Source organism: Chryseobacterium sp. UF-81, assembly GCF_058245105.1.
Map to the genome: position 1 here is coordinate 57,672 of NZ_JBSIBX010000007.1, position 56,616 is coordinate 114,287.

Below are 56,616 nucleotides of genomic sequence, written 5' to 3' on the forward strand. Positions count from 1 at the left end.
TGAAAGCCTCAAAACTTCCGTGTTTTTCGTCGTTGTTTTGTTTTACTTCGGTCATATTATGAGAATTTGGTTAGTATTTCTATATCGTTGGTTAATATTTTGTGTACGGGACAGGCATCGGCAATGGTATGCAGTCTTTTCAGCTGTTCATCATCCAGAATGCCTTCAAAACTGATGTCTCTTTTGAATACAGCTCTTTTCGTTAGAGGGAAATTTTCGAGTTCTACTTCTACGTTGATGTTTTCCACGTCCCATTCCTTTCTTTCGATGTACATTCTTAAAGTGGCAGCAGTACAGCTTGCCAGGGATGTGGCTAAGATTTCCATTGGGTTGAAACCTTTATTCTGGCCGCCTTTATCTATAGGTTCATCAGTAATGATCTGGTTCTCACCGGCCGTTACCTCAGTATAATATTTTGTTTTTCCTAAACTCGCTTTTACCGTTACAGCCATTATTGTTTTGTATTGAATTTATAACTTAATGCTCCTGAAGGGCATTGATCTATCTGGTTTTTGAGTTCTTCAGGACTTGCGTTTTCGGCTTTTATCCAGGGTCTGTCTTTAGGATTGTAGACTTTGGGAAGCATTTTTACGCAGACAGCCGAGTGGATGCACTTCTGGGGCTGCCAGATGACCGTAATGTTGCCGTTGGGATATTCGTGTGTTTCCATATTAATTTTCTTTTAGGGATTTTTCGATTCTTCGGTCCGGAATCAGCCATATGAGAGCCACGAGATAATAAAAACCTATGGCAATATAAGGATAAAAAAATGAAACAGCGATTCCGAGAACATAAAAAATAATCGAGATATATTCTTTAAACTTTGAGTGTATAGCTTCTTTAAGCTTGGAGTCTTCACCTTCGTGACGAACAATCTGGTTCTCTAAAATCGTATAGGCTACTGCAGACATAATGACACAGATTCCATAGGCTGCCACCGGATTACTTGCAAAATGGGTTGTCCCGATCCATTCTGTAGCGATAGGCATCAGCGAAAGCCAGAACAGCAGGTGGAGATTGGCCCATAGAATACTTCCGTTCACTTTTTTTACTGCCTGAAAAAGGTGATGGTGATTGTTCCAGTAGATTCCTACATAAATAAAACTAAAAATATAAGCAAGAAACCTGGGCAGAAGAGGCTTGAGGCTGCCCCAGCTGCTGCCTTCCGGAACCTTCAGCTCAAGGACCATAATGGTAATGATGATCGCTAAAACACCATCACTGAAAGCTTCAAGTCTTCCCTTAGTCATTGGTTTTAACCGTGTTTTTAAAGTTCTCTATCTTGTCTTTAAGTTCCTGAAGCATATCAGGATTGATAACGCCGCTTTCAAGGTCAAAATTTTCATAAAACTTTGGAAGCGAGAAGGTATCTTTGATATCTGCAGCAAACTGTGGGAAAAAGGTCTTTGCCGTATTCATCACATTGCCGCCTCCATAACCTCCCGGAGAAGTGCTCATCAGAAGCATCGGTTTGTTCTGAAATACTTTGACATTGATCCTTGAAGACCAGTCGAAGACATTTTTAAAAGCCGCACTGTAAGACCTGTTATGCTCTGCAAGCGAACAGATGATCACGTCACATTCTTCTATTACTTTTAAAAAGTTGTGAGCTTCATCCGGAAATCCCTTCTTTTCAAGATCTACAGAGAAAACCGGCATAGTAAAATCATTGAGGTCTATCAGGTTAATCTCTTCATCCTGGAAATCTTTCAGAACAAATTTTACCAGTTCCCTGTTGATTGAAGTGGAAGATGTACTTCCTGCAAATGCTAATATTTTCATGGTTTACTAATCTGTAATAACCGTTATTTTCTGTTTAAAATAGCTTTAGGAAGCGGAACGTATTCTTTTTCGTCACCGGGAACGAGGGGAAACGCATCGTGGTTCTGATCATTCCAGTTGATTTTAGCCTGGTCAATCATTGCCTTATCCGAGTTCACAAAATTCCAGAATATAAAACGTTCCTCATCAAAAGGCTCGCCCCCAAAAAGATAGACCGTACCGTTTTCACTCATTTCAAATTCACAAAGTTTGGTGTCTTTGGCGATCATCAGCTGTTTCGAGCCGTAAGAATTTCCTTCTGTGGAAACCGTTCCGTCCAGTACATACATCGCTGCTTCACCGTAAAGATCTTTACCTATGCTTATTTTCTTTGCCTCTTTGGTTTTGATCTCGATAAAAAACAGTTTACTGTGAACAGGAACTGCAGATGTTCTTCCGAACGCCTCACCGGCAATTAGTTTATACTGAATTCCGTCTTCTTCCCATACCGGGATTTCATCTGCTTCAATATGATGGAAAGTAGGTTCTGTCTGCTCAAGGTGTTTCGGAAGACCCACCCAGATCTGGAATCCGTGAAGCCTTTTATCACTGTGTCTAAGGTATTCAGGAGTTCTCTCCGAATGTACCACGCCTTTTCCGGCGGTCATCCAGTTCACAGCTCCCGGTTTTATTTCAACGGCACTTCCAATGCTGTCCCTGTGAAAAATAGATCCTTCCAAAAGATAGGTTAAAGTAGACAAACCGATATGCGGATGCGGAGGAACATCAAGATTCTGATAGTCCTTCAGCTCAGAAGGTCCCATATGATCGATGAAAACGAAAGGTCCTACCGCTCTTTTTTCACGGAAGGGAAGAAGTCTTCCCACCAGGAAATTCCCTATATCTGCAGCCTTTTCTTCTATAATAAGTCCAATATTTGACATAATAAAGTAATGTTTTTTAAATTCTGTTTAGTGAATGATAGATCTGGAAATGTATACTTAAAGTTTGTCGTATCCTTCAAATCTCTCATCAACAATGCGTTTCCACTCAGGATGTTTCTTAATATAGGCAAAAACATACGGACAGAACGGAAGAAGTTTTTTTCCATTTTCTTCAATGTAAGCTAATGTTTTCTCTACAACGGCAGTGGCTGCTCCGGTTCCGGCAAGTTCAGGATCCGTTTCCGTGTGTACCAAGGCAATCTGGTGGCCCATTTCACGGTAATCGATAAATGCGAAGTGCCCGTCGATTTCTATTTCGAATCTTTTGCCTGCTTTTACAAGGGGTATATTTTCAAATTCTGGTTTCATAATTTTTGTAGTAAGTCGGTTGGCGGAATTGTAAAGACACAAAATGGTTTGAGCTGTGCGTCTTTACATTTTACCAAACACAAGTATATAAAGTTAATAAAAAAGGAATAATCTAAGATTAAGATAAATTTAATTCTCTAGTCTTCCAGAAAGCCGAACTTTCCGGTGTTGAAATCTTCGAAAGCCTGCATGATTTCTTCCCGCGAATTCATCACAAAAGGTCCATGAGGATAGATAGGTTCATTAATAGGTTCTCCGCTGATGATGAGTACTACTGTATCTTCCTGAGCTTCAATACTGAACATTTCACCTTCGTTTTTAAATAAAACAAGATGGTCAGCTGCTGCTTTTTCTTCTCCGTTTATCGTAATGCTTCCTTCAATGACCAATGCTGCTGTATTAAAATGAGCAGGGAAACTAAATTCAGCTTTTCCGCCGGCTTTTAATTTGGCATTCATCATATTCAATGGGGTAAAAGTATCAGCCGGACCTTTGTGTCCGTTGTATTCTCCCGCAATGAGTTCTACAAAGCTATTTTCACCCAGATCAACGCGTTCCATCGCTGAATTTTCTATAGCCTGGTATTTTGGGCTGCTCATTTTATCTTTAGCCGGAAGATTGACCCATAGCTGGACCATCTGAAAAATACCGCCTTTTTTGGACCATTCGGTTTCGTGATATTCTTTGTGAAGAACGCCTTTTGCTGCAGTCATCCACTGTACATCGCCTTCGCCTATGATTCCGCCGCCACCGGCACTGTCATGATGTTCTACCTTACCCTGATAGGCTATAGTGACGGTTTCAAAACCTCTGTGAGGATGAACGCCTACACCTCTGGGTCTTTCAGAACCGTTGAAATGAAATTTCGAATTGTAATCAAGCATAATGAATGGGTCCATTCTTTTCATGTCCAGTCCCTGTACCCCCGGTATAAAATTATGAACCCTAAAACCATCGCCTACAAAATGTGCAGGTTTTGGGGATACTACGATTTCTACTTTTTTCGTTGTCATAATATTTTGAATTTTATATAACAAAAGTACGGTAGCGGAGATTCAGCTGCATTGATCTGTGTTAAGTTCGTAAAAAGGCAAAGGTGAGAGAACTTATTAATCTTCCTTAGATTTCATATTCTTTCCATCTGAAATATGGAGCCTTCTGAAAACAAAGCCTGATATGATGGTCAGTATACCTATGGTAAGGAAGGTGTAGCGGAAAGCATTGTGCATTTCGCCATCAATAAGGTCAGAATTCTCAAACAATTTTAAAACAATCAATCCGAAAGCGATCCCGAAGCCGATAGCCAGCTGCTGATTGACTGATATCAATGAATTGCCGCTGCTGGTCTGGAAATTTCTGAGATCTGCAATAGAAATGGTATTCATGGAAGTGAACTGAATGGAGTTGAAAAATCCTAATATGGCAATAATCGGGACAAACCAGTACAAAGAAGTATGGATATTGGGAATGGCAAGAAGGCAGATCAGCGTTCCGATGATGAATGTATTCACCATTAAGGTCTGCCGGTAGCCGTATTTATCTAAAATTTTAATAACTGATGATTTCCCGAATATAGCGGTAAGCGCCATCGGAGCAATGATCCACCCCGAAGTTACTGCCGACTGTTTGTAGGCGATCTGTATCATCAGCGGAAGCAGAAGTGGAACGGAGCTGATCCCTAAACGGGTAGCCATGTTTCCGACAATTCCTACCCTGAATGTTCTTACCTGAAACAGATCCAGTGGAAAAATAGGATTACCGCCTCTTCTGGCATGTCTGTAATAATAGTACAGGAATAAAAAGCCCAGAATAAAGACAAAAAGTACCGGACTGATATTCTGCATATCTCCGAATAATTCCAGTGAAATGGATAACAATAATGATGCAGCAGCAAAAATTAAAAATCCTTTTAAGTCAAAGTCAACATCCGTGGATTTGTAATTCGGCATATATTTTAAGCCTAAAATAATCCCCAATAGCCCAATCGGAATATTGATCAGGAAGATCCAGTGCCATGAAAGATAATCTACCATATACCCTCCGACCAGTGGGCCGAGTACAGGGCCTATCAGTGCAGGGATGATGGCGAAGTTCATGGCTTTAAGCAATTCGTTTTTATCGAAAGTTTTGATCAGCGCCAGCTTTCCTACCGGTGTCATCAGGCTGCCTCCGACTCCCTGGATTACTCTTGAAATAACCAGGTGGGTGAGATTTTGTGACATGGAACAGAACAGGGAGCCTAAGCTGAAAAGGATCAGAGAAAAAATGAATACTTTTTTGGTTCCGAACCTGTCTGCCAGGAACCCGCTTGCAGGCATGAAAACGGCCAGGGTCAGAACGTAGCTGATGATGGCATTCTGCATATTAAGCGGTGATTCATTGAGGTCTTTGGCTATGGAGGGCAGGGAAGTGTTCAGGATCGTGGAATCCAGCATCTGCATAAAGATAGCGGTGGCCAGGATAAGCGGAAGTATTTTTTTTACAGAGATCTGTTGCGGACTTGTTTCTGTCATTTGATGTAGACTGGAAATCTGATGAGTTCCAGATTTTTTTTATTGAATCGGTTTTCTGTTTTTTAAGCAGCTTGATCTTTAGATTAAGAATTTCTTATAAAATTAAAAAAGTCCTGTGAATTTTCACAGGACTTTTCAATTTATTTTCTAGGTTTTTCTACTCCTTTCCATTCATCACCGGCTTTTCTGTACTGGCTTAGGATGTAAGTTTTGAAATCTTTTGTTTTATATTCAATATTATCGGTGTTCTGTTCAAACGGCATAATGTAGTAGTAATCAACATCTGTTTTGTCTGTCTTGTTTCCTTTCTTTACGGATGGAACGTATTTGGAAAATTTATAGCTCGGAAGATATTGTTTTAATCTTGCATAGAAAGCTTTGTTTTCTTTTTCTTCAGGAATGATATCTACAATATTGAAATCATCTTTTTTCTTGTCAATCCACAGGTAATATGTTTTTTCTTCGCCTAAGTTTCTGTTTAAAGAGTTGAAAGCAAATAATTCTTTTGGAACCAACTCCTTAATCTTTTCAGGGTCTACTTTGGTATAGAATTGTCCTTTAGACGGGTCAACATAAGTTTCAAGGTTATACATCAAAACGGAGTTGTTTTCGAATTTTTTGTTCTTAAAATATTGGTTTAAAGATAATTCTGCAGTGGCTCTGAGCTCTTTTCCTCTGTCATCCAGTTTTTTGGTAGGATTCTGAGGATTTACTTTTTTTACGAACTCATATAAAACGGCAGGTTTTACATCTTTAAGGTGAGGATACGTTTTAAGCTGTTCTGCCTTTACCAGCCAGTAAAACTGCTGATAATAGTCATCCTTATCTACATCTTTCACGCTTTTATAAGACAAAGCAAGCTTCTTTGAATTTAAGTATTTGCCATATTTTCCCTGTCCAAAAGCAAAACTGATGGATAGTAAGGCAAATAAAACAGTAAGATTTCTTCTCATTTTTTTATAATTGATATTTTCGTTCTCCAAATATAATTATTTCTTAGATATTATTTTTGATTGTCAGTTAAATTTATATTGATATTATTAAGGTTATTCAAAAGAAAATCCTGTATTTCTACAGGATTGATAAAATTTTGAAATTAGAAGTTAGATATTAGGGATTTAGACGTTAGACAAAAGGCTGTAGATTTTAGGAATAATTGTTGAATCAAGAGCCAACACTAAAACCTCTCAGGCTCTCAAATCCGGATCACGCATCCCGAACTCATTACTCATAACTTGTCTCATGCACTTTCACTGCTCTTCCGCTTGGATCGTTCATTTTTTTGAAAGCTTCATCCCATTCTAAAGCGATAGGAGTGGAGCAGGCCACCGAAGGAACTGAAGGAACCGTTGCTGCTGCCGTTTCACTTGGGAAATGTTCTTCAAAGATAGTTCTGTAACGGTATTCTTCTTTATTCTGAGGGGTGTTCAGCGGAAATCTGAATCTTGCATTGGCCATCATTTCATCAGTGACCTCTTTTTCAGCTACCTCTTTTAATGTATCGATCCATGAATACCCTACGCCGTCTGAAAACTGTTCTTTCTGTCTCCAGACAATAGACTCAGGAAGGACGTCTTCAAAAGCTTTCCGTAATACCCACTTCTCGATTTTTCCTTCTGCAACGCTGATCATTTTGTCTTTAGGGTTGACGGCCATGGCAATGTCCATGAATTCCTTATCCAGAAATGGGACTCTGCCTTCAATTCCCCAGCTCATTAACGCTTTATTGGCTCTTAAACAATCATATAAATGAAGTTTGCCCAGTTTTCTTACCGTTTCATCATGAAATTCTTTGGCGTTTGGAGCCTTGTGGAAATATAAATATCCTCCGAACAGCTCATCTGAACCTTCTCCGGAAAGCACCATTTTGATTCCCATAGATTTGATCACTCTTGCCAGAAGGTACATTGGGGTGGAAGCTCTGATGGTCGTTACGTCATAAGTTTCCAGATGATAGATCACATCACGCACCGCATCTAATCCTTCCTGAACAGTAAAGTTAACTTCATGATGCACAGATCCGATATGGTCCGCGGCTTTTCTTGCTGCAGCCAGGTCTGGAGATCCTGTTAAGCCTACCGCAAAACTGTGAAGTCTTGGGTACCATGCTTCCTGGGTGTCACCGCTTTCAACCCTCTGTCTTGCAAATTTCGCAGTAACTGCTGAGATAACAGATGAATCCAGACCTCCGGAAAGAAGAACACCGTAAGGAACATCACTCATCAACTGTCTGTGGACAGCATCTTCAAGGCCTTTTCTTATTTTTAAAATATCGGTTTCATTATCTTTTACGCTGTCAAAGCTTTCCCAGTCTCTTTTGTACCATTGCTGAAGCTCAGCGCCATCAGGACTGTACACAAAATGTCCCGGAAGGAAAGTTTCAATGGTTTTGCATATGCCTTCCAATGCCTTTAATTCAGAAGCAACGTAATAGTTTCCGTTTTTATCCCATCCCTGATAAAGAGGGCAGATTCCCATATGATCACGGGCGATCAGATAGATCCCTTTTTCTATATCATAAAGGGCGAATGCAAAAATTCCGTTAAGTTTTTCAATGAAGTCTTTTCCGTATTTTCTGTAGAGGGCAAGGATCACTTCACAATCCGATTGGGTCTGAAATTCGAAATCCGGAAACTCTTCTTTTAATTCTCTATGGTTATAGATCTCTCCGTTCACTGCCAGAACTACTTTTTCGTCTTTAGTGAATAGGGGCTGCTTTCCTGAAGTAGGATCTACAATAGCAAGCCTTTCATGAGAAAATACAACTTTGTCATCCTGAAATACACCGCTCCAGTCCGGGCCGCGGTGACGGATCTTTTTTGACATTTCTAAAACCTGGGGTCTTAATATTTCGGTCTTTTGTTTGGCATCAAACAAACATACAATTCCACACATATTGTTACTTATTTGAAGCAAAATTAGCTTTGGTGTTTAAAAATAACAATGAAAAATAATTAAAAGTTAATATTTTTAACTTAATAATTTATTTTAGTGAAAAATATTAACTATTTGGATTAATTATCATGGATTTAATTGATTTTTTTCGTCAGGGAAAAATAGAGTTATTATCTCCTATACAAAATAAAAATGAAATAATTAATAATATATGGTAATTTATTATATGAATTTTAGCCCTTACTTTGTGGCTCGAAATAATTTTTTTTCATCATTTGTGTTTTTACCTTCTTGCAATTCTCTTTGCAAGAAGGTTTTGTTTTATAGGGAACCTAGCAGAACACCTGAAACATTCCATGAACTGAAACTTGTACCTTCTGCTGCTCCCTGGGGGATCTTTATTTGTATTGTATGCTTGCCTGCATTCAGATCTCCCAGAGGAATGAAGTTAGGATGGGTAACTGTTCCCGGGCACCAGTTGGATCTGCTGAGGTCTGATGAAGAAAGTCCGTCCGGAAAATTCCCTGATGCAGGGTTATAAAGCCGGTAAGAACCACAGTCTGATCTCCAGGGTATAAAAGAAAAAGTCATTTTCCCATCCAGAAATATAGAATTTGGTTTGGGCACAAATTCATCACCGTTTTCCCAGCCTCCGTGTCCGGTAGTGATGTATCTCAGCTGGGCATTCTTTAAATCTTTTTCTAATGTAAATTCTACCAAAAGACCTTTGTCCTTGTCGAACATCGTTGAATAATCCTGGCCTGCCATCTCCATGATATTCAGAGTATTAAAAAGAGGGATCGCCACATTGTTTTTATAAATGTTCTGGTCACTTTTATGAATAGTGATCTCAAGATTTATTTTATGACCGCCTTTATCATAATTACCGATAAAAGTACCCATCCAGAGTTCCTTTTCAGAAAGAGAAGGCTTCAATTCTGTGATATCCTGCCGGAACGGGCTTACGGTCTGCCAGTCTTTTCCTTTCAGTTGAATATGATTGAATTTCTGAATTCCAAAAGCGGTAAAAAACCGCATCATCTCTATTGCAGGACTGTAATTTTTGGTTGCTGTTACTCCATAATACTGTTTTCCGTTTCCGTTATCATAAACAGGAAGTGTTTTAGCTCCTTTTTCCAGTCCGTCAAAAAATGAGGTTTCTTTATCCTGCGGAACAAAAAATACGGTTCCTGTTCTGTCGTAGGCATCTCCGTTGGATTGCTGTTTCACTTCGACAAAAATATTTTCGCCTTCTTTAATTGATGGAAATTTTATTTTTTTGAGAATGATGGTTCCGTTGGCAAATCTCTTTACCTTCTCATCTGATTTAGATTCATCTGAAAAATTGATGGTTTCATTTTCAAAAACTTTCAGTGTGGTAAAACGGCTTTTCCAGAGAAGGTCTTTGTAGCCCAGCAGGTCGGTAGGAAGTATTGAATCCTTTAAAATATGATCAATATCCGTTTTTTTAACTTTTTTAATAGAGCTTGCGGTGATCTGCGAATTTTTATTTCTATCAATTTCCAAAACCAATCCCAGATTCTGCCCTACAACAGACGGTCCGCCATTAATGTTTAAATCATGGGTATACCAAACCTCAATTGTATTGGAATTGATCTTCGTCACTGCTTTTTTACAGGTATAGCCCAGAATCTTTTTCGTTTCATTAGTTAACTCAAATGTCTGTTTTCCTATAGATTCGGCATCTGAAGAAGAAATAACTTCTCCCGGTTTCAGGAAAGCATAGGAAACAACTGTATTGGAAGGTTTTTCGACTTTGGTGATCTCAAATGGGTAATCACTTTTCTGTTCTCTGATCTTATTATTCAGAATAAAATTATCTTTTCCGTCCGCCCAGACCAGAGTAGGGGACTGTTCCGTAAGAACTTTCCCGTTATAAGAACTGGTATATTCGATTTCATAAGTCTGCGCATATGAAAGACAACAACATACTAAAACAAAGAAGCTGAATAGAATTCTTTTATTCATAAGTCTGTTTTTCCGTAAAGTTAATTTTCAAATTTCCTGCTGGATTTGAAACAGTCTACAACATTATAAGTAGGGATTAATGATGCAAATGTTACAAACCGCTTTTTAATATGGAGAAAAAACAGATCTATTGGCTGGGTTTTTCAATAAAAAAAGCTGCTCCGGATAGAGCAGCTGTATATTATAGATGAGTCAGATAAACTAAGAAACTCTTTCGATCAGTGCCATATAGAATCCATCATAACCGTGGCTCGGCATTACTTTATCATCTTTAATTAATTTATAACCTGAGTTGGTTTTCAGGAACTCTTCTACCTGTAAATTGTTTTCAGAAGGTAAGATAGAACACGTGGCATACACCATTTTACCACCTACCTTAAGCATCTTGGAATAATCCTGAAGGATTTGCTGCTGCTCTTTTTTAATTCTGTCAATAAAATCCTGGTCAATTTTCCATTTACTGTCCGGGTTTCTTTTTAAAACACCAAGTCCGGAACATGGAGCATCGATCAGAAGTCGGTCCACTTTATCATGAAGACGCTTGATCACTTTGTTGTCCGAGATCATACGGGTTTCGATATTGTGTGCGCCTGCTCTTTTTGCACGACGTTTCAGTTCTGCAAGCTTCCATTCGAAGATATCCAAAGCTACGATCTGTCCTTTATTTCCCATCAGTGCAGCTAAGTGAAGAGTTTTTCCACCCGCACCTGCACAGGCATCCACCACTCTCTGTCCTTCTTTCACATCCAGGAAATACCCGATCTTCTGTGAAGAAGCATCCTGAACCTCAAACAAACCTTCCTTGAAAGCTGTCGTAAGGAAAACATTCTTCTTTTCCTCAAGCTGAACAGCATCCGGATAATTTTTTACAGTATAGGCCACTACACCTTCATCTGCAAGATCAGAAATTAGTTCTTTTGGAGTTGTTTTAAGGCTGTTGGCTCTTAGTACGGTCGGAGCCTGCTCATTTAAAGCATGCATTTCCTTTTCCCAGCCCGGGCCTAATTCTTTTTCCAAAGTTTCAGCCAGCCATTCAGGAATAGAATGCTCGATAGCTTTCGTAGGAACAGTATTCTTTTTAAGCTTGGTAAGGATATCTGCGATTTTAATTCCGTCAAATTCTTCAAACTTTTTGTAATTGGTCTTGCTCCAAAGCAGATATGCAATCATCAGCTTATATATATTGGTCGGTTTTACCCCTTCCCCCATATAATATTCAAGACGTTTTTTCCAGCGGATAATATTATAGAAGATTTCAGAAACAACGGCTCTGTCCTGACTTCCCCATTTTCTGTGGGCCTTTAAAAGTCTTTCGATTACCTTATCGGCATATTTATTTTTCTCGAAAAATGTTTCCTGTAAAGCATCGTGAATTCCGATCGCTAGGTTTCTGTGAATAAGTTCCATAAAATTGCTTCGCTGTTTGAATCCGCAAAAGTACGAATTATAGTTGAGAGTTACGGTTTCGAGTTTTAGAGTAGGAGAGTCTGAGGGTTGGGGAGCTTTAGAGGCGTAGAATTCGGGCCTAGTGTTAAAGGTTTATAAATTGTGAGTTTGATGCAGTAAATCCAGGAAATATTGAATAAAATGACCATGTCTGGTGGCTGAGGCTCCCGAAGCTACAAGTAGTATGTTTGGTAGCTGATATCTGAAATCTGATGTCTAATATGTGGCCTCTAAAATCTTGATTCTTGGTTCTTGTATCACGCATTTTATTTCTCGAATTCATCATTCACCTTTCACTTGCGAAGCAAAATTCACCATTGATGTTGTCAAATATTAATCTTAATGTCAACAAGTCTCACGTCTCGTGTCTAAAATCTCATCTCTAAAATTTCCATTTATCTCAAAAATCTTACCTTTGCAAAAATAAAAATATGAGTGATACTGTACTTTGTCCGAAATGCGGCTCCGAATTTACTTATCCGAGTGAAGATAATATGATGACCTGTTCTCAATGTTTTTACGAATGGAATCCTGCAGAAACAAATGCCGAGAATTCTAAAGAAGGAAAAATACTGGATTCAAACGGAAATGAGCTTCAGGATGGCGATTCTGTAGTAGTAATCAAAGATCTTCCTGTGAAAGGAGCGCCGAAACCGGTAAAAGCCGGAACAAAAGTGAAAAACATCCGTCTAAGACCGGACAGCGATCATAATATCGACTGTAAAATTGATGGTTTCGGGTCTATGGCCTTAAAATCAGAGTTTGTGAAGAAAGCGTAGGGCTTATTGCAAAAAATAAAAAAAGGAAAAGATTGGACAGTGTAATCTTTCAAAGACTTAATTGCAGGGAGGTGCTAATGTCCGTCTTAGGGCAGAAAGAGAATTAACCAAAAATTTCCTTATGCTGTGGAAATACAAATGTAAGAAAAAGTTTCAAACTGCTTCTTAGATTTGTATTTTTTTTATCCACATATTAACAATAACTGTAAGAAAATGTATGAGTTAGGAGGAATTTTGAGTGTTAGTTATAGAAAATAAGTTCAATAGTCATCTTTGATTTTTTTTGATCTAAACAAAAGAAATCATGATATTTCCTTCTATCTTCACGTCTGTATAGACAATAAGTTCTTTGTTTTGAACCTTGATCTTATTCCAGTAATGATTTCCTGCAAATCTACTTTCCAGGAGTTCAGCTGCAGTTCCGTTTTCAGAAATTTTTATTTCCTTGGGATAATATGAAAACTTAGGAAGCCGGAACTCTGCTTTTTCCGCTTCACTGAAGATATTCACTTCACCAAAAAGTTTGGCGACATAAGAATTATAAGGATTTCTATAGGTTTCTTCCGGACTGTCGTTCTGGATCAGTCTTCCATCCTTCAGAATGACGATCTGGTCTAGCCACGGCATAATATCCTGAAGCTCATGGGTAGAAATGACCAGAGAAATTTGGTGCTGTTTCACATACCTGAACAGTCTTTCACGAAGTTCTATTTTTCTGGGGAAATCCAGATTGCTGAAAGGTTCGTCTAAAATAAGAAGTTTCGGCAGTACGGAAAGTGCTCTGGCAATGGCAACCCTTTGTTGTTGGCCCCCGCTTAGATATTTAGGAAGTACATGGGCGAATTCCTGAAGTCCTACTACTTCCAGAAGTTCCATTACCGTTTCTTTTTTTTGAGCTAAATTGATATTAGAAATGAATTTTCCTACATTTTCGGCAACAGTGGCATAAGGCATCAGGTCAAAATTCTGGGCTACCAGTTTCATTTCAGCTTCCCCGGGAACAAGATTTCCCTTAGGACCCAAAAGCCGTTTACCATTAAAAATAATCTCGCCGCTTTCCCAGTCCAGCAGTCCGTAAATCAGGTTAAGCAATGTAGACTTTCCACAGCCACTTTCCCCTGCCAGGGCAATGATCCGGCCTTCTTCAAAACCCAGGTTAAGGTTCTGAAACAGGGGGTTATCTTTGTTGTGGGAAAAATATAAATTGTTTATTTCTAAAAGCATAATACAAATGTAAGGTTTTTATGAAAAAATAAAATTTTTTATTATATTAGCGGAAGCATAAAAAATATATCAAAAATGAGAAAAAAACTGTTTTCACTAGCTATTCCTGCTTTATTTGTTGCGGCTGTTGCGGTTTCTTGTAAAAAAGACAAACCGGTTACCAGCGAAAGCAATGAAGTGGCAACTACAAAAGACGGGAATCAGTATATAGTGGATACATTGAACAGTAAAGTGGAGTGGAAAGGATATAAAATATTCAAGTCTGAAAGTACAAGCCATTTCGGAACGATCAAGTTTGAAAGCGGTGATGTAACGGTAAAAGACGGGAAGCTTGAAAGCGGAAAATTTGTTGCTGATATGAACTCTCTGACGTCTGTAGATCTTAAGGATGATGCTGATCAGTTAGGAAAACTGAATGGTCATCTTAAAAGCGGTGATTTCTTTGAAGTGGAAAAATTTCCTACCGCTTCTTTTGAAATTACAAAAGTGACACCGGCAACGGAAGGAGATTATAATACGCTTTTGGATGGGAACTTAACCATTAAGGGTATTTCAAAACCGGTTCAGTTTAAGGCCAATGTTTCTGTAAAAGACGGAGAAGTGAGTGTGGCTACGGAACCAAAGGATATTAAAAGAGAAGAGTTTGGTGTAAAGTTCCAGGCTCCTGCTGAAAACGGGGTGATTAAGGATGAGGTAACTCTTCAGATCAACGTTAAAGCTTTAGAAAAGAAATAATTTTTTTATTTAAGTGAAATAAGTGATTGAAGTCTGCCTCCCGTAAAGGGGCAGATTTTTTTATCACAGATTAATTATTAAACTTAAAAAACGTATTTTTGCAAAACATTTTGAAAGGGTAAAACAATGATAGAAAAGATAGAAGAACTACTTACCGAAGTAAACAGCTTCAATGCTACATCTAAAGAGGAAATTGAAAACTTCCGGATTAAGTATAATGGTAAAAAAGGTGTTCTGAATGATTTTTTTGAAAAATTTAAAGAAGTTCCAAACGACCAGAAAAAAGAATTCGGACAGAAGATTAACTCTTTAAAGCAAGCTGTTGCAGGAAAACTGGAAGATCTTAAAGATGCTTCCCAGTCTGCTATTGTGATAGAAAAAGAAGATCTTACAAGGCCCGCTTTTCCATTGGATCTTGGGTCAAGACACCCGATCAATCTGGTGAAAAACAGAATTATTGAAATCTTCAAATCTATAGGTTTCGCAGTAGCTGATGGTCCTGAAATAGAGGACGACTGGCACAACTTCACGGCGCTTAACCTTCCGGAATACCATCCGGCAAGAGATATGCAGGATACTTTCTTTATCGAGCAGAATCCGGACATCCTTTTAAGAACGCATACGTCTTCCGTACAGATCCGTTATATGGAAGAAAACCAGCCGCCGATCAGAATTCTTTCTCCGGGAAGAGTATTCAGAAATGAGGCTATTTCTTCACGTTCACATTGTATTTTCCATCAGATTGAAGGATTGTATATTGACGAGAACGTAAGCTTTGCAGATCTTAAGCAAACCATCCAGTTTTTTACCACTGAGCTTTTCGGGAAATCCAAAATCAGAATGAGACCGTCTTATTTCCCGTTCACAGAGCCTAGTGCTGAAATCGATGTATATTGGGGATTAAACTCTGAAACCGATTACAGAATTACCAAAGGAACAGGTTGGCTGGAGATCATGGGATGCGGAATGGTAGATCCGGCAGTTCTTAAAAATGTAAATATCGACTCTGAGAAATATTCAGGATATGCTTTCGGGATGGGGATTGAAAGAATTACAATGCTTCTTTACCAGATGAGCGATATCAGAATGTTCTTCGAAAATGATATAAGAACTTTAGAACAGTTTAAATCACTATAAAAAATTAAACCTCCGGAATCTCCGGAGGTTTTTGTTTTTAATTACTGACCTAAGAAACAAAACGTAATTAAAAACGAGATTATATTGAAAAATCACAACGTGACCATTGTATATAGAGGCTTATTAATTTTATATTAATTTTTCCTTCTCCGAAATTCTGTCACATTGAGCGGAGTCGAAGCATTATATTTATCCCTCCTGATATCTTATACTATTCCTTTTTCTGTTATTAATAAGACAGCTGAGAATTAAAATGTATTACATTAAATAATAAAAAAATGCCTGCAATTTTTTTTGCAGGCATTTTTATAAAATTCAAAAGACTGAAAATCTTTTACTTATATTTTAAAGGGTATTTCACATTTTTAAGATCATCAATACTTGCCTTCAGTGAACCTACGGCCAGTTCGGCCTGCAAAAGCATCGGAATATGGTTGGCATCATTGGTTACCCACATCGTCACCCCTTCTTTTTCTTTGAAAACCCTTCCGCTTTTTACAGACGGGATAATTTTCAGACAGTTGATGGTCCCGAATTTGGTCTTAAGATCCTCTGTTCCTGTCACTTTCAGCTGAAACGGAAACATTTCATCGTCGATCCATACATTCATGTTGATCACTGTTCCTACCTTTAATTCACTTGTACTTTTGCTTCTCAGATAATAGAAGCAGGAAAGCATATCCTGAACTCCTTTTACAGATTTAATCACCTTTGAACCATTGGCAGGAGTCTTTTTATCCGTTAAGATCAGCGTATTATTGGTATGGTTGAAAACGGTCTCAAAATGCTGACGGTAGCTTCCTTCACGTACATTTCTTACATAGAAGCTAGGCAATCCGGTGTCTATATTAATGAAGCTTTCATATAAATCTTCTACTTTGAAAAAGGCTTTTACAGCCCCTGTGGTCTTTCCTGTACCTTTCACGTACAGATGGGGAACACCCATATAGTTTGTCTTTTTGGCAGTAAGATTGGCTGTCCCGGCATTTAGAATTCCATAATGTATTCTGAATGTAATAGATTCACCGTCAGTGATATTGTCTATCTGAGCATGGCTCAAAAGGAACATACATATTGCAAAAAGATTTAAAATTTTCTTCATGGTATGACATTTACAAAAATATTGCCAAATTTAAGATCCTTAACTATTTACAGCGATTTGATAAATCTCAGGTTTTTATTTAGAATCAATTAAATATGCTTCGCATTAAAATTAGTAAATTTGCAGTTACATGTATAATTAAATTATCTTTTATTATGATAACCACTGATATATTGATCATAGGAGCCGGGCCTACCGGGCTTTTCGCTGTTTTTGAAGCAGGTTTATTAAAAATGAAGTGCCATATTATTGATGCACTTCCGCAGCCAGGAGGACAGCTAGCAGAGCTTTATCCGAAAAAACCTATTTTCGATATTCCGGGATATCCTTCAGTGAATGCCGGAGAATTGGTAGATAATTTAATGGAGCAGATCAAGCAGTTCCAGCCAGGATTCACTTTGGGAGAAACTGCGGTTTCTTATACAAAAGTGGATGACGAATGGTTTGAAGTAATTACCAACAAAGGAACGGTTCACAGATGCAAAGCTATTGCTATTGCCGGTGGACTGGGAACATTTGAGCCTAGAAAACCTACTTTTGAAAACGTTGCTGATTATGAGGAAAAAGGTCTTGAATACTTTGTTAAAGAGCCTGAACACTTCAGAAACAAAAGAGTAGTGATCGCCGGAGGAGGAGATTCTGCTCTTGACTGGAGCGTTTTCCTTTCCAATGTTGCAAGCGAGGTGACCCTGATCCACAGAAGAAATGAATTCAGGGGAGCTTTGGATTCTGTTGAGAAAGTTCAGGATCTTAAGAACCAGGGTAAAATTAAATTGATTACCCCTGCTGAAGTTACCGGTATCAAAGGTGACGGAAAAGTAGAAGCGATTACCGTTGAAGTTGAAGGGCAGGAAGCATACGATATTGAAACGGATTATTTCATTCCTCTATTCGGACTGACTCCAAAACTGGGAGAGATCGGAAACTGGGGACTGAATATCGAGAAAAATGCGATCGTAGTAAATAATGCACTTGATTATCAAACGAATATCGACGGAATCTATGCGATCGGAGATATCAATACCTATCCGGGTAAACTGAAGCTGATCCTTTGCGGTTTCCACGAAGCTACTTTAATGTGTCAGAGTGTTTACAACAGACTGAATCCGGGTAAGAAATTTGTCCTTAAATATACAACAGTAAGCGGTGTAGACGGGTTTGACGGCAGCCGTAAGGAAGCAGAAAAGGCAGTTGTGAAAAAAATTGACTAATTTTGCATTATTATGTCAGATATTAATATAAAGATCACCGATCGGGAAGGGGTAACCCATGATGTTGTAGCACCTACAGATATGTCTATGAACCTGATGGAGATCATCCGTTCTTATGAATTAGCGGAAGAAGGAACCATCGGAGTATGCGGAGGAATGGCGATGTGCGCCTCATGTCAGGTATATGTGATCAATGATCCGGGCCTTGAGCCTATGGGCGATGAAGAAGATGCGATGCTGGCGGAAGCTTACCATGTAAAAGACAACAGCAGACTGGGATGTCAGCTGCATATGATGGATGAAATGGAAGGTCTTGAAGTGGAGATTGCTCCTTATCCTTAGAATTTTTTATTAAATTATATAAAAACTCCTGAAGGTTTTCTTCGGGAGTTTTGTTTTTATGTCAAAAAGAATGATTATCTGTAATCAGAAAAATAAATTTTTCCAAAATTTTTAACAGTTTGAACTTCTGTTTTACTTTCAACCTCTCCATTTTTATAGGATTCAAATATTCTAACTTTTTTATAAAGAATGAAATTATTTGAAAGTTTATCATACTTAAAAGTAATGATTTCTTTCATTTTGGTTCCTTCAGGAATAAATTTGTATTCAAGAATAAAAGAAAAACTATTTTTTCTAATTTTTAAATCTTTGAAAGGATCTGAAATATCTTCATTACAGTCTGAACATGGTACGATGTTATAGTTCGATGTGGAAAATGAAGATGTTCCGTCTTTTTGTAGCAAGTCTATTTGTACAATTCTACATTTCATGTAATCATCATCTCCAATATAATGATTTTTACACTGAACTTTTTCAATTTCTATGTGGTCAGGAATTTTATCATTATTCAAATCATTTTTTGTATATTCTTTGAGAATATATCTTTGTTTTTGTGCTTTACAAAAATTATTTAGAAAAAATAAAGAACATATGATCAATGTAAATTTAATCATCATTTAATCGATTGTTTTAAACTTCATCATTCGAAATCCATTTCCCGACAGTAGGCGCCTGATAATTTCTCATTTTCTCCAAAAGTTCATCAATATTTCCGCTTATCAGAAGCATATCACGGTTCACCTGCTTTAAAAATCCTTTATCAACCATCGTCTGAACCAGTCTTATTAAATCATCATAAAACCCATCGATATTCAAAATCCCAATTGGCTTTTTATGAAGCCCGAGTTGGGCCCAGGTAATCATTTCAAAAAACTCTTCAAGGGTTCCGTAGCCACCGGGAAGAACGATCACACCGTCGCATAGATCATTCATCTTTGTTTTTCTTTCGTGCATGGTTTCTACAATGATGAGTTCAGTAAGTTTCTTATGGGCAATTTCTTTGGATTGCAGGAAGTGGGGAAGGACACCTATAACTTTACCTGCTTCACTTAAAGTTCCATCTGCGACTGCTCCCATCAGACCGACATCAGCACCGCCGTATATAAGTTGAATGTCTTGTTTTGCCAATGTCTGTCCGAGCAGAAAAGCCTGGTCTTTAAAAATATCATCTGTACCGAAACTTGAACCGCAGAATACTGTTATACTTTTCATTATTGTAAATCTTATTAAATAATTTTTTAACCATTAAGATCAATGAAGTTATTAAGTGAAGTTAAGAAGAAATATCAAAAATATTTTAAGGCTACGCCATACATTCTTTAATCATCTTAAAAGCTTAACAAAACCTTAATGGTTCAAATTAAAAATATCCAAAATCAAACGACTTTGGATATTTAATATAGCAATTTTATCCTTTTATTTTAAAGGGATATTCGCTAAAATATCTTTAGTAAAGCTCCAGAACTTCTGAGCAGAAGGGATATTGGCTTTCTCATCCGGAGAGTGAGCTCCTCTGATTGTAGGTCCGAAACTTACCATTTCCATTGCAGGATAGTTCGCTCCGATAATACCACATTCCAATCCTGCGTGGCAAGCTACCACATGAGGCTTTTCTCCGAATTTTTCTGTGTAGATCTTTTCCATCAGTTGCACGATCTCGGAACCCGGTTTGGGTTTCCATCCAGGATAAGAACCACTGAATTCAACATTCATTCCGGCTAATTCCGCAACAGATTTTAACTGTTCTGCCACAGAATATTTTGATGAATCTACAGATGATCTGGTAAGGTTTAAAATTTTAAGCTCTCCGCCTTTTAATTCTACTCTCGCAACATTGTTGGATGCTTCCACAAGATCCTTTACGTCCGGACTCATTCTGTAAACCCCATTGTGAAGAGATTTTAAAGCAAGGATAATCTTCCTGGAATCTTCTTCGGAAACCGCTTTGTCAGAAGTCGTAGAATTTTCAATATTGATATGGATACCAGGTTCTACCGTAGCAAATTCTTCTAAAATTTCTTTTTTAAGAGCTGTAGCCCCTTCGATAAATTCCTGGGCATTTCTCACAGAAATAAGTGCCGTAGCTTCTCTTGGAATGGCATTTCTCAAACCGCCGCCGTCAACTGTGATCAGCTGAATATTCTGGTTAGCTATACCACTGTAAAGAAGTCTTCCCAGAATAATATTGGAATTTCCGAAGCCTTTATGAATGTCCATTCCTGAATGACCTCCCTGCAGGCCTTTAACTTCAATTCTTATAATCTGCCCCTTTGCTGCTTCTGTGCTGTAATTTTGTGTAATGGTTACATCTACCCCTCCTGCACAGCCGATATCGATCTCATCATCTTCTTCCGTATCCAGGTTTAATAATATTTCTCCTGTCAGCTGTCCCGGCTTTAATCCTAAAGCACCAGTCATTCCTGTTTCTTCATCGATGGTAAAAAGTGCTTCCATAGCCGGATGTGGAATATCTGAACTTTCAAGAATAGACATGATGGTTGCTACTCCTAAACCGTTATCAGCACCCAGAGTTGTTCCTTTTGCCTTTACCCAGTCTCCATCAACCTCCATTTTGATGCCTTCTGTATCGAAATCAAAATTAACATCGCTGTTTTTCTGGCATACCATATCCAGATGCGACTGAAGGACAACAGATTTACGGTTTTCCATGCCCGGAGTGGCCGGTTTCCTGATAATAACATTTCCTACTTCGTCTACTGTAGTTTCCAACCCTAAATTTTCACCAAATTCTTTGATGAAAGCGATGACTCTTTCTTCTTTTTTAGACGGTCTTGGAACTGCATTTAACTTGGAGAAATTCTTCCAGATGATCTGCGGTTCTATATTAGATAATTCCATGAAATTTTATTTTTATCAAAATTACAAAATAAAAAATGCTTCCGTGAATCCGGAAGCATTTTTATAAGGAGTATAGAAGTAAATTTGTTTTTACCTCTATTGTTTTTTTAACATCCGCATTCTCCGTAAATAGGTAATGTTTCTACAGTGCCATCCGGTTTCTCGATCGTCAGGGTGCCTGCGAACAATAAAGCTTCTTCGCTTTTTATTTTTTTGCCTTTTACAGAGATCTTGTAGTTGTCGCTTTCAATTTCTTTCGTCAGTTCTTCATCAACTTCCATATCGCTTGACGAAATAAGATTCATTGTCAGTCTTTTACCGTCAAGTTTCATGTAGGCTGTTTTTCCTGCATCATCAGCATAGATGTATTTTTCTGCTTCAAAATCAGCTTTATTTCTTGCAAAATAGCATGAGCATTCTTTAATCTCTTTTGGAAAAGGGATGATGTCTACCAGAACTTTTCCTGGTGCTGTTTCTGTTTTTGCAGAATCTTTAACAAGGTTTAAAGAATCTGTTGAAGTGCTATCTTTAACGGTTTCCTTGTCTTTTTTACAGGCGGTCAAAAGAAGTGCTGAAAAGAAAATGATTAGATATTTCATTGTTTGTGGTTTTTGCGTTTAACCTCTTGCTCTTTCCAGAAGAACCATCATCAGTAGCGATAAGATCACTAAACTTTCGTCTTCGTCATCAATATCGATCACTCTGTCAAGCTGGAATCTTCTTCCGAAGAATGAAGGCATTTTTTTAAGTTTAAAATATTCCTTTCCGTCGATGCCTCTTACCGTATAAGCCGGGTTAAGGAAATATCCTGTAAACATTCCAATAAGTGGAATCTCACTGACCATTCCATCAAAGAATTTTGTCCATCCGTTATCTTCTGTAACGGTAAATTTGGGTTGGTCGTTTGAATCCAGAATATCATAGCTGGATTTCCAGAGAGAGCGCATTCCTTTTCTGGCCAGTCTTCCGTAGTTTTTGTTGTCGGTAAGATCATTTAAAGAATAAGAGGCATTGAAATCGATCCATTGATTGGCTTTGATCCTGAACAGTTCCTTAGATTTGCTTTCGTCATTGAAAACAATAACATCTTCCTTCAGCTTGAACATTTTCTGACGGACATACGCTACATAATTTCCATTTCTGTCAGTAATATTGAAATCACTTGCCAGAGTGGAGATTTTAAATTTGAAATCCAGAGGATAATTTAGGTTTTTAAGTACCATTAGTTTATTTTTTTCATATTAGAACCCCAAAGATAGAGGTTTTTTTAGAATGTTGGGGGAAAATGGGAACGAAGAGTCAGGAGCCAGGAATCAAGAATAGAGAGCCAGGAGCCAAGAATCAAGATTTTAGATGTCAGATGTCAGATTTCAGACATGAGAGGGATGGATACTACTGGATCCAGATTTCGTCACAAATTCAATTTCCGGATTGATATAAACTCAAACTCTAAAACTCTCCTACGCTATAATACAGTTTTATTTCGAATCCCGCATCCTGAAACTCGAATCACGAAACCCGAAACACACTCTTACCACACCAATTCTCAACAATATTCCTTATTTTTGTATCTATGGATTACCCTAGTAAAGTTTTAGCAAAAGCGGTAGACGAAATTTCAGGGCTGCCCGGAATCGGGAGAAAAACAGCTTTGAGATTGGCATTGCACCTGCTAAAACAGCCCAGTTCCAGAGCGGTAGGCCTTGGAAACTCATTAATCAACCTTGTCAACGAAATAAAATACTGCAAAGAATGCCATAATTTTTCAGATTTTGACATTTGTGAGATCTGCAGTAATGAAAAAAGAAACAGCGAGCTGATCTGTATCGTTGAAGATGTACGCGATGTAATTGCCATTGAAAATACAGGAAAGTTTACAGGAAAATATCTCATATTAGGTGGAAAAATATCACCAATGGAAGGGGTTGGCCCCAATCAGCTGAATATTCCCAGTATTGAAAGGAAAGTGAATGAAGGCGGAGTGAAAGAATTTATTTTTGCATTGAGTGCTACGATGGAAGGGGATACCACAGCTTATTATATCTATAAAAAATTTAAACACATTAATGTCAGTTTTTCAAGTATTGCCAGGGGAATATCGGTAGGGGATGAACTGGAATATGCAGATGAGGTATCTTTAGGCAGATCCATTATTAACAGATTGCCATACAACGAAAAGGATTAATATGAAGCTGTCGATAATTATTGTTAATTATAATGTAACCAGGCTGCTGAGAAACTGTCTCCTGTCTATTCAGAAATATACAGAAGGAGAGAATTATGAAGTCATTGTTATAGATAATGCATCTACTGACGCTTCCTGGAGCGATCTTATCCCAGAATTTCCTAAGGTTCATTTTATATCCTCCGAACGTAATGAAGGTTTTGCTGTTGCCAATAACAAAGCAATAAAAACAGCAACAGGAGAATACGTTCTTCTTTTAAATCCCGATACCGAACTGGAAGGATATTATATGAAAGATATTCTTGATTTTGCTGATTCCAGGCCGGATTTCGGATGTTTGGGAGTAAAAATGCATGATGCGGAAGGGAATTTTCTGCCTGAAAGTAAACGTTCCGTACCGGATATGTTCAACTCTTTTGAAAAACTGTTTACAAATTTGAAAAGAAGCAATTCCAAATCTTATTACAGAAGTGATATTGATGAAAGTGCAGTTGCAGAAGTAGATGTGATTACCGGAGCATTTTTATTGATCAGAAGAGAGATTTACGAAAAAATAGGAGGACTGGATGAAACCTATTTTATGTACGGAGAAGACATTGATCTGTGCTATACGCTGCTGAGAAGCGGTTATAAAAACTATTATTACGGAAAGGCTTCCCTTCTCCATCATAAAGGGGAAAGTACCATTAAAGATGAGGTGTATCTTGACCGGTTTTACGGAGCTATGCAGATCTTTATTGATAAATATTACAGGGAATCCAAGCCCATGCAGTATTCGTTTTTAAAAGCAGGACTGAAACTCCGCTATAAGATCGAGAAAATCAAGCTAAAATAAAAAAGCAGTTCAATTTGAACTGCTTTTTTGTATGTAAGATAAATCTGTTATTATTTTGCCGGAGCTACAGGTGTCTGAGCCGGAGTAGTGGTAGTAGCCGCTGGAGCAGATTGCTTAGCCGGGGCTGTAGTTTCTTTCTTCACTGGCTGCTGCGCAGGAGCTGCTGTTGTAGGCTTACCTGTGATCACAACGCTTATAAGGATAAGAACGATGATTACCGCGCCCAGGGTCCATGTTGCTTTTTCCATGAAATCATTGGTTCTCTGTACTCCGAACTGTGCAGGTGATGCACCTCCGAAAGTACTGGAAAGGCCTCCTCCTTTAGGATTTTGAGCCATAACGATGATTACCAATAAGATGCTGGCAATCATAACAAGAACCATCAATAGTGTAAATATAGTATCCATTAATTCTGATATCTTTTTGAATGGGCAAATTTAATCTTTTTTTACCGAATGGCAAAGAAGATCAGGGTAAATGTTATGAAAAATAAAAACGGCAGCGTCAGCTGCCGTTTTTTCTATAAAAAGAGTATTCTTTATTTAAAATCAGAATCTTTAGCCTGGTTCACTTCGTATGATTTTACATTCATTACCATGTCCATACCCATCTGATTTATTGAGATCGTATATGGCATTTTCACACCGTTTACATCCTTGTAATTGGAGAAAGTGGTAGGGATAGTTACTTCCTGTCCCTGTGCCTTCGCCGTTCTGGTTTCTCCTGTTTTTAATCCTGTAGCTACGCTGTAATAATAGGTAACATTATTTCCTTTAACAGCATAGGAATCTTCACCACCGATTTTTTCAATTCCGGCCACTTTGTAATCTGAAGATTTTGCGAAACCTAATTCTTCAAACAGCTCAGTGTTTTTCTGCTTTTCAGCAATTTGTTCCGGTTTCATAGGTGCTTTCTGTCCCATTTGTTCAGAATATCCCTGTTTTCCATCGAAAACCTGCTTTTGAACAACCTGGCCCATAGCAGTAACTGATGTCAGTTCCTTTCCGCCCTGAGCTTTTATGATTTTAAAATCAATATTCTGTCCCTGCATAGACATCGAAGCGTTCATTGTGTAAGAAGAGATCTTTGCTAGATTTGCTTTTCCTCCGATTGCATTGATGTATTTATCGGCAATAGAAGCGACACTTACAGCAGCATCCACTTTTTGTGCAGTCGGCTTTGCTACCGGATTGGCTTCTTTGTCATAATATTTTACAGGATAGCCCAATCTTTCAAGTCCTTCAGAAATATCAGAGGCTTTACCGGCAATAAAAATTCTGCTTTGATTAGGTAGAATGGTAGATTTCACCGCATTGGAAATATCAGCTGCAGTTACTTTATCAATTGATTTTAAATAATTGGTATAGAAATCAGATGGAAGATCCTGAACCTTTTGATTTAAAGCAAACTTGGCGATCGTTTCCGGTTTCTCCAGAGACATGATGAAAGATCCTTTCAGCTTAGCCTTGGCATTTTCCAGTTCTTCAGGTTTTACCGTAGAAATAGCGTTAAGCTCATTCATGAATTCCTTAACGGCTTTATCAGTAACTTCGTTTCTCACACTGGCATCAGCTGAGAAATCTGAAGAATATTTACCGGCATTCATATCCGAATAAGCACCGTAAGTGAATCCGTTCTTCTCACGAAGATTCATGAAAAGCCTCGCTTCACCGCCACCGCCTAAAATGTAGTTGGCCATGGTCGCAGCAAAGTAGTTCGGGTCTTTCATTTTAAGATTGTTCAGGTTATTTACCGAAACTACAGACTGTACAGCAGAAGGAACATCTACCACATTAATCTCTGTTTTAGCAAGATTGGTAGCCGGTTCCAGAGCTGTTACAGGGGTATTGGCTTTTTTCCATCCGCTGAAAGCTTTTTCTACCAGCGATTTTACCTTGTCAAATTTCACGTCACCTACAATTACCAAATAAGCATTGTCCGGAGCGTAATATTTTTTATAAACGTTTTGTACGTCAGCTAACTGGATCTTGTTGATCGTTTCCACGGTTTCAAATTCACCTCTGGCTGTATTTTTACCATACATTAAGGCATTGGAAACTTTAGAAGCGATAGAAGAAGCATTTTTCTCTTCAGATTTCAAACCTTCTACAGCTCTTTCTTTTGAATTTTGAATTTCTTCCGCAGAAAACTTAGGATTAATGATCGCGTCTGCCATTAAGCCCAGCACTTCAGGGAAATATTTTGAAAGAGAGTTTGCAAAAGCGCCATTAGAAGAGAAACTTAAATTAGCTCCCAGGTAATCTACCTTTTTGTTAAAATCCTCTTTGCTCAGATTCGTTGTTCCGTTTTCGAACTGTTCAGCCATGATAGAGCTTACCCCGGCTACACTTCCTTCAAGGAAAGGTGGTCTGTCCATAGAAAGAGTAGTGTTTACTCTTGGTAACTTATTGTTTTCCACAACCATTACCGTAAGTCCGTTGCTCAGCTGGAAAGTTTTTGGTTTTGCAATGTTGATCGCAGGAGTGGGTCCCGGTTTCGGCATTGCATTAAGGTCAATTTTTTGTGCTGAAACCGTTCCTGCGAATAAAAACGCTGCAGCTATATATGTTAATTGCTTTTTCATTTGTAAAAATTTAATTTTTAATAATCGTATTCAAACCTTAGTTTTAAATGATTACTTTTTTTCAGGAACGTAATTAATGATTACTCTTTGATTGGAATTCAGATACTTTTTAGCAGCGTTCTGCAGATCCTGTCTCGTGATGGATCTGTAGATGTCGATTTCCTTATTGATCAGGTTGGTGTCGCCCATCAGTACATGGTTGGTTGCCAGTGAAGCAGCAATTCCCTGAATACTTGAGTTGGCATTCACAAATTGGTTTTCATATTGGTTCTGAAGCTTCTGATAATCCTCCTCAGAGATCAGACCTGTCTGCAGTTTTTTGATTTCAGCATCAATGTCAGCCTGTAAAGTCTGCTTTGTAGTCTGTCCCATTGGGATTGCGAAGAATGCGAAAATGCTGTAATCTTCAAGACCCTGGTTGAAAGCCTGTACGGCAAGCGCTTTTTTGTCCTGGTCAACTAATTTTTTGTATAAAACTGAAGATTTACCATTGCTAAGATAAGATGAAAGCATATCAAGAACATAAGCATCTTTTTCCTTATTAGCCGGAGTCCTGTACGCAAAAATATAGGCAGGAAGCTGAATGTTCGGGTCTGTAGCCGTTACCTCCTTTTCCTGGGTAATAGGAGCATCTTTCGGGAAGTCTTTTGGATAAAGGGTTCCTTTCTGGATTCCTCCGTAGTATTCCTGGATCCATTTTTTAGTCTGCTCAGGCTTGATATCTCCTGCAACTACCAATGTAGCATTGTTCGGAACATAATATTTTTTATAGAAAGCCTGGAACTCTTCCAGTTTTGCAGAATTTAGATCTTCCATAGAACCGATCGTAGGCCAGTTGTACGGGTGGTTCGTAAATAAATTTTTCTGAATAGTAGGGAAAAGGTTTCCATAAGGCTGGTTGTCCATTCTTAATCTTTTCTCCTCTTTTACAACCTCTCTCTGAGTATCTACTCCCACCTGGTTGATCAGGGCATGGCGCATTCTTTCAGCTTCCATCCAAAGACCCAGCTGCTCGTTATTTGAAGGGAATGTTTCATAGTAATACGTTCGGTCATTCGTAGTGTTCGCATTATTTTGTCCTCCGTTTGAAGAAACGATCTTGAACCAGTCACCTCTTTTGATGTTAGGTGTTCCCTCAAATAAAAGATGTTCAAAGAAATGGGCAAAACCTGTTCTTCCCTTTACTTCATCCTTCGCACCTACATGGTACATAACGCCTGTAGTCACTACCGGTGCAGAATTGTCCTGATGAAGAATTACGTGAAGGCCGTTTGGCAGGTCATACTCTTCAAATTTAATTTGCTGTGCATTCAGAACCATTCCGAAGAAAGATGCTGCTGCCACAGAAAGAAGTCGCTTTTTCATAAAGTAGAAATTGTTTTGGATATATTAGTAGGGCAAACACGGTATTTGTTACATAATTACTCCACTTTTTTTTAAATTTTTGTTTATTTGTAAAACTATTCAACTCCACTATGAGAATTTATTATACTTTACTTTTTCTTTTCTCCTTTTTTCTGATACAGGCACAGGAAATCATCGATAAGGATGCGTTGAAAAAATGCAGAAAGGAATTCAGTAAAAAGGCCTGTCTTTCCGATGAAGACGGGGATGGGATTCCTTTTTATCTGGATCAGTGCCCTAAAGAGCAGGGATCAACAGAGAATAAGGGCTGTCCCTGGCCAGATGAAGATAAGGATGGAGTATTTGATAAGGAAGATCAATGTCGGGATGTAGCAGGACCTGCTGAAAATAACGGCTGTCCGTGGCTTGATACAGACGGAGACGGAATTTTGGATAAAGATGATGCTTGTCCTACAAAACCCGGAATGGTTGAAAATCAGGGTTGTCCATTACGGAAAAGAGACTGTGGGGATGTATATGAACGGGAAAAAGAACGCTATCAGAAGGATATTGAGCAGCTTGAAAAAATGAATTTCAGCAGCCTTTTTGATATGATCAGTGGAGATCCGGATTTTAAAGGATTTTTTTTTAAACCTAAAAAAGTTCTTTTCCTGAGAAAATCTATCATCGGTGGTGGCCCAGAATGTGGAAATGATCCTTACTACGATTGTAAACACTTTGAAAAACAAATCGGGTTGGAAGTTTTTAATAAATTGTGGAGCAAGAGTAATTTTGCCAAGTTCAGGAAGAAAACAGGAAACGGGATTATTATTCCAGTATCGGTTTTCCATGGAGGAGGAGAGCTTTTTTTCGGTTGGGAAAATGATGAAAATAATTTTTTTGTCACTACAGGAAATACACCTTTTTATCGAGGAAAAATAACTGATGATGGAAAAGAAAACAATTTTTATTACACTTCACCTCAAAAGCCGGTTAAAGAATTATCTATGATCAGAAAAGACAATAAATTTACTGATCTGCAGGAAGTAAGTTTCGGAATTTCTATGATGCCAAAATATGATACGGATTCAAAATTAGGTTTTCTTATCATGCTGAGTTTCTCGGATCCTAAATCGGGATACTTTTCCCAGCCCGCGAAATATTATCAATACGAAAACGGAAAATGGACGGTTACGAAAAATTTCAATGATTAAACATATTCTGATCCGGCAGAATACATCTCTTAATTTTTTTACTTTCTATAAATTAAACTCATAATTTGAATTGTCCTTTGAATACATTAATTTTGTGTTCCCAAAATTTTTTTGCAGTATGGATTATCTGAAAGGACTCAATGAATCACAATATGAAGCCGTTACCTCTCTACAGGGACCTTTGATGGTGCTTGCAGGAGCCGGTTCCGGAAAAACGCGTGTGCTTACCATGCGTATTGCCCACCTGATCCACAACGGTGTGGACCCTTTCAATATTCTGGCGCTGACATTTACCAATAAAGCCGCCCGCGAAATGAAAGACCGTATTGCAAAAGTAGTGGGAGACAGCAATGCAAGAAGCTTATGGATGGGAACCTTCCACTCGGTTTTTGCAAGAATCCTGAGAATTGAAGGTCATTACCTGGGATATCCTTCCAATTTTACGATCTATGACCAGCAGGATGCCTTGAATGTTATCAGAAAAGTACTCAAAGACATGAATATCGATGCCGATCTTTATAAACCTAAAAAAGTCCAGGCAAGAATTTCAACATACAAAAACAATCTGATCACGGTAAAAGCTTATTTCAACAATCCGGAACTGATGGAAGCTGATGAAAAAGCCAATATGAAATTCATCGGAAAGATCTACCAGAAATATGTGGAAGCATGCTTCAAGAATGGTGCGATGGATTTTGATGACTTACTGCTAAAGACCAACGAATTACTGACCCGTTTTCCTGAAGTGCTGGCCAAATATCAGGACAGATTCAGGTACATCATGGTGGATGAGTACCAGGATACCAACCATTCCCAGTATCTTATTGTGAAAGCACTGGCTTCAAAATTTGAAAATATCTGTGTGGTGGGGGATGATGCCCAGTCCATCTATTCCTTCCGTGGTGCGAATATTTATAACATCTTAAACTTTAAGAAAGATTATCCTGATGCAATAACGGTTTCTCTGGAGCAGAATTACCGTTCAACTCAGAACATTGTAAATGCAGCTAACGTTGTCATCGCAAAAAACCTGCAGCAGTTTAAGAAGAATGTTTTCAGTGATAATGAAGAAGGAGATAAAATCAAAATATACCGTTCCCTTTCCGATGCGGATGAAGCTAATTTTGTGGCCGGAAACATCTGGGAACTGAGAAACACTGATCAGAGAAAGTACAGTGATTTTGCGATCTTATACAGAACCAACTCACAGACCAGAGCATTTGAAGATGCGCTGAGACGTAAAAATATTCCGTATAAGGTCTACGGAGGACTTTCTTTCTATCAGAGAAAGGAGGTGAAAGACCTTATTGCTTACCTGCGCCTTCTGGTGAATGAAAATGATTCTGAGGCACTGATGAGAATCATCAATTACCCAACAAGAGGAATCGGGGAAACCACCCAGAATAAACTGATCGTTTTTGCAGACTCCCATAATGTAACCATCTCACAGGTACTTGGTAACCTGCCGATGTACGCTCCACAATTAGGCTTGAACAACGGTGTTATAACCAAACTGAATGATTTCTGGTCCATGATCAAAGCCTTTCAGGTATTGCTGAAAACCGATACGGCTTACAGTGTTGCCATGGAAGTGGCCAAACGAAGCGGACTGATTAAATTCTTAAAAGACGACCAGACCCCTGAAGGAATTTCCCGCGTAGAAAACGTCCAGGAATTGATGAACTCTATGCAGGGATTCATTGAAGAGCAGATGCAGCTGGAAGACGGAGATCCCAGCCTTCCGAATTTCCTTGAAAATATCGCGCTTTCTGCCGATACGCAGGATAAAAATACGGATGAGGATATGGTTTCTTTAATGACCATTCACCTGTCTAAGGGTCTGGAATTCCCGGTGGTACACCTTGTCGGGCTTGAAGAAAACCTTTTCCCGAGCTTTATGAGTTCAGCGACAAGGGAAGATCTGGAGGAAGAAAGACGTCTGTTTTATGTGGCACTGACAAGAGCGGAAAAGCAGGTGTTTTTCTCGTATGCCGTTTCGCGTTTTCAGTGGGGAAAAATCACGGATGCAGAACCATCAAGATTCTTAAGTGAAATTGATGAAGAATATATTGAATTCTTAAACCCGGCTCTCGAAAAAAGGTTTATCAATAATACAGGAATCAAATCCAATATTTTTGATGAGCATCCTTCCGAACAGCGTTCTTTCAGAAAAGTTGAAAAGAAAACCATTGACAAAGGAGACAGCTCAAAACCTGCACAGGAAGTAAGAAAACTGAAACCTGTAAGCACGGCGAAAATTATTAATCCGAGCGGTGCTTCTTCACAGGATATCGAAGTAGGGGATAAGGTAAGACATGACCGTTTCGGAATCGGGGAAGTTTCTTTCCTGGATGGCACAGATCCTCAGAATATTAAAGCTAAAGTAATTTTCATTCATGAAGGGGAGAAAAACCTTATCCTGAAATATGCCAAGCTTACAAAAATATAACTGCATTTCTCTGTTATAAAAACTTAAAATATTTTAAAGCGGGTTCCATTTTGGGAATCCGTTTTTTATTGCATAATTTTTTAACGCAAAGTTTAATTTTAATAATGAAAATCTTAAGGGGCAAAGAAGGAATCAATCTTCGATTGATTGATGAAGCGACCATATAACTCAGCAGCTTAATCAATGGCATAGCCATTTATCTTTGCTCTCCTCAGAATAGTGAGTGTTGAAATTAAGCTTTGCGTTAAAATAGCAACATTTTGAAAAAATAGATTCTTATGAAATTTTGACATTAAATCAATTTATTATAAAACTTTCCCATTCTATGTTCAATAGAAGAAGACTATTATCATTTTTTGCAAAACAAAAGTCTATTGATTTTGTAGACTAATAAAATTATTCTACATTTGCCACTCAAAAAAACATAAACTATTTAATTGATGCAAGGGTATGAAAAATAAAAAGACTATTTTGTCAGCTTCTGTCCTGTTTTTCCTCGGAACGTATGCTTTCGGGCAGGAAAAAGAAAAAGACAGTGTAAAAACCAATAATGTAGAAGAAGTTGTGGTACTGGGATCAAGAGCCGGGGCCCGATCCAAAATAGACAGCCCGGTTCCTGTGGATGTCTTTAATATAAAAGAATCTTCCGTGGTTCTTCCACAGTCCAGTATAGGACAGATTTTAAATGCGGTAGCGCCTTCTTTCACTTCTACCATTCAGACTAATTCAGACGGTACGGATCATCTGGATCCTGCCCAGCTGAGAGGATTAGGTCCGGATCAGGTGCTGGTTTTGGTAAACGGAAAAAGAAGACATACTTCGGCGTTGGTTAATGTGAACGGAACACCGGGAAGGGGAACGGTAGGAACGGATTTGAACTCGATTCCCTCTTTTGCATTAAACAGGATTGAAGTGTTGCGTGACGGTGCTTCAGCCCAATACGGTTCCGATGCTATCGCAGGCGTTATCAACCTTGAACTGAAAAGAGATATAGGCAAGTTAACCGGCCAGGTAAGCTACGGCGGAAACTTAACTCCGACTGCCAATGACCATACGGGGAGTTTTGACGGACAAAATATCCAGGTAGATCTTAATTATGGAAATAAGATCGGGAGTAAAGGAGGTTTTTATAATATCACATGGTCTTCACAGTTCAGAAATCCAACCTTCAGAGCCGGATCCGAAAGCGGAGCAATCTATAATGCATATAATGCTATTGAAAAACGTGCCCTAAATGACGGCGTGAATCTTTCCTCACTTTTTTCCAATATCAACAATGTTCCCAATCCGCAGCAGCTTATTAATTATATTCATCAGTATGCTCAGGGCGTAAGCTATTTCTCTCCCCAGTTTCAGAATCAGATCCAAAGTGCCAATACAATCGGTGTTCTGCAAAGTTTATTAAAAGGAGATGTTACAGATCAGGAATTGGCTTACAGAGGGCTGGACAGGAAAGATTTCAATATGCAGGTAGGGCAGTCGAAATTAAATAACCATCAGCTTTTTGCCAATATTGAAGTTCCCATTAATGACAACTGGAAAGCATATACGTTTGGCGGATATAGTTTCAGGCATGGAAGTTCAGGTGGATTCTACAGAAAACCTAACCAGAGCAGGACTTTCACAGGGCTTTACTCAGACGGTTATCTTCCTCAGATTGGAACGGATATTCAGGATTTGTCGCTTTCGGCCGGGATAAAAGGAAACTGGGACGGTTGGAATGTTGATTTAAGTAATACGTTCGGACAGAACTCATTTAGCTATAATATCAGTAATACAGGAAATACGTCTTTACGGTTTGCTTCTCCCGACGAGTTTGACGCAGGAGGTTTAAGGTTTTCACAGAATACCATCAATCTGGATTTTTCTAAAAAATATGATGCATGGAGCGGAATTAATGTTGCTTTCGGAGCAGAGCACCGTTATGAAAATTTTAAAATAACACCGGGTGAGCAGGCGTCTTATGCAACCTATGATGCAGCAGGAAATGTATGGAATAATACCAGCCCGAGAGCAACGGATTTCTTTGGAAATGCACTTCCGGGAGGATCTCAGGTTTTCGGAGGGTTTAAACCTGTTAATGCTGTGGACAAAAACAGGCAGGCAGTGGCCGCGTATGCCGATGTTGAATTTAATTTTACCCACTGGTTATTGGTGGATGCCGCCGCGAGATATGAAAAATATTCAGATTTCGGATCTACATTCAACTACAAACTGGCTTCAAGGATTAAAGTGGCTCCGAATTTTAATGTGAGACTGGCAGGTTCTACGGGGTTCAGAGCGCCATCCATCCACCAGATCTATTATAATGTAACATCAACTCTGTTTACCAACAGCCAGCTTCTTGAGGTGGGAACATTCAGCAATGATTCGGAAATTGCAGGGTTGCTGGAAATGCCAAAACTGAAGCAGGAAACTTCTAAATCTGCCAGTGTAGGATTTACCTACAGAATTCCTTCTGCAGGTCTTACTTTTACTGCAGACGGATACTTTACAAAGATCAACAACAGGATCATTCTTACAGACCAGTTTCTGAGATCAGATGTTCCTGCGGCAGCACAGGCCGCCTTTGATGCACAGGGGATCAACGGGGCACAGTTTTTTACCAATGCTATTGATACGGAAACAAGAGGAGTAGATGTGGTGATTTCCCATAATGCAAGATTTTCAGGAGTTAAGCTTGATAATAATTTTGCAGTTAATATCAGTGAGACCAAAAAAGTTTGGGATACCCATTCTTCAGGACTTTTACAGTCTCCAAACCTTGAGAAGATTTATTTTTCTGAAAAATCAAGAGTATACCTTGAAGAAGCAGTTCCAAGGGTAAAAGCGAGTTTATCACATACGTTGGCCTGGAAAAATGCAAGTATTTATCTTAGAAATACCTATTTCGGAAAAGTGACAGGTGCCGATATTATTGATGCCAACGGGGACGGGCTTACCGGATTCAATGAGCATCAGCAGATCGGAGATAAGATCATTACCGACCTTTCACTGGCCTATCAGTTTACAAAAAATGTAGGACTCACAATAGGGGTTAATAATCTGTTTGATATTTATCCTGATAAAAACCTGACGGCTTCCACGAATAATGACCAGTTTATCTATTCCCGGTCAACTTCCCAGTTTGGACAGAACGGAAGGTATGTGTTCACAAGACTTAACTTCAATTTTTAATAAATAATAATTAGTAAATGAAACAGTCCGGATAACCCGGACTGTTTTTGCTTTTCTATGAATTTATCTTGATTACCTTTCTACAAGCTCCTTTACAGGCTCTCCATAATAATCGATCTCAGTTGTTTTGATTTGCAGAAGCTGGTACCATTTGATGAAAGCTCCGATGAAAACAATCAGCATCAGGATCATTGCTGTTGCTGCCAAAGCTGCCAGCAGGTACTGTTCCTTAGGAAGGTAAATTGTTGTCACCTGAATATAGCCTGCCCAGAAAGTGATTCCGGCCATAAAAACTCCGGGAATTGCAGAGCATAAAGCATATTTCCCCCTTTTCATCCGGATCAGCATCGTTGTACAGACAATCAGTCCGCAGGCCGCTAATAGCTGGTTACTGATTCCGAACAGTGGCCAGATGCTGCTTACATTACCGGTAAACACCAGATAGCCCCATGCAAAAGTAAATAAAAGGCTGCTGATGATAATTCCGGGAACCCAGTTCTTATCATTGAATTTAGGGATAACAGAACCCAGCATTTCCTGCAAAAAGAAACGTCCTACTCTTGTTCCCGCATCAATGGCGGTCAGAATAAATACGGCTTCAAACATAATAGCGAAATTATACCAATATGCGGTCAGCTGATCCATATAGGGGATCTTGTTAAAAATATGAGCCATTCCCACGGCCAAAGATACTGCCCCGCCGGTTCTTCCGTGCAGTTCAATACCTATTTTTTGTGAATAATAGTCAATGTCTACACCGTGCAGTGAAGGATGGGCGGCCAGAAAAGCATCATAGGATTCTTTAGGAGTATTAATAGCAAAATAGTCTCCGGGCATTAAGGTGCATGCGGCGATCAAAGCCATTAAAGCCACAAAGCCTTCCACAAGCATAGCCCCGTAGCCCACAAAAAGGATTTCTTTTTCTTTATTAAGCATTTTAGGAGTTGTTCCCGTTGCAATAACCGCATGGAAACCGGAAATAGCACCACATGCAATTACAATAAAAATAAAAGGAAGTACAGGTCCGCCTATCACAGGTCCCCCACCATTGATGAATTCCGTAAGGGCTGGCATCTGGATAGTAGGATGAATGACAATAACTCCTACCGCAAGCATAATGATCGTTCCTATTTTCAGATATGTTGAAAGATAATCCCTGGGTACCAGAAGCAGCCAGACAGGCAGCACAGAAGCCAGAAAACCGTATACAGGAATTGCAATGGAAATCGTTTTTATATCCCATGAAAACAGATTGTTCATCGTTTCATTCTGCATCAGGCTATGTCCTCCTATAATTCCGGCCACTAAAAGGATACCGCCTAAAATACTGGCGAAAAGAACACTGTTTTTTCTGTATCTCATGATAAGGCCCATAATAACCGCGATAGGCATCGTGATTACAACGGTAAAAAGAGACCATGAAGCCTCATGCATCGCATTGATACAGGCCAGTGACAGACCGGCCAGTGTAAGAATAAGGATAAACAGAATGGCAAAACCGGCAACCGTTCCGGTTGTCTTACCTATTTCTTTGGAAGCAATAGTAGCCAGGCTTTGTCCTTTATGCCGTACTGAAGCAAATAGTACAACCATATCATGTACGCCACCACCAAGTACACATCCGATCAGGATCCATAAGGCACCGGGCAGATAACCGAACTGAGCAGCCAGTACAGGCCCCACCAAAGGCCCGGCTGCGGCAATGGCAGCAAAATGATGTCCGAAAAGTACGTTCTTATTGGTAGCTACATAATCTTTACCGTCGGCAAATTCTACTGCCGGAGTCATGTTTTTATCATTAAGCCTCAGTACTTTATTGGCAATGAAAATACCGTAAAAACGATAGGCAATTGCAAAAACGAGTAGTGATACAAAAATAAGCGTGAGCGCATTGGTGTTATTCATAAAATCCATATCATCTGTTTTTAGAATGAATAATTAAAACTACAGGATGTTTTGTTAAGAATAATTTAAACAAAAGCCAAGTTAATTATTTTGTATATAAAAAAGATGAAATGTATAGTAATCTAGCAATTTTGTAATTTATTATTAAGTATGATAAGTTATCATACTGATTTTAAGCTCTTAATGGCTTTTCCATACTGTAGCCTGTATATTATTTGGTTTGAGAAATAGTAAAATCCACCATCTGGTCAGTAAGCTTATCCATATAAGCTTTATCTGTTGTTCCGAAGCCATGCATTCCGTTTTCTACAATAATCAGGTTATTCTGAACATTTTCCCTTCTTAGTTTTCTGTGAAGCTTTCTGGACTGCTTTATAGGGACTATTTTATCCTTATTTCCCTGTACAATTAATGTAGGAACAGCTTCCGAAACATAGCTTACAGGAGAAATTGTTTTGAAATAGTCTATGACTTTTCTTTTCTCTTTTTTGATGTCATAACCGGATAATCCCCTGACGAGATCCGATCTGAGATCCACGATTTTTTTTACAGCCAGCCCGAAAAAAAATACCGGAACCTTTCCAAGCCGGGTATGTAGCAGCATATTCATGTCGGAAGGGCCGTAGTGGTTGATTACAAAATTTACTTTTGCAGAATAAGAAGAAAGCTCAGGACTTCCTGTAAATTCACTGTCAGGCGTATAGGCTGCAAGCATCGACAGATGTGCTCCTGATGAAGTGCCAAAAAAACCAATATTGTCCGGGTCAAAATGATACCTGTCCGCATTTTTTCTTACCCATCTTACTGCATCTTTGGTGTCCTGCAAAGGAAGAGGAAAATGGATGCTGTCGTTCAAAAGCGTATAATCAATACTGACTACTGCATACTTTTTATCCAGAAGCTTTGCAATGAATGTTTCAATATAACTGCCGTCTCTTACTATTTTATCACCTTTTACCCATGCTCCGCCGTGTACATAGACCACAACGGGTAACTTATCGTCTGAACCAGTCTTCGGGGTATAAATATCTAATGCTACAGGAACTCCTTTTGCATTGGTCTTATAGATGATATTTTCTGATGCTGCCGATATTTTTGGCAGAAGACTGCTTTTTTGGGTTATCGGTTCTATTTGATTTTGTGAATAGCTTAAACCAAATAATCCTAAAAAAATAACAAAAAACAGGTTTATTGAAAACCTGTAGATTGATATATTGCTGATTAGTGATTTCATAGAATACTTTTGTGGTGAAGTGTTATTTTACTAACTCCTCAAAAAGTTTACCAAACGTTTTTTCCAGGTCTTTTGATTTTCCCGGATGAGGTCTGGATGTCTGTACAGAAGAGCTTCTTACGGCCGTGAGCCAGCGGAAACGTTCCGGAACATCCATTAGAGCGATAGGACCTCCTTCCTTATCTCCGGCAGCAATTTTTTGAAAGCTTTCAAGATTCCGGATAATATCATCATAGTCCAGTTTGCTGTGCATCAGCCTGAATTTATCGGGGCATAAGTAAAATTCCATACGGATAAACTTTTCCTTTTTGGAAAACATCACAAGGCCAATGTTGAAAAACTCTTCTCTCTCAACCTTCGGTACCAGGCGTATTACGGCGTATTCGTATATTTTATCCTCTTGCATTTTTAGCTTCGTTTACAAAGATTTGAGAATTTTCTAACCTGGTTTTCAGGAACCGGAAGTAGATTTCACGGATCTCTTCAGGAGTTTCATCGGCGTCATCCCAGTGGAGCCAGTTCTCAGGAATTAAATTGACAATCTCACGGAAAAAATGATCATTCAGTACCTCATGAGCGAACTGATCAGCCTCATCAAGCATTTTTGCCTTAGGGAGTAATACATGGTCTTTCACATATTTGAACGGTGTTTTGGCAGCCGTATCAAAATTCTGCCACGAATGATGGAAATAAAAGGAAGCCCCATTATCGATGACCCAAAGTTCCTTATGCCACATCAGAAGATTGGTATTCTTAAAAGTACGGTCAATATTCGTAATGAACGCGTCCAGCCAGACAATCTTTGAAGCCAGAAGAGGATCAACCTTTACCCCGGGATCATAAGTGATGGAACCTGAAAGATAATGCAGACCCAAATTCAGACCTTCTGAAAATTTCAGTAAATCCTGAATTTCCTCATCAGCTTCCGTACGCCCAAAATCGACGTCCAGATTAACAAATACAAGCTCAGGGATCTTCAGGCCCAAAGCTTCCGTAATCTTGCCGCCCAAAAGTTCGGAGATCAGCATCTTTACCCCGTGACCTGCGCCCCGGAATTTCAGTACATATTTAAAATCATCATCAGCTTCTGCCAAGGCAGGAAGAGATCCGCCTTCCCTTAAAGGCAGGATGTAACGTGTGACGGTTACCGTTCTTAAATCCAGCATACCGCAAAAATAAGGTTATTTTATAACTATTTAATGAATTCCAGTGCAGAAGGTTAACTTTTCCAGCTGAAAATTTTTTATTATATTTCGGTTAAAGTGAATACTGAAAACAGCATTGTTATTTAAGAATCATAATTAATTTTATATGGAACTGATTAAAAACCTTAATATAAAACTGAAAAATGCAGAAACCAAAGATTTCCTGGCAGATGCATTTTATCCTGAAACTGATGAAAAATTACCGCTGGTGATATTTGTTCACGGCTACAAAGGTTATAAAGACTGGGGTGCCTGGAATCTGATGGCGGAAAAGTTTGCTGAAGCAGGCTTTTTCTTTGTAAAATTCAATTTCTCCTATAACGGAACTACCCTTGAAGATCCTCACAATTTTGCTGATCTGGAAGCTTTTGGCAACAATAATTACTCGAAAGAACTTTCGGATCTCGGTGTTGTAATCGATCACTTTGTGAAAGATCCGCATGTAGATGACCAAAGGATAATCCTGATAGGGCACAGCAGGGGAGGAGGAATTTCCATCATTAAAACATTTGAAGATGAAAGAATCAACGGGCTTATCACGCTGGCAAGTGTAGATACCTTAGAACGTTTTCCAAAAGATGAAGCCTTGGAGAATTGGAGAAAGGAGGGCGTATATTATGTGCTGAACGGAAGAACAAAACAGGAAATGCCTCACTATTACCAGTTTTATGAAGATTTTGAGCATAACGTACACCGTTTTGATGTGGAAAGAGCCACAGAAATGGCCAAAGCTTATGTGTTAATCGTTCATGGAACTAATGATGAAAGTGTAAGCGTAAAGAATGCGGAACATCTTCATATCCTTAATCCTAACTCAGAGCTGTTCTTAGTTGAAAATGCAGATCATACCTTCGGTTCAAAAGAGCCATGGACTGAAAAAGAATTTCCGGAAAACTTAAAAATCGTGTCTGAAAAATGCATTGAGTTTATCAAACAAAATATTTAATATTTATTGTTAAAACTATTGTTGATATCGTTAAATTTCATACTTTAGTGAAATACTAATACCATTAAATAAAAATTTTCATGAAAAAGTCAAATTTAAAGAATGCTCAAAAATTAAGCAGAGAAGCTCAGAAACAAATTTCAGGAGGAGATAAGGTTTTATTATGTAACCTGAGTGGTTGTTTTAGTGATTATTTTAGCGACGGGCGAGGTGGATGTGTAGTGCCTCCATGTGCCCCACCTAACTTGGGTACTGAAGTTGTAGACGCTAATGGACGCTATAAATGCTGTTACTAAACATTAAGTTTTAAAATAAAAAAGGAGTGAAATTTTTCACTCCTTTTTTATTTTAACTTCAATTTGAAAATTATTTAACTAAAACTTTCCAGGCTTCTTCGATTTTACTTTCCAGTAAAAACTGCTGAGCTTCCAGATGGATATTCTCATCTGCATGGAATTCCCCTGCCGGAAGTATTTCTACATTGGCAAGCATTCCCAAGTCATTTCCTGTAAATATTTTACTGTATTTGACAGAGTCCGGCAGAAGATCAAACCCTATTCCTTTTGTAACCAACGGTTTGGGAACCTCAAAAAGGCTGCTCTCATTGCTTCTGGAATAAAAGTTTCCTCCTAAACGGGCCACCATATCCAGTTTTTGCTGATCTAAATTTCCTGCTTCATTCAGATATTCTTCTCTGATATGAATTTTCTGAACCTCACAGATGACAAGATTTCCTGCACCGCCCTGGTCTCCCAGAGATTTAACTTCTAAAACTTTACATTCAAAGTTGACGGGACATTCTTCAATCAGTTTAGGCTGTACCAGATCTGCATCTTTCATGGTTAAACCTGATTTGATAAACTCATTGACTCCGGTTTCGTATTCCGTAGAAGCCAGAGAGATTTGCTGTACTATTGGAAAATTTACTGTTCCGATCACTACTTCCGGAACTTCCAGAACATTTTCCAGAGTATGTTTAGTGGTATTGTCACGTACTCTCCTTGATGGTGAAAAAATCAAAATTGGAGGAACTGTACTGAACATATTAAAAAAGCTGAACGGAGATAAATTGATAGTTCCGTTTTTATCTACAGTAGAAGCCAGAGCAATCGGACGCGGAGACACAGCGGTCTGCATGATGGTCTGGAGCTGTACGGCGGATAGTTCGGAGGGTATTACTGTTTTCATTGTTTATTATTAACCACAAAAGTCACAAAAGTTTTTTAAGTAAAATCAATTGTTTTTAAAGTTCAAAAAAGCATATTGTAATACTTATTTACAAAAGTTTCCTGGCCTTCATGATATAAGTTTTTTACATTAAAGTTGACTAAGATTCCTTTGGGTTTCTTCATTAAATTAATATAATTTAAAATTTGAGATCGGTGAATATCATTGAATTCCACAACCGATTTTAGTTCGACAACAATTAAATCTTCGACGAGAAAATCACAAAAGAAATCACAACTCATTTCTTTCTCTTTATAAATTACCGGAATTTTTAGCTCAGATTTAAAATTAATATTTCTCAATCTGAATTCTTCTTCCAGGCATTTATGATAAACACTTTCTAATAAACCAGCACCTAAAATTTTGTGAACTTCTATGCAGGCGCCATTTATCTTATAAGTCAAATCAGTTAAATAGGACTGGGTGATCATGAAATCTTTTGTGACTTTTGTGGTTGAAAGATATTATACCGTTGGGATAATTTTACCGGAAACCTCACCAAAGCCAACTCTCACTCCATCTTTTTCAGCCCAGGCTTTCATGGTAACGGTATCGTTGTCTTCAATGAATTTTCTTTCCTGTCCGTCTTTCAATTGTATAGGATTTTGTCCTCTCCAGGTCAGTTCCAGCATGGACCCGAAAGATTTTGGATCGCTTCCTGAGATGGTTCCGCTGGCATATAGATCTCCAACTTCCACATTACATCCGTTTATGGTATGATGCGCTAATTGCTGAGCCATATTCCAGTACATGAATTTATAGTTACTTTCTGAAATCAGGTTTTCTTCACCGTTTTCAGGTTGCAGATAAACTTCAAGATTGATATCGTAATTTTTGTCACCCTCAAACTTTAAATAGTCTAAAACTTCAGGATCCTGCTTTGGAGAAGCTGTTCTGAAAGGTTCTAGCGCTTCAAGGGTAACAACCCATGGAGAGATAGATGAACCGAAGTTTTTCCCAAGGAAAGGTCCCAGCGGAACATATTCCCAGGCCTGGATATCTCTTGCCGACCAGTCATTGAATACTACCATTCCGAAGATCGCTTCTTCAGCATCTTTTGTAGAAATGCTTTCACCCATTTCTGAGTTTCTGTTCAAGATAAAGGCCATTTCCAGTTCAAAGTCAAGCTGCTTGCTTGGCCCGAAAAGCGGTTTTTCTGCGTCTGCAGGTTTTGTCTGGCCTTTCGGACGGTTAATTTCTGTTCCTGAAACTACGATGGAGGAAGCTCTTCCATGATAGCCTACCGGAAGGTGTTTCCAGTTTGGAAGCAGGGCATTGGCCGGGTCACGGAACATTTTTCCAACGTTCGTAGCGTGTTCAATGCTGCTGTAAAAATCCGTATAATTCGGGATGTGCACAGGCATCATCATTTTTACTTTGTCAAGGTCATAGAAAGCATCTGCAATGGTTTTTTCGTCTTTTGACAGGATCGAACCTTCCTGCAGGAGTTCCTGAATTCTTGTACGCACGACATTCGTTACAGGTTTTCCCAGCTCAATAAACTCGTTGATGGTATAGGCTTCAAAAACATTATCGTCCAATCCTTCAATATTTTCAAAATATCCAAGATCATAAAGAGTGGCAAGATCAACAACCTGATCTCCGATCCTCGTACAGCATCCGATATATTCTTTATTAAAAACTGCTACTCCGAAAGGAATATTATGTATAGAAAAGTCTGAATCTGAAGAATATTCTACAAATGATTTCATAATTTTTTTGGAATTAAATTAAAATGGTAAGACTGCAAATCCATATGGATCTGCAATCCTGATTTTGTGGGAATTATTTCTTTTTGGAATAAGAGGCCTCATCTATCCATCTGTCTTTGGTATTAACATCAATAAGATACAGGATATTATCCTGCTTCGTCAATAGCAAAGTTTTGGTTACAGGCATCGGAACTTTTTTGTTTTCAAGTTTATCCGCTCTCAGAGAAAGAATGTTTTTTTTCCTGATGATATCTCCTGTAAAAACATTTGAACTGCTTTCGCCGGTAGCTTTATCATCAAAAACTTCTACATAGGTAGCTTCTTTTCCTTTAATAACAATAAAATCTCTTTCCGTATGATCCTCTGCATCTTTAATGAAGACGAACTTCTTATTGTCAACATTTACATTTTCAAGATGCTGATTGATGCCTTTTCTTTCTTCCAGACGGTTAAGAATTTCATTAAGAGTTCCATACTGTGCATTAAGCCCTAATGTTCCGAAAAATAAAATCCCGATAAAAAGTTTTCTCATAATGTGTGTTTTAAAAAAAAGTTTTGTCAAGATTCTTTATCCTGACAAAACTTAGTATTCTATTTATAAATTAAAGATTTCCTCTTCTTTCCTGCTCTCTTTCCAATGCTTCGAACAACGCTTTGAAATTTCCGGCGCCAAAACTCTGTGCACCGTGTCTTTCAATAATTTCGAAAAACAGAGTAGGACGGTCTTCTACAGGCTTCGTGAAAATCTGAAGCAAGTATCCTTCTTCATCATGATCAATAAGGATGCCTAAGTCCTGTAATTTTTTAAGATCTTCATCAATATGGCCAACTCTTTCAGGAACCATATCATAATAAGCCTCTGGTGGAGCGGAAAGAAACTCTACTCCGCGTTTTTTTAATTCGGTTACAGTGTGGATGATATCTTTGGTAGCTACAGCGATATGCTGTACACCCTCTCCTTCATAAAAATCAAGATATTCTTCTACCTGAGATTTCTTTTTACCTTCTGCAGGCTCATTGATCGGGAATTTGGCATATCCGTTTCCGTTGGACATTACTTTAGACATCAATGCAGAATATTCTGTATTGATCTGCTTGTCGTCGAAAGAAAGGATATTCACAAAGCCCATTACTTTTTCGTACCATTCTACAGTAGGAATCATTCTGTTCCAGTCTACATTTCCTACACAGTGGTCTACGTATAATAAACCTGTTTCTTCAGGGTTATAATTGCTTTCCAACTTTTCATATCCGGGCATGAAAGCTCCTTTGTAGTTTTTTCTTTCGATAAACATGTGGATGGTTTCTCCGTATGTGTAAATTCCGGACATTCTTACCTCACCGTTCTCATCCGTTAAAGTTACAGGCTCCAAATATGGTTTTCCGCCTCTCTTGGTTGTTTCTTCAAAAGCCTGGTAAGCGTCATCTACCCAAAGTGCCAATACTTTCACTCCGTCGCCATGTTTTTTTACATGCTCACTGATAGGTGAATCGGATTTGAGCCCTGTTGTTAATACCAGTCTTATTTTTCCTTGTTGAAGAACATAAGAAGCACGGTCTCTTACTCCTGTTTCAGGCCCTGCATAGGCTACAGACTGAAAACCGAATGCGGTTTTGTAATAATGGGCAGCCTGTTTAGCATTTCCTACATAAAACTCAATGTAATCTGTACCGTTGATCGGTAAAAAATTCTCGGCTTGAGCAATTTTTTCGGCAAATGTAAGTGTTGACATATTTCTATTTTTACTTTTATTTTTATGTATGCAAATTACAAAAAACTTAGAAATAGTGAAAGCATTGAAATGGATTGATTAAATATAGTTAACATAAAGTTAAAAAAGAGTTCATTTAAGTATATTTAAGTTTTCTTATAATGGAATTTGATATTTATCTTTGAGATACAAAGAACAAGTGAAAAAAAAATATTTTCGAAACAGGAAAGCCGTAGAATCTTCTACGGCTTTCTTTTATTTATCTATTTCGAATTTTCTGTTGAGCCTTCCTGCATCAGGATTATAGTTGTCCCAGATTTTCCATACATTGTCTATTTTACGGATAAAATAGATCTGGGTATTGAGCTGGTTAACGAAATGTTCTTCACCAGTTTCACCTACTTTAAACAAAAGATTCCAGAATTCCTGAGTTTCCAGTATTTTTTTGTCAGGTTCATCAGTGACAAGGTGAATATCAAAAACTTCATAGTTGGAACGGTTGTTTTTAGTGACCAGCTGAAAATCCCTTTCACACAATTCTTTGCTGAACTGTGAAGTTCTTTCTAAAAATGGTGAACCGTCAAAGACCAGCTCTTTAAAAATCTCGGGTTTATGATCGGGAAAATTCTTATAAAACTCAAACGTGCTGGCACAATAGTCATATACCATTTTCGTAAACAATTCCAGGCTGCCTGCCGGTTCTTTATCCGGGCTGTTCAACTTTAAGGACTGTATGTAGTGGTTTAAATCTTTGTAACCCAGGAAAATACATATTTTGTCCAGTGTTTTCAGGAACCTGAGGTCATTATGGGTTTTGTCCTGATAATCATTTTCAAAGAAGCGCTGGAGAGTAACGTGTGATATTGTATTTCCTATTTCAAATTTTTTTCCTCCTTTCAGTTCTTCAGCGTCAGACAATTCATCTTTTATAATTTCAGAGAGAATAATATAATGGCTTCTTTTCCATTCACTCACATTCCCCAAAACAGAATTTTTTACTTTCGAATGCTTTTCAACTTCTTCTCTAATCGAATTATATATAGTTTTCAATTTCCTTTGGTTTTGAATGAGTTTATCAAAAACACTGCCAAAATGTTAAAGTTTTTTTTACAGCCACTTTGCTCTTGTTGATAATATTGTTATTTGGCTGCGATACATGTTTAAAAAAAATACTAAGAAAATTCCTTACTGTTTAAATCTTTCATATGCAGCTCTCTCCAGCATTTCCCGGTCATCAGGGTGTGCAATGCTGATCAGTTCCTGAGCTCTCTGGCGGAGATTTTTACCATATAAATAAGCTGTACCATATTCTGTAACTACATAGTGGATATGCCCTCTTGTTGTCACAACACCGGCTCCCTGTTTAAGAAAAGGAACGATCCTGGAAACTCCTTTTTTGGTTCTTGAGGTAATGGCAATAATGGGTTTTCCATCTTCACTTAAAGCTGCTCCTCTCATAAAGTCCATTTGGCCTCCGATTCCGCTGTACTGCAAAGTTCCGATAGAGTCTGCACATACCTGTCCGGTGAGGTCAATTTCAATGGCGGAATTGATGGCGACCATTTTTTTGTTCCTCATAATATTAATCGGAAAGTTCACATCGCTTACGTCTTTGAAGGCAAAAACGGTATTGTCATCCACATAGTCGTAGAGTTTTCTTGTTCCGAAGCAAAAGCTTGTAATGGTTTTATTATCATTATAACCTTTATACTTGTTATTGATCACATCATTCTGGATCAGGTCTATAACCCCGTCGCTCAGCATTTCCGTATGAACTCCCAGATCTTTATGATTGGTTAAACATTTCAGAACCGCATCAGGAATGGTCCCGATACCCATCTGCAATGTGGATTTGTCTTCAATAAGTTCTGCTACATTTTTTCCGACAAGCATTTCTTCCGGACCAACCTTTGAACCGTAATCTACGGTTGGAAGTTCTTCCTCATGCCATACGAGCTTATGGATCCTGCTGATGTGAATCATCCCGTCTCCGTGCGTTCTTGGCATCAAAGGGTTGACAATAGCAACGATGAGCTTAGCAGTATCAACAGCTGCCCTTGCAACATCTACAGAAGTTCCCAAAGTACAGAAGCCGTGTTTGTCCGGCGGAGAAACGGTCACCAGGGCAACATCCAGCGGCAGAATATTTTTTCTGAACAGAATAGGAATTTCGCTTAAAAAAACGGGAACGAAATCTCCCCGGTCCGAGTTCACTGCATCCCGTACAGGTGTTGATACGAACAGTGAATTAACAAAAAAACTGTTTTTATATTCGGGTTTTGCAATTTCTACATTTCCCTGTTGGGTAATGGAAACCATCTCTACATTTTCCAGACGGTGAGACTGTCTTGCCAGCTCATCAATAAGATAATTGGGAGTACAGGCACTCCCGTGGAAAAATACGCGGTTTCCGCTTTTTACAGTATATATGGCTTCTTCTGCACTAATATAATTGTACATAATGAAATTTTTATGAGTGATTTTTTTATTCCTGAGAACGGTCTTCCATGGTTTTATCGGATTCTTCCAGCCAGGAAGTTTTATAGGATGGATCTTCCACTTTTAAAGCTTCTTCCGTAATTTTCAACGGACGGAAAGGATCTACCATTACCGCATATTCTTCAGTGAATTTTTTGCCGATGCTTCTTTCCATGGCCCCCGGATGTGGTCCGTGTACAATTCCTCCTGGGTGGAGGGTAAAGTCCATCAGGTCGATATGGTTGCGGCTCATGAAATCACCTTCTGTATAGAATAAAACCTCATCAGAATCAATATTTGAATGGTTATAAGGAGCCGGTATAGCCAATGGATGATAGTCATACATTCTGGCACAGAAAGAGCAGACTACGAAATTATGGCCTTCAAAATTCTGGTGTACCGGTGGCGGTTGGTGAATTCTTCCGGTGATTGGCTCAAAATTTTTAATATTGAATTTATACGGATAGAAATATCCGTCCCATCCCACAACATCAAACGGGTGCGTTGCATAAATAAAATCTGTGATCTGGTTTTCTTTTTTTACTTTAATTAAAAATTCTCCTTTTTCATCCTTAGGCTCTTTAAAAACCGGAGGAATCATGTCTCTTTCGCAGAACGGAGAATGTTCCAATAGCTGCCCGAATTCGTTTCTGTATCGTTTCGGAGTGTAAATAGGAGAGTGGCTTTCAAGCACAAAAAATACGGTGTCTTCTGATTTTAGTTCTACCTGATAAATGGTTCCTCTTGGGATGATGAGATAATCTCCGGTGACAAATTCCAGATCTCCAACAAATGTTTTCAGGATCCCTGTTCCCTGGTGAACATATAAAAGCTCATCACATTCAGCATTTTTGTAGAAATAATCCATAGACTTTCTGGGTTTTGCCAATCCCATTTTCAGGTCATTATTCATCAGAAGGATTTTTCTGCTGTCCATGAAATCATCTTCTGGTGTTACATTCATTCCCTTGAACATTCTCGGAGCGACGTTTTTTTCCACCGCGATCTTTGGTGTAACATCTTTCGCCGGTCCTATTGATTTGATCTGTGTAGGTCGGTGTGTATGGTAGAGCAGTGAGGAAATTCCGTGAAAGCCTTCCGTTCCGAAAAGCTGTTCATAGTAAAATTTATCTTCCGGCGATTTGAAAATCGTATGTCTTTTTGGTGGGATATTACCCGCTTGATGATATCTCATTTTACTTTTATATCTAGTTTCTCAAATTTAATCATTTTTCGTGAATTGATTCCAACAACATTTGTCATGGTGTTTTGTAATTCAAAAATAATTGTTAGATTTGTCTAACAATTATAATTTCATGAAGCGAATACTATTTTCTGTTACTCTTTTATCTTCTTTTTGTTTTTCTCAGGAAACAGACAGCCTGGATGTACAGCAAGCTATAAAAACTGATTCAGCAACAATTCCTAAAACAATAATCAAGATGAGTACTATTGAAGATGTTGTTATTACCGGAACCATAAAGCCTTTCAGCAGATCAAAAAGTCCTGTAGCCGTAGAGGTTTACAGTCAGAAGTTTTTTCAGAAAAATCCAACACCTAGTATTTTTGAAGCCATTGCGATGGTGAATGGAGTAAAGCCGCAGCTCAATTGTTCAGTATGTAACACGGGTGATATCCATATCAACGGTCTGGAAGGGCCTTATACGATGATTCTGATCGATGGAATGCCTATTGTAAGTTCTCTTTCCACAGTATATGGTTTAAGCGGGATTCCGAACAGTCTTGTTGACAGAATTGAAGTCGTAAAAGGTCCCGCTTCTTCTATTTATGGTTCAGAAGCAATGGGAGGGGTAATCAACATTATTACCAAAAATGCACTGACAGCTCCTCGATTAAGTGTTGATCTGATGACGAGCACATGGAGTGAAAATAATCTTGATGTTTCAACGAAATTTAATGTGGGGAAGAATGCTGCGTCTTTACTGAGCATCAATTATTTCAGCTTTAAAGAAAAGATAGATCAGAACAAGGACAATTTCACAGATGCAGCATTGCAGAGCAGAGTTTCTGTTTTTAATAAATGGAATTTTAAAAGAAAGGAAAACCGCCAGGCAAGTTTTGCGCTGAGGTATTTATACGAAGACCGTTTTGGAGGTGAAATGCAGTGGAACAGATCGTACCGTGGAAGCGGAGATGTATATGGAGAAAGTATTTATACCAACAGAGCGGAAGTGTTTGGGCTGTATCAGTGGCCTTTGAAAGAATATATTGTTACCCAGTTTTCTTATAATTACCATGATCAGAATTCTTTTTACGGCAGCAATCCGTACGATGCATTGCAAAAAGTGGCTTTTGCCCAGACCTATTGGAGCAAGAAACTTGGGAAGCATGACCTGACGAGTGGAATTACCTTTAAAAGAACATTCTACGATGATAATACACCCGGAACCTTATCTGGCGACGGAGTGACAAATGCACCAATGAAATCGCCGATCTGGGGTGCCTTTGTGCAGGATCAGTGGGAAATTAATGATAAGAATACTTTACTGGTTGGCTACCGTTTCGATTATGACAAAATCCATCATGAAGTGCATTCCCCAAGGCTGGCATGGAAATTTTCCCCGAATCCATATCATACGCTGCGATTCAATTTTGGAACAGGATTCAGGGTGGTGAATCTGTTTACAGAAGACCATGCTGCACTGACCGGCTCTCGTGAGGTATTGATCCGGTCGGATCTGAAGCCTGAGAGATCCGTCAACGGGAATTTGAATTATATCTGGAAAATTCCGGTGGGAGGCCGCTTGCTCCAGTTGGATGCATCTGCATTCTATACCTATTTCAGCAATAAGATTGTAGGCGATTTTGATACTGATCCAAATAAAATTATTTATGATAATCTTAATGGATACGGAATTTCGAGGGGAGCTTCTCTGAATGTAGATTTCAGTTTCAGTTTTCCTTTAAGCGTCAATTTAGGAGTGACCTATCTTGATGTCTATCAGAAATTCGATGGGGAAAACGAAAAATCACAACAGCTGCATGCCCCGAAATGGAGCGGAACCTACAACCTTTCTTATAAGTTTACGAATGACCTTACTGTAGATTTTACAGGACAATTCTATGGACAGATGCGACTTCCTGTACTGCCGAATGATTACCGCCCTGAATATTCGCCTTTCTATTCCTTAGCTAATATCCAGATTTCAAAAAGTTTCAGATCTGGCTTTGAAGTGTATTGCGGAATTAAAAACCTGTTCAATTTTACTCCGAAAGACCCTTTGATGAGACCTTTTGACCCATTTGATAAATATGTGAATGATCCCATCAGCAATCCCAATCATTACACTTTTGATACGGCTTACGGATATGCGCCGATGCAGAAGATCAGAGGCTTTCTGGGAATAAAATATACCTTGAAATGAAAATTTTTATTTTATTTTTAATGTCAGTGCCCTGTTTTTATCTGTCTCAGATGAGAACAGGCACTTTTTCTGATCTTGAAACCTCCATGAAAAAAGATCCGAAACCGATTATTATCCATTTGTATACCGAATGGTGCTCAGTATGTAAAATAGAGAAGCATGCTTTGAATGGCAACAAAGAAACCGTAGATCTGATCAATAAAAACTTTTATCTGATCAATTTTGAAGCTGAAAAAACGAAAGAAAAAATAAGTTTTTTTGGACAGGAGTTTGGATATCTGCCGAATGGAAGCTCCGGAATCCATGAGTTGGCGCTGGCTTTATCTAAAAATAAGGATCAGCCTGTCTATCCTTTGTGGATCGTTCTGGATAAGGACCAGAAGTTAGTCTATTATCATGAAGGTCTGATGACGCCTGAAATAATGAAGCAGAAACTTTTGGAAATTTCTGCTTTGTAGGTGTTTTCTCTTGGTTTGCATAAGCCGTAAAGTTATTTTGTTTATTGCTGTTTTTTTTCTCTCGCTGATTATGCAGATTGTGCAGATTTTTTCTCGCTGTGAATAATTTGTAATGCAGCGAAATCTTTAAATTCTTCAGTCTTTGTTTTACGTAAACTGCAAAGTTATTTTGTTTATTGCTGTTTTTTTTCTCTCGCTGATTATGCAGATTGTGCAGATTTTTTCTTGTTGTGAATAATTTGTAATGCGGAGAAATCTTTAAATTCTTCAGTCTTTGTTTTACGTAAACTGCAAAGTTATTTTGTTTATTGCTGTTTTTTCTCTCGCAAATTGCGCAGATCGGGTAGATTTTTCTTGTTGTGAAAAAATTGTACTGTGGGAAAATCTTTGAATTCTTAAATTCTTTAATCTTTGAAATTAATTCTCCGCATCAATAAGTACGGCAAGCTGAATACACATTTCATCCGATCGGTTGCTCCAGGCATGATTGGTCCCTCTTTGGATAACGATATCTCCGGGTTTGAGAAGCGTTTCCCCTTCTTCCATCATCAGATAAAGTTCCCCTGAAAGGATAATAATATAGTCTAAAGTCTGTGTCTGATGCATCATAGGATGAGGTGCTCCCGCTTTGAATCCTATTCCCAGGTCTTTATCCGGTGGAATGACGACATAGCGGAAGTAGGTTCCGTTCTTGGGAGTTTTTGGAAAGCCTGTATTGGGGATTCTCGTCTCAAAATCTAATCCTGCCGGCATTGTCCGGGTATTCCAGATATCTGAGATGATTAGGCCGGGAAGATGCTCTACGGTATTTTCTGTCTGCTGATCTTCAATAATGACAGATTTTCCGTCTCTGATTCCTGTTACAACGCGTCTTGGTATTGTGTTCATAGTTTAATGTTTCATAATAAGTTTATGGCCTTGAGTCTGATTGTTTTTCAGAATAGAATGAGCCCTTAAAACTGTATCCAGAGAAAGGTCTCCCATTATTTTGTAATTGGGTGGATTGACCGTTACATTTTCAATAAGTCTTGAAATTTCTTCCAGACTTCCTTTGTAATATTGATAATCTTTGTTTATGCTGTAGGAATAATTGGAAATATTCATGATCAATGTTCCTTTATTGAAAAGGATTTCGTGAGCATCTTTTGTGACCAGTGCGGTGACATCTGCATACGTACCGTTGATTTTTAAAACTTCCGCCGTGATTTCAGACATATAATTTCCCACAAGATCAATTCCGAAGTCGAAAAGCTGTTCATCGTTAGCTTTTAAAAGATTTTTGGTGAGGTTTTCCTCTTTATAATTGATGATCTGATGATTTTTTAAGCCCATCCCAATAAGAATCTGTCTGTTTTCTTCACTTCCAACCGTAGCTATGATCTTTTGGAACTGATTAGCCAATAAAAATTTGATGACAAATGAACCGACCCCGCCTGTTGCTCCGGTCACCAAAACGGTATCACTGCCACTCAGTTTTAAACGTCTGACGATCTGCAGGGCAGTAAGTCCCGCAGAGGGAATGCCGGCAGCCTGTTCAAAAGAAATATTTTCAGGCTTCAATGCCACAATAGCTTCGGGAACGGCAATGTATTCTGCATAGGTACCGTTGCTTCCCATAGATCCGCTTCCGCAATATACCTCGTCTCCGATATTGAACTGGTGGGCATCTGCTCCTCTTTCTACCACAATACCGGATAGCTCACGGCCCAAAATGGGTGATTTGAGAAGTTTACGTTCCAGCTCATTTTCGATCATCTGATAATCGATAGGATTGAAACCGCTGGCCTTGATCCGGATTAAAACTTCATGATTTTTCGGTGCAGGTTTTTCTATCTCAGCTTCTCCGAGCTGGAAATTTTTATTTAATACAATAGCTTTCATAAAAATAATTTGATGAACAAATGTAAAAAGAGAATAGTTTATATTTGCTACCAGTTAACTATTGGTAACCAGTTACCTTAATGAAACTATTATGGCAAAAATTATTGAAAACGGTATCGAAAGAGAGGCAAGCTGCACAGAAGAATTATTCGCTATGCGCGACAGCCTGGATGTTTTGGGCGGGAAGTGGAAGCTGATGATTTTACGTTACCTGACCAACAGAACCGACCAGCAGATCCATTTCAAAAAGCTGCAGCGGGGAATAGATGGAATTTCAGCCAAAATGTTGAGTAAAGAGCTGAAAGAACTGGAAGTGAATCTTCTGATCACAAGAACCATTCAGGATACCAAGCCGATTACGGTGATTTATGCTGTTACGGAATATGGCAAATCAGTTTTACCGGTCACGGAAACTTTAGTGAACTGGGGAATTATTCACAGGGAGAAGATCAAGGAGTCGATGAGCTAGTTTGATTTAAAGATTGAAGAATTTAAGGATTTAAAGATTTTTTCTCAGTACAAATTTTTCACAAAAAGAAAATTGTCATTGCGAACCTTAAGGTGAAGCAATCTAACAGTTCAAAAAAACAAGTTTATTAAGATTGCTTCGTCGCGTTGCTCCTCGCAATGACAAAAGGCTATTTCAAAAGCACAGCAATGATAGCCAGTATCGCCGGCAATGCCTGTACGAAAAATATTTTTTTTGTTGCAGAAACAGCTCCATAAATTCCGGCTACTGCTACGCATCCCAAAAAGAACAGCGCAATATTATCCTGCCATTTTGGATCTTCAATTAAAAAAGACCAGATAAGTCCGGCGGCAAGAAAACCGTTATAAAGTCCCTGATTGGCGGCAAGCCCTTTCGTAGGCTTAAACATTTCTGCCGGCAGTGCGGCTTTAAATACTTCTTTTCCTTTGGTTTCCCAGGCGAACATTTCCATCCACAAGATATAAAGATGTTCCAGTGCAACGATGGCGATCAGAATTTTAGCAACAAGTTCCATGATTTAATGTTTTTTGACATTGTAAAACTAAAAAAATAAAGTTAAGTTTGGTTACTCAATTGCAAAGATGGATACTTTCAAAGCACATTTAAATAAATTTATTACGGTCACCGATGAAGAATATGCTTCCATATTTTCTTTTTTTAAGGAGATGGAAGTGAAAAAAAAGCAGGATCTGATGCGTAGCGATGAAATCTGCAGATCTATGTATTTTGTATCTTCGGGCTGTCTGAGGAAGTTTTTTGTGAATGAGAAAGGAACGGAACAGACCACTGAATTTGCTATAGAAAACTGGTGGATTACGGATACTTTTGCTTATGAAAGGCAGATCAAATCAGATTTCTGTATCCAGGCAGTGGAGCGTTCTTCCATAATTGTTATTGATCTTCAGCAGCAGGAGCTTCTTTTGGAAAAACATCCGGTCATGGAACGCTACTTCAGAATGATCTATCAAAGAGCTTATGCAGCATCGGAAAGGCGGATCCGTTACCTGTATGAGATGTCCAGAGAAGAGCTGTATGTACATTTCAGTACCCTGTATCCTTGGTTTATTCAAAGAATTCCACAATATCTTATCGCTTCTTTCCTGAATCTTACCCCGGAATACCTGAGCGAAATCAGAGCAAAATTACGTTCTTAAACCAGTTTAAGATTTTTACCGGTTTTAATCCGGAAATTTGTCATGTTATTAAAAGCCAATATCATGACAGACAAAAATATTCAGTTTCCGCAGCTATTTTTAAGAATTGCCATTGCTGTGACCATGCTTTCTGCGGTGGCAGACAGATTGGGCTTCTGGGGCAAAAATGCTGCATGGGGAAATTGGGCAAACTTCGAGGTTTATACAAGGAAGCTCACTTTTTTTCTCCCGGAAAGCTTAAGTGTATTTTCTGCTTATACCGCGACTTTTTTTGAAATCCTTTTCCCTCTGATGCTGCTTTTAGGCTGGAAAACCAGAATCGCGGCTTACGGAGCGGGCTTTCTGCTGCTGATCTTTGCTTTGTCAATGACCATCGCATTAGGAATTAAAGCCCCTTTGGATTACTCGGTCTGGGTAGGATGTGCAGGAGCTTTCTTACTGGCAGTTCAGCCGAAATATGTATTGAGTATAGATCATTTAACCAACAAATTATAGTATTATGAGCGCAAGATTAAACATTGCCAACGTAGATTCAGCAGCGTACAAAGCCATGTTTGGACTGGAAGGATACCTTCAGACCATTTCATTAAACCACATTCAAAAGGAATTAATCAAGATCAGGGCTTCACAGATCAACAAATGTGCTTTCTGTCTTGATATGCATACCAAAGATGCCCTTAAGTATGGTGAAACCACCCAGAGAATTTTCATTCTTAACGGCTGGAGGGAAGCGAAAGATTTCTTTACAGAAGAAGAGCAGGTGCTTTTGGCTATGACAGAAGAAATTACCCTGATCAGCGATAAAGGCCTTACAGAAGAAACCTTCCAGAAAGCAAAACAGTATTTTGATGATGCAAAGATTGCACAGATCATTATGGCTATTGTAACGATCAATGCATGGAACAGGATTGCGGTAAGCACCCATTCAGAAATTCCGAAATAGTTTTTGTTTATAAATTTAAACAACAAAAAATCCGTCTCACAATAATAAAGTGAAACGGATTATTTTTTATTTAGGACTTCTGCGTAATGCTATAAAAGCTAATAAATTAGATCTAATTATTTATTGAGTTCTTTTAAAATCGCTTCACCTACACTTTTTGCAGACTGAGGATTTTGTCCGGTGATCACTCTCTGGTCAGTCACTACATGGTTCTGCCAAAGTCCGGATTTTTCAAATTTAGCCCCTCTTTCTTTCAGTTTATCTTCAAGAAGAAAAGGAACCACATCAGTTAGTTTTACTTCCGCTTCTTCCTCATTGGTGAAAGCATTGATCTTTTTGCCGTCTACCAAATATTTTCCGTTGTTCAGTTTAATATTGACAAGACCGGCCGGACCGTGGCAAACTCCTGCTACAACACCGCCGTTCTCATAAATTTTTGAGGCAATATCCGCCAATTCCGTATTGTCAGCGAAATCCCACATGGCACCATGACCTCCAGCATAGAAGATAGCACCGTAATTGTTGGGATTTACCTGAGAAGGCTGTAAAGAATGATCGATCTTATTTTTGTATTCCGTGTTTTCCCAGAATTCCTTGTTTACAGGATCTTTCAAATCAAATCCGTCTACCGGAGGGGTTCCGCCTTTAGGGCTTACAAAATCAATTTCATATCCTGCTTTATGAAGGACTTCCCATGGATGAGAAACTTCGCCAAGATAATATCCGGTATCTTCACCGGTACTTCCTTTTTTGTCATGACTGGTTACGACAAATAAAATTTTCTTTTTCAT

Annotated in this window: 56 protein-coding genes (1 of these 56 cut by a window edge); 17 read left to right on the top strand and 39 right to left on the bottom strand. The window is 38.6% G+C overall.

Annotated features, from left to right (window positions below; translation table 11 throughout):
• The 13 genes from AC4IFE_RS11305 to AC4IFE_RS11365 form a co-directional block, all read right to left on the bottom strand.
• Positions 1 to 55: the 5' end (the start) of a GNAT family N-acetyltransferase gene (locus AC4IFE_RS11305; protein WP_490757135.1), read on the bottom strand. 233 nt of this gene lie to the left of the window's left edge; only the first 55 of its 288 coding nucleotides appear in the window; its start codon is at positions 53 to 55; its stop codon lies off the left edge, out of view.
• Between the two features lies 1 nt (position 56).
• Positions 57 to 452 carry an OsmC family protein gene (locus AC4IFE_RS11310; protein WP_306844012.1) on the bottom strand — a complete coding sequence of 132 codons (396 nt, stop codon included), beginning with the start codon at positions 450 to 452 and terminating at the stop codon, positions 57 to 59.
• On the bottom strand, positions 452 to 670 hold the full coding sequence (locus AC4IFE_RS11315) for a (4Fe-4S)-binding protein (RefSeq protein ID WP_490757137.1): 219 nt from the start codon (positions 668 to 670) through the stop codon (positions 452 to 454). The genes AC4IFE_RS11310 and AC4IFE_RS11315 overlap by 1 nt, the downstream gene beginning before the upstream one ends.
• 1 nt (position 671) lies before the next feature.
• The gene (locus tag AC4IFE_RS11320; protein ID WP_490757140.1) at positions 672 to 1,250 is read right to left on the bottom strand and encodes a TMEM175 family protein; all 579 of its coding nucleotides are present in this window, start codon (positions 1,248 to 1,250) and stop codon (positions 672 to 674) included.
• A complete protein-coding gene (locus AC4IFE_RS11325) occupies positions 1,243 to 1,782 on the bottom strand; it encodes an NADPH-dependent FMN reductase (protein ID WP_490757142.1) in 540 nt (179 codons plus the stop codon). Before AC4IFE_RS11325 ends, AC4IFE_RS11320 begins: the two co-directional genes overlap by 8 nt.
• 23 nt (positions 1,783 to 1,805) lie before the next feature.
• Positions 1,806 to 2,705: a pirin family protein gene (locus AC4IFE_RS11330; protein WP_490757144.1), complete on the bottom strand. Its 900-nt coding sequence runs from the start codon at positions 2,703 to 2,705 to the stop codon at positions 1,806 to 1,808.
• 57 nt (positions 2,706 to 2,762) lie between these two features.
• A complete protein-coding gene (locus AC4IFE_RS11335; protein ID WP_490757146.1) occupies positions 2,763 to 3,074 on the bottom strand; it encodes a GNAT family N-acetyltransferase in 312 nt (103 codons plus the stop codon).
• 137 nt (positions 3,075 to 3,211) lie between these two features.
• On the bottom strand, positions 3,212 to 4,087 hold the full coding sequence (locus AC4IFE_RS11340) for a pirin family protein (RefSeq protein ID WP_490757148.1): 876 nt from the start codon (positions 4,085 to 4,087) through the stop codon (positions 3,212 to 3,214).
• Between the two features lie 96 nt (positions 4,088 to 4,183).
• On the bottom strand, positions 4,184 to 5,587 hold the full coding sequence (locus AC4IFE_RS11345) for an MFS transporter (RefSeq protein ID WP_490757150.1): 1,404 nt from the start codon (positions 5,585 to 5,587) through the stop codon (positions 4,184 to 4,186).
• A gap of 140 nt (positions 5,588 to 5,727) precedes the next feature.
• Positions 5,728 to 6,540: a hypothetical protein gene (locus AC4IFE_RS11350; protein ID WP_490757152.1), complete on the bottom strand. Its 813-nt coding sequence runs from the start codon at positions 6,538 to 6,540 to the stop codon at positions 5,728 to 5,730.
• A gap of 271 nt (positions 6,541 to 6,811) precedes the next feature.
• Positions 6,812 to 8,482 carry an asparagine synthase B gene (gene asnB / locus AC4IFE_RS11355; protein WP_490757154.1) on the bottom strand — a complete coding sequence of 557 codons (1,671 nt, stop codon included), beginning with the start codon at positions 8,480 to 8,482 and terminating at the stop codon, positions 6,812 to 6,814.
• A gap of 321 nt (positions 8,483 to 8,803) precedes the next feature.
• Positions 8,804 to 10,471: a GLPGLI family protein gene (locus AC4IFE_RS11360; RefSeq protein WP_490757156.1), complete on the bottom strand. Its 1,668-nt coding sequence runs from the start codon at positions 10,469 to 10,471 to the stop codon at positions 8,804 to 8,806.
• 201 nt (positions 10,472 to 10,672) lie between these two features.
• On the bottom strand, positions 10,673 to 11,878 hold the full coding sequence (locus AC4IFE_RS11365; protein WP_116012201.1) for an RsmB/NOP family class I SAM-dependent RNA methyltransferase: 1,206 nt from the start codon (positions 11,876 to 11,878) through the stop codon (positions 10,673 to 10,675).
• Positions 11,879 to 12,348: 470 nt separating this feature from the next.
• Between AC4IFE_RS11365 and AC4IFE_RS11370 the strand changes: the two genes are divergently transcribed.
• The gene (locus AC4IFE_RS11370) at positions 12,349 to 12,696 is read left to right on the top strand and encodes a zinc ribbon domain-containing protein YjdM (protein ID WP_490757158.1); all 348 of its coding nucleotides are present in this window, start codon (positions 12,349 to 12,351) and stop codon (positions 12,694 to 12,696) included.
• A gap of 288 nt (positions 12,697 to 12,984) precedes the next feature.
• Here the strand turns inward: AC4IFE_RS11370 and AC4IFE_RS11375 are convergent, their stop codons facing one another.
• The gene (locus tag AC4IFE_RS11375; RefSeq protein WP_490757160.1) at positions 12,985 to 13,920 is read right to left on the bottom strand and encodes a sulfate/molybdate ABC transporter ATP-binding protein; all 936 of its coding nucleotides are present in this window, start codon (positions 13,918 to 13,920) and stop codon (positions 12,985 to 12,987) included.
• A gap of 75 nt (positions 13,921 to 13,995) precedes the next feature.
• Here AC4IFE_RS11375 and AC4IFE_RS11380 point away from each other — a divergent pair, with 75 nt between their 5' ends.
• Both AC4IFE_RS11380 and pheS read left to right on the top strand, forming a co-directional pair.
• Positions 13,996 to 14,655 (top strand): YceI family protein, encoded by a 660-nt coding sequence (locus tag AC4IFE_RS11380; protein ID WP_490757162.1) that lies wholly within the window; start codon positions 13,996 to 13,998, stop codon positions 14,653 to 14,655.
• 126 nt (positions 14,656 to 14,781) lie between these two features.
• Positions 14,782 to 15,792, top strand: a complete 1,011-nt coding sequence (gene pheS, locus AC4IFE_RS11385) for a phenylalanine--tRNA ligase subunit alpha (RefSeq protein ID WP_490757164.1) — start codon at positions 14,782 to 14,784, stop codon at positions 15,790 to 15,792.
• A gap of 334 nt (positions 15,793 to 16,126) precedes the next feature.
• Here pheS and AC4IFE_RS11390 read toward each other — a convergent pair whose 3' ends face one another.
• Entirely contained in the window at positions 16,127 to 16,894 is a 768-nt protein-coding gene (locus AC4IFE_RS11390; RefSeq protein ID WP_490757166.1) for a DUF3108 domain-containing protein, read from the bottom strand.
• Positions 16,895 to 17,049: 155 nt separating this feature from the next.
• Between AC4IFE_RS11390 and AC4IFE_RS11395 the strand changes: the two genes are divergently transcribed.
• Together AC4IFE_RS11395 and AC4IFE_RS11400 are read left to right on the top strand one after the other, a co-directional pair.
• Entirely contained in the window at positions 17,050 to 18,105 is a 1,056-nt protein-coding gene (locus AC4IFE_RS11395; RefSeq protein WP_436808874.1) for an NAD(P)/FAD-dependent oxidoreductase, read from the top strand.
• 12 nt (positions 18,106 to 18,117) lie between these two features.
• The gene (locus AC4IFE_RS11400) at positions 18,118 to 18,447 is read left to right on the top strand and encodes a 2Fe-2S iron-sulfur cluster-binding family protein (RefSeq protein WP_080778227.1); all 330 of its coding nucleotides are present in this window, start codon (positions 18,118 to 18,120) and stop codon (positions 18,445 to 18,447) included.
• Between the two features lie 74 nt (positions 18,448 to 18,521).
• Here AC4IFE_RS11400 and AC4IFE_RS11405 read toward each other — a convergent pair whose 3' ends face one another.
• From AC4IFE_RS11405 to AC4IFE_RS11425, 5 genes are all read right to left on the bottom strand, one after another.
• The gene (locus tag AC4IFE_RS11405) at positions 18,522 to 19,064 is read right to left on the bottom strand and encodes a hypothetical protein (RefSeq protein WP_490757169.1); all 543 of its coding nucleotides are present in this window, start codon (positions 19,062 to 19,064) and stop codon (positions 18,522 to 18,524) included.
• A 13-nt stretch (positions 19,065 to 19,077) separates the two neighbouring features.
• On the bottom strand, positions 19,078 to 19,659 hold the full coding sequence (locus AC4IFE_RS11410) for an LOG family protein (protein ID WP_490757171.1): 582 nt from the start codon (positions 19,657 to 19,659) through the stop codon (positions 19,078 to 19,080).
• A gap of 204 nt (positions 19,660 to 19,863) precedes the next feature.
• Positions 19,864 to 21,306 (bottom strand): aminoacyl-histidine dipeptidase, encoded by a 1,443-nt coding sequence (locus AC4IFE_RS11415; RefSeq protein ID WP_490757173.1) that lies wholly within the window; start codon positions 21,304 to 21,306, stop codon positions 19,864 to 19,866.
• Positions 21,307 to 21,413: 107 nt separating this feature from the next.
• Entirely contained in the window at positions 21,414 to 21,905 is a 492-nt protein-coding gene (locus AC4IFE_RS11420; protein ID WP_490757174.1) for a hypothetical protein, read from the bottom strand.
• 18 nt (positions 21,906 to 21,923) lie between these two features.
• Positions 21,924 to 22,529 carry an LURP-one-related family protein gene (locus tag AC4IFE_RS11425; protein WP_490757176.1) on the bottom strand — a complete coding sequence of 202 codons (606 nt, stop codon included), beginning with the start codon at positions 22,527 to 22,529 and terminating at the stop codon, positions 21,924 to 21,926.
• Between the two features lie 350 nt (positions 22,530 to 22,879).
• Between AC4IFE_RS11425 and recR the strand changes: the two genes are divergently transcribed.
• A complete protein-coding gene (recR, locus tag AC4IFE_RS11430) occupies positions 22,880 to 23,491 on the top strand; it encodes a recombination mediator RecR (protein ID WP_490757178.1) in 612 nt (203 codons plus the stop codon).
• Positions 23,487 to 24,326, top strand: coding sequence for a glycosyltransferase family 2 protein (locus tag AC4IFE_RS11435; protein WP_490757450.1), 840 nt, complete (start codon positions 23,487 to 23,489; stop codon positions 24,324 to 24,326). The genes recR and AC4IFE_RS11435 overlap by 5 nt, the downstream gene beginning before the upstream one ends.
• Before the next feature lie 50 nt (positions 24,327 to 24,376).
• Here AC4IFE_RS11435 and secG read toward each other — a convergent pair whose 3' ends face one another.
• The 3 genes from secG to AC4IFE_RS11450 form a co-directional block, all read right to left on the bottom strand.
• Positions 24,377 to 24,733 (bottom strand): preprotein translocase subunit SecG, encoded by a 357-nt coding sequence (gene secG / locus AC4IFE_RS11440; RefSeq protein WP_490757180.1) that lies wholly within the window; start codon positions 24,731 to 24,733, stop codon positions 24,377 to 24,379.
• Between the two features lie 131 nt (positions 24,734 to 24,864).
• Positions 24,865 to 26,910 carry a M16 family metallopeptidase gene (locus AC4IFE_RS11445; RefSeq protein WP_490757182.1) on the bottom strand — a complete coding sequence of 682 codons (2,046 nt, stop codon included), beginning with the start codon at positions 26,908 to 26,910 and terminating at the stop codon, positions 24,865 to 24,867.
• 51 nt (positions 26,911 to 26,961) lie between these two features.
• Positions 26,962 to 28,275, bottom strand: a complete 1,314-nt coding sequence (locus tag AC4IFE_RS11450; protein ID WP_116012188.1) for a M16 family metallopeptidase — start codon at positions 28,273 to 28,275, stop codon at positions 26,962 to 26,964.
• A 110-nt stretch (positions 28,276 to 28,385) separates the two neighbouring features.
• On the opposite strand from AC4IFE_RS11450, the gene AC4IFE_RS11455 reads away from it, so the two are divergent.
• The 3 genes from AC4IFE_RS11455 (at position 28,386) to AC4IFE_RS11465 (ending at position 35,094) form a co-directional block, all read left to right on the top strand.
• Complete coding sequence (locus tag AC4IFE_RS11455) at positions 28,386 to 29,468, top strand: thrombospondin type 3 repeat-containing protein (RefSeq protein WP_490757184.1); 1,083 nt, start codon at positions 28,386 to 28,388, stop codon at positions 29,466 to 29,468.
• A gap of 118 nt (positions 29,469 to 29,586) precedes the next feature.
• Positions 29,587 to 31,917 (top strand): ATP-dependent helicase, encoded by a 2,331-nt coding sequence (locus AC4IFE_RS11460; protein WP_490757186.1) that lies wholly within the window; start codon positions 29,587 to 29,589, stop codon positions 31,915 to 31,917.
• Between the two features lie 450 nt (positions 31,918 to 32,367).
• Positions 32,368 to 35,094, top strand: coding sequence for a TonB-dependent receptor plug domain-containing protein (locus tag AC4IFE_RS11465; protein ID WP_490757188.1), 2,727 nt, complete (start codon positions 32,368 to 32,370; stop codon positions 35,092 to 35,094).
• Positions 35,095 to 35,166: 72 nt separating this feature from the next.
• On the opposite strand, the gene AC4IFE_RS11470 is transcribed toward AC4IFE_RS11465, so the two are convergent.
• The 4 genes from AC4IFE_RS11470 to AC4IFE_RS11485 all read right to left on the bottom strand — a co-directional run bounded on the left by AC4IFE_RS11470 (position 35,167) and on the right by AC4IFE_RS11485 (position 39,399).
• Complete coding sequence (locus AC4IFE_RS11470; protein WP_490757190.1) at positions 35,167 to 37,008, bottom strand: carbon starvation CstA family protein; 1,842 nt, start codon at positions 37,006 to 37,008, stop codon at positions 35,167 to 35,169.
• A gap of 202 nt (positions 37,009 to 37,210) precedes the next feature.
• Positions 37,211 to 38,233, bottom strand: coding sequence for an alpha/beta hydrolase fold domain-containing protein (locus tag AC4IFE_RS11475; protein WP_490757191.1), 1,023 nt, complete (start codon positions 38,231 to 38,233; stop codon positions 37,211 to 37,213).
• A 22-nt stretch (positions 38,234 to 38,255) separates the two neighbouring features.
• On the bottom strand, positions 38,256 to 38,639 hold the full coding sequence (locus tag AC4IFE_RS11480; protein ID WP_490757192.1) for a DUF3037 domain-containing protein: 384 nt from the start codon (positions 38,637 to 38,639) through the stop codon (positions 38,256 to 38,258).
• On the bottom strand, positions 38,626 to 39,399 hold the full coding sequence (locus tag AC4IFE_RS11485) for a HipA family kinase (RefSeq protein WP_490757194.1): 774 nt from the start codon (positions 39,397 to 39,399) through the stop codon (positions 38,626 to 38,628). The genes AC4IFE_RS11480 and AC4IFE_RS11485 overlap by 14 nt, the downstream gene beginning before the upstream one ends.
• Positions 39,400 to 39,544: 145 nt before the next feature.
• On the opposite strand from AC4IFE_RS11485, the gene AC4IFE_RS11490 reads away from it, so the two are divergent.
• Positions 39,545 to 40,384, top strand: a complete 840-nt coding sequence (locus AC4IFE_RS11490; RefSeq protein WP_490757196.1) for an alpha/beta hydrolase family protein — start codon at positions 39,545 to 39,547, stop codon at positions 40,382 to 40,384.
• 366 nt (positions 40,385 to 40,750) lie between these two features.
• Here AC4IFE_RS11490 and AC4IFE_RS11495 read toward each other — a convergent pair whose 3' ends face one another.
• The 8 genes from AC4IFE_RS11495 to AC4IFE_RS11530 form a co-directional block, all read right to left on the bottom strand.
• Positions 40,751 to 41,572, bottom strand: coding sequence for a flavin reductase family protein (locus tag AC4IFE_RS11495; protein WP_490757198.1), 822 nt, complete (start codon positions 41,570 to 41,572; stop codon positions 40,751 to 40,753).
• Between the two features lie 62 nt (positions 41,573 to 41,634).
• Positions 41,635 to 42,042 (bottom strand): GxxExxY protein, encoded by a 408-nt coding sequence (locus tag AC4IFE_RS11500; protein WP_490757200.1) that lies wholly within the window; start codon positions 42,040 to 42,042, stop codon positions 41,635 to 41,637.
• Positions 42,043 to 42,075: 33 nt separating this feature from the next.
• Positions 42,076 to 43,323, bottom strand: coding sequence for a fumarylacetoacetase (fahA, locus tag AC4IFE_RS11505; protein ID WP_490757202.1), 1,248 nt, complete (start codon positions 43,321 to 43,323; stop codon positions 42,076 to 42,078).
• Positions 43,324 to 43,396: 73 nt separating this feature from the next.
• Positions 43,397 to 43,855 (bottom strand): hypothetical protein, encoded by a 459-nt coding sequence (locus tag AC4IFE_RS11510; RefSeq protein WP_490757204.1) that lies wholly within the window; start codon positions 43,853 to 43,855, stop codon positions 43,397 to 43,399.
• A gap of 70 nt (positions 43,856 to 43,925) precedes the next feature.
• Complete coding sequence (gene hppD / locus AC4IFE_RS11515) at positions 43,926 to 45,056, bottom strand: 4-hydroxyphenylpyruvate dioxygenase (RefSeq protein WP_490757206.1); 1,131 nt, start codon at positions 45,054 to 45,056, stop codon at positions 43,926 to 43,928.
• Positions 45,057 to 45,290: 234 nt separating this feature from the next.
• Positions 45,291 to 46,085 (bottom strand): hypothetical protein, encoded by a 795-nt coding sequence (locus AC4IFE_RS11520; protein ID WP_490757208.1) that lies wholly within the window; start codon positions 46,083 to 46,085, stop codon positions 45,291 to 45,293.
• Positions 46,086 to 46,220: 135 nt separating this feature from the next.
• Positions 46,221 to 47,495 carry an acetyl-CoA hydrolase/transferase family protein gene (locus AC4IFE_RS11525; protein WP_490757210.1) on the bottom strand — a complete coding sequence of 425 codons (1,275 nt, stop codon included), beginning with the start codon at positions 47,493 to 47,495 and terminating at the stop codon, positions 46,221 to 46,223.
• 25 nt (positions 47,496 to 47,520) lie between these two features.
• Positions 47,521 to 48,708: a homogentisate 1,2-dioxygenase gene (locus AC4IFE_RS11530; protein ID WP_490757212.1), complete on the bottom strand. Its 1,188-nt coding sequence runs from the start codon at positions 48,706 to 48,708 to the stop codon at positions 47,521 to 47,523.
• A gap of 121 nt (positions 48,709 to 48,829) precedes the next feature.
• Here AC4IFE_RS11530 and AC4IFE_RS11535 point away from each other — a divergent pair, with 121 nt between their 5' ends.
• Positions 48,830 to 50,899 carry a TonB-dependent receptor plug domain-containing protein gene (locus AC4IFE_RS11535; RefSeq protein ID WP_490757214.1) on the top strand — a complete coding sequence of 690 codons (2,070 nt, stop codon included), beginning with the start codon at positions 48,830 to 48,832 and terminating at the stop codon, positions 50,897 to 50,899.
• Positions 50,896 to 51,357 (top strand): thioredoxin family protein, encoded by a 462-nt coding sequence (locus AC4IFE_RS11540; protein WP_490757216.1) that lies wholly within the window; start codon positions 50,896 to 50,898, stop codon positions 51,355 to 51,357. The genes AC4IFE_RS11535 and AC4IFE_RS11540 overlap by 4 nt, the downstream gene beginning before the upstream one ends.
• A gap of 417 nt (positions 51,358 to 51,774) precedes the next feature.
• On the opposite strand, the gene AC4IFE_RS11545 is transcribed toward AC4IFE_RS11540, so the two are convergent.
• Together AC4IFE_RS11545 and AC4IFE_RS11550 are read right to left on the bottom strand one after the other, a co-directional pair.
• Positions 51,775 to 52,245, bottom strand: coding sequence for a cupin domain-containing protein (locus AC4IFE_RS11545; protein ID WP_490757218.1), 471 nt, complete (start codon positions 52,243 to 52,245; stop codon positions 51,775 to 51,777).
• Between the two features lie 3 nt (positions 52,246 to 52,248).
• On the bottom strand, positions 52,249 to 53,238 hold the full coding sequence (locus AC4IFE_RS11550) for an NADP-dependent oxidoreductase (protein ID WP_490757220.1): 990 nt from the start codon (positions 53,236 to 53,238) through the stop codon (positions 52,249 to 52,251).
• Between the two features lie 91 nt (positions 53,239 to 53,329).
• On the opposite strand from AC4IFE_RS11550, the gene AC4IFE_RS11555 reads away from it, so the two are divergent.
• Positions 53,330 to 53,707 (top strand): winged helix-turn-helix transcriptional regulator, encoded by a 378-nt coding sequence (locus AC4IFE_RS11555; RefSeq protein WP_490757222.1) that lies wholly within the window; start codon positions 53,330 to 53,332, stop codon positions 53,705 to 53,707.
• A gap of 169 nt (positions 53,708 to 53,876) precedes the next feature.
• Here the strand turns inward: AC4IFE_RS11555 and AC4IFE_RS11560 are convergent, their stop codons facing one another.
• On the bottom strand, positions 53,877 to 54,242 hold the full coding sequence (locus tag AC4IFE_RS11560; RefSeq protein ID WP_490757224.1) for a DUF1304 domain-containing protein: 366 nt from the start codon (positions 54,240 to 54,242) through the stop codon (positions 53,877 to 53,879).
• A 67-nt stretch (positions 54,243 to 54,309) separates the two neighbouring features.
• On the opposite strand from AC4IFE_RS11560, the gene AC4IFE_RS11565 reads away from it, so the two are divergent.
• From AC4IFE_RS11565 to AC4IFE_RS11575, 3 genes are all read left to right on the top strand, one after another.
• The gene (locus AC4IFE_RS11565; protein ID WP_490757226.1) at positions 54,310 to 54,882 is read left to right on the top strand and encodes a Crp/Fnr family transcriptional regulator; all 573 of its coding nucleotides are present in this window, start codon (positions 54,310 to 54,312) and stop codon (positions 54,880 to 54,882) included.
• A 63-nt stretch (positions 54,883 to 54,945) separates the two neighbouring features.
• Positions 54,946 to 55,377: a DoxX family membrane protein gene (locus tag AC4IFE_RS11570; RefSeq protein WP_490757228.1), complete on the top strand. Its 432-nt coding sequence runs from the start codon at positions 54,946 to 54,948 to the stop codon at positions 55,375 to 55,377.
• 4 nt (positions 55,378 to 55,381) lie between these two features.
• Positions 55,382 to 55,825: a carboxymuconolactone decarboxylase family protein gene (locus AC4IFE_RS11575; protein ID WP_490757230.1), complete on the top strand. Its 444-nt coding sequence runs from the start codon at positions 55,382 to 55,384 to the stop codon at positions 55,823 to 55,825.
• 116 nt (positions 55,826 to 55,941) lie between these two features.
• Here the strand turns inward: AC4IFE_RS11575 and AC4IFE_RS11580 are convergent, their stop codons facing one another.
• Positions 55,942 to 56,616: a type 1 glutamine amidotransferase domain-containing protein gene (locus tag AC4IFE_RS11580; protein WP_490757232.1), complete on the bottom strand. Its 675-nt coding sequence runs from the start codon at positions 56,614 to 56,616 to the stop codon at positions 55,942 to 55,944.

Excerpts from the sequence above, each read along its gene's own strand:
- AC4IFE_RS11450 (WP_116012188.1), bottom strand. The coding sequence starts at position 28,275 with ATGAAAAAGCGACTTCTTTCTGTGGCAGCAGCATCTTTCTTCGGAATG.
- AC4IFE_RS11375 (WP_490757160.1), bottom strand. The coding sequence starts at position 13,920 with ATGCTTTTAGAAATAAACAATTTATATTTTTCCCACAACAAAGATAAC.
- AC4IFE_RS11360 (WP_490757156.1), bottom strand. The coding sequence starts at position 10,471 with ATGAATAAAAGAATTCTATTCAGCTTCTTTGTTTTAGTATGTTGTTGT.
- AC4IFE_RS11310 (WP_306844012.1), bottom strand. The coding sequence starts at position 452 with ATGGCTGTAACGGTAAAAGCGAGTTTAGGAAAAACAAAATATTATACT.
- AC4IFE_RS11470 (WP_490757190.1), bottom strand. The coding sequence starts at position 37,008 with ATGGATTTTATGAATAACACCAATGCGCTCACGCTTATTTTTGTATCA.
- AC4IFE_RS11485 (WP_490757194.1), bottom strand. The coding sequence starts at position 39,399 with ATGCTGGATTTAAGAACGGTAACCGTCACACGTTACATCCTGCCTTTA.
- AC4IFE_RS11390 (WP_490757166.1), bottom strand. The coding sequence starts at position 16,894 with ATGAAGAAAATTTTAAATCTTTTTGCAATATGTATGTTCCTTTTGAGC.
- AC4IFE_RS11410 (WP_490757171.1), bottom strand. The coding sequence starts at position 19,659 with ATGAAAAGTATAACAGTATTCTGCGGTTCAAGTTTCGGTACAGATGAT.
- AC4IFE_RS11340 (WP_490757148.1), bottom strand. The coding sequence starts at position 4,087 with ATGACAACGAAAAAAGTAGAAATCGTAGTATCCCCAAAACCTGCACAT.
- AC4IFE_RS11320 (WP_490757140.1), bottom strand. The coding sequence starts at position 1,250 with ATGACTAAGGGAAGACTTGAAGCTTTCAGTGATGGTGTTTTAGCGATC.
- AC4IFE_RS11565 (WP_490757226.1), top strand. The coding sequence starts at position 54,310 with ATGGATACTTTCAAAGCACATTTAAATAAATTTATTACGGTCACCGAT.
- AC4IFE_RS11510 (WP_490757204.1), bottom strand. The coding sequence starts at position 43,855 with ATGAGAAAACTTTTTATCGGGATTTTATTTTTCGGAACATTAGGGCTT.
- AC4IFE_RS11350 (WP_490757152.1), bottom strand. The coding sequence starts at position 6,540 with ATGAGAAGAAATCTTACTGTTTTATTTGCCTTACTATCCATCAGTTTT.
- AC4IFE_RS11535 (WP_490757214.1), top strand. The coding sequence starts at position 48,830 with ATGAAGCGAATACTATTTTCTGTTACTCTTTTATCTTCTTTTTGTTTT.
- AC4IFE_RS11570 (WP_490757228.1), top strand. The coding sequence starts at position 54,946 with ATGACAGACAAAAATATTCAGTTTCCGCAGCTATTTTTAAGAATTGCC.
- asnB (WP_490757154.1), bottom strand. The coding sequence starts at position 8,482 with ATGTGTGGAATTGTATGTTTGTTTGATGCCAAACAAAAGACCGAAATA.
- AC4IFE_RS11445 (WP_490757182.1), bottom strand. The coding sequence starts at position 26,910 with ATGAAAAAGCAATTAACATATATAGCTGCAGCGTTTTTATTCGCAGGA.
- AC4IFE_RS11420 (WP_490757174.1), bottom strand. The coding sequence starts at position 21,905 with ATGAAATATCTAATCATTTTCTTTTCAGCACTTCTTTTGACCGCCTGT.
- AC4IFE_RS11370 (WP_490757158.1), top strand. The coding sequence starts at position 12,349 with ATGAGTGATACTGTACTTTGTCCGAAATGCGGCTCCGAATTTACTTAT.
- recR (WP_490757178.1), top strand. The coding sequence starts at position 22,880 with ATGGATTACCCTAGTAAAGTTTTAGCAAAAGCGGTAGACGAAATTTCA.
- AC4IFE_RS11330 (WP_490757144.1), bottom strand. The coding sequence starts at position 2,705 with ATGTCAAATATTGGACTTATTATAGAAGAAAAGGCTGCAGATATAGGG.
- AC4IFE_RS11425 (WP_490757176.1), bottom strand. The coding sequence starts at position 22,529 with ATGGTACTTAAAAACCTAAATTATCCTCTGGATTTCAAATTTAAAATC.
- AC4IFE_RS11400 (WP_080778227.1), top strand. The coding sequence starts at position 18,118 with ATGTCAGATATTAATATAAAGATCACCGATCGGGAAGGGGTAACCCAT.
- AC4IFE_RS11325 (WP_490757142.1), bottom strand. The coding sequence starts at position 1,782 with ATGAAAATATTAGCATTTGCAGGAAGTACATCTTCCACTTCAATCAAC.
- AC4IFE_RS11475 (WP_490757191.1), bottom strand. The coding sequence starts at position 38,233 with ATGAAATCACTAATCAGCAATATATCAATCTACAGGTTTTCAATAAAC.
- AC4IFE_RS11380 (WP_490757162.1), top strand. The coding sequence starts at position 13,996 with ATGAGAAAAAAACTGTTTTCACTAGCTATTCCTGCTTTATTTGTTGCG.
- AC4IFE_RS11495 (WP_490757198.1), bottom strand. The coding sequence starts at position 41,572 with ATGAAAACAGTAATACCCTCCGAACTATCCGCCGTACAGCTCCAGACC.
- AC4IFE_RS11580 (WP_490757232.1), bottom strand. The coding sequence starts at position 56,616 with ATGAAAAAGAAAATTTTATTTGTCGTAACCAGTCATGACAAAAAAGGA.
- AC4IFE_RS11560 (WP_490757224.1), bottom strand. The coding sequence starts at position 54,242 with ATGGAACTTGTTGCTAAAATTCTGATCGCCATCGTTGCACTGGAACAT.
- pheS (WP_490757164.1), top strand. The coding sequence starts at position 14,782 with ATGATAGAAAAGATAGAAGAACTACTTACCGAAGTAAACAGCTTCAAT.
- AC4IFE_RS11315 (WP_490757137.1), bottom strand. The coding sequence starts at position 670 with ATGGAAACACACGAATATCCCAACGGCAACATTACGGTCATCTGGCAG.
- hppD (WP_490757206.1), bottom strand. The coding sequence starts at position 45,056 with ATGTCAACACTTACATTTGCCGAAAAAATTGCTCAAGCCGAGAATTTT.
- AC4IFE_RS11455 (WP_490757184.1), top strand. The coding sequence starts at position 28,386 with ATGAGAATTTATTATACTTTACTTTTTCTTTTCTCCTTTTTTCTGATA.
- AC4IFE_RS11550 (WP_490757220.1), bottom strand. The coding sequence starts at position 53,238 with ATGAAAGCTATTGTATTAAATAAAAATTTCCAGCTCGGAGAAGCTGAG.
- secG (WP_490757180.1), bottom strand. The coding sequence starts at position 24,733 with ATGGATACTATATTTACACTATTGATGGTTCTTGTTATGATTGCCAGC.
- AC4IFE_RS11345 (WP_490757150.1), bottom strand. The coding sequence starts at position 5,587 with ATGACAGAAACAAGTCCGCAACAGATCTCTGTAAAAAAAATACTTCCG.
- AC4IFE_RS11545 (WP_490757218.1), bottom strand. The coding sequence starts at position 52,245 with ATGAACACAATACCAAGACGCGTTGTAACAGGAATCAGAGACGGAAAA.
- AC4IFE_RS11525 (WP_490757210.1), bottom strand. The coding sequence starts at position 47,495 with ATGTACAATTATATTAGTGCAGAAGAAGCCATATATACTGTAAAAAGC.
- AC4IFE_RS11335 (WP_490757146.1), bottom strand. The coding sequence starts at position 3,074 with ATGAAACCAGAATTTGAAAATATACCCCTTGTAAAAGCAGGCAAAAGA.
- AC4IFE_RS11555 (WP_490757222.1), top strand. The coding sequence starts at position 53,330 with ATGGCAAAAATTATTGAAAACGGTATCGAAAGAGAGGCAAGCTGCACA.
- AC4IFE_RS11415 (WP_490757173.1), bottom strand. The coding sequence starts at position 21,306 with ATGGAATTATCTAATATAGAACCGCAGATCATCTGGAAGAATTTCTCC.
- AC4IFE_RS11460 (WP_490757186.1), top strand. The coding sequence starts at position 29,587 with ATGGATTATCTGAAAGGACTCAATGAATCACAATATGAAGCCGTTACC.
- AC4IFE_RS11575 (WP_490757230.1), top strand. The coding sequence starts at position 55,382 with ATGAGCGCAAGATTAAACATTGCCAACGTAGATTCAGCAGCGTACAAA.
- AC4IFE_RS11480 (WP_490757192.1), bottom strand. The coding sequence starts at position 38,639 with ATGCAAGAGGATAAAATATACGAATACGCCGTAATACGCCTGGTACCG.
- AC4IFE_RS11405 (WP_490757169.1), bottom strand. The coding sequence starts at position 19,064 with ATGATGATTAAATTTACATTGATCATATGTTCTTTATTTTTTCTAAAT.
- AC4IFE_RS11465 (WP_490757188.1), top strand. The coding sequence starts at position 32,368 with ATGAAAAATAAAAAGACTATTTTGTCAGCTTCTGTCCTGTTTTTCCTC.
- AC4IFE_RS11490 (WP_490757196.1), top strand. The coding sequence starts at position 39,545 with ATGGAACTGATTAAAAACCTTAATATAAAACTGAAAAATGCAGAAACC.
- AC4IFE_RS11500 (WP_490757200.1), bottom strand. The coding sequence starts at position 42,042 with ATGATCACCCAGTCCTATTTAACTGATTTGACTTATAAGATAAATGGC.
- fahA (WP_490757202.1), bottom strand. The coding sequence starts at position 43,323 with ATGAAATCATTTGTAGAATATTCTTCAGATTCAGACTTTTCTATACAT.
- AC4IFE_RS11530 (WP_490757212.1), bottom strand. The coding sequence starts at position 48,708 with ATGAGATATCATCAAGCGGGTAATATCCCACCAAAAAGACATACGATT.
- AC4IFE_RS11540 (WP_490757216.1), top strand. The coding sequence starts at position 50,896 with ATGAAAATTTTTATTTTATTTTTAATGTCAGTGCCCTGTTTTTATCTG.
- AC4IFE_RS11395 (WP_436808874.1), top strand. The coding sequence starts at position 17,050 with ATGATAACCACTGATATATTGATCATAGGAGCCGGGCCTACCGGGCTT.
- AC4IFE_RS11365 (WP_116012201.1), bottom strand. The coding sequence starts at position 11,878 with ATGGAACTTATTCACAGAAACCTAGCGATCGGAATTCACGATGCTTTA.